At 42.4% G+C, this 57,671-nt stretch carries 64 protein-coding genes (2 of these 64 only partly in view); 52 read left to right on the top strand and 12 right to left on the bottom strand.

Translation table 11 applies throughout. The features are described 5' to 3' along the window. Positions 1–107: the start of an NlpC/P60 family protein gene (locus tag MTF70_RS17295; RefSeq protein WP_186584267.1), read on the bottom strand. The gene continues 388 nt to the left of window position 1, outside the view; the window shows 107 of its 495 coding nt (coding positions 1–107); its start codon is at positions 105–107; its stop codon lies beyond the left edge, outside the window. A 134-nt stretch (positions 108–241) separates the two neighbouring features. Between MTF70_RS17295 and MTF70_RS17290 the strand changes: the two genes are divergently transcribed. From MTF70_RS17290 to MTF70_RS17275, 4 genes are all read left to right on the top strand, one after another. Continuing rightward, positions 242–2,260, top strand: a complete 2,019-nt coding sequence (locus MTF70_RS17290) for a methyl-accepting chemotaxis protein (protein ID WP_186584266.1) — start codon at positions 242–244, stop codon at positions 2,258–2,260. A gap of 270 nt (positions 2,261–2,530) precedes the next feature. Then, positions 2,531–2,944, top strand: coding sequence for an NUDIX domain-containing protein (locus MTF70_RS17285; protein ID WP_025766662.1), 414 nt, complete (start codon positions 2,531–2,533; stop codon positions 2,942–2,944). 210 nt (positions 2,945–3,154) lie between these two features. Further along, positions 3,155–3,535 carry a hypothetical protein gene (locus MTF70_RS17280; RefSeq protein ID WP_025766661.1) on the top strand — a complete coding sequence of 127 codons (381 nt, stop codon included), beginning with the start codon at positions 3,155–3,157 and terminating at the stop codon, positions 3,533–3,535. Between the two features lie 48 nt (positions 3,536–3,583). Beyond that, a complete protein-coding gene (locus MTF70_RS17275; protein WP_005389537.1) occupies positions 3,584–3,802 on the top strand; it encodes a hypothetical protein in 219 nt (72 codons plus the stop codon). A 103-nt stretch (positions 3,803–3,905) separates the two neighbouring features. On the opposite strand, the gene MTF70_RS17270 is transcribed toward MTF70_RS17275, so the two are convergent. Then, a complete protein-coding gene (locus MTF70_RS17270; RefSeq protein WP_031777247.1) occupies positions 3,906–4,721 on the bottom strand; it encodes a sterol desaturase family protein in 816 nt (271 codons plus the stop codon). Positions 4,722–4,861: 140 nt separating this feature from the next. Between MTF70_RS17270 and MTF70_RS17265 the strand changes: the two genes are divergently transcribed. After that, positions 4,862–5,611, top strand: coding sequence for a tRNA-uridine aminocarboxypropyltransferase (locus tag MTF70_RS17265; RefSeq protein ID WP_021033873.1), 750 nt, complete (start codon positions 4,862–4,864; stop codon positions 5,609–5,611). Between the two features lie 175 nt (positions 5,612–5,786). Next, positions 5,787–6,695 carry an N-acetylglucosamine kinase gene (gene nagK, locus MTF70_RS17260; protein WP_005377586.1) on the top strand — a complete coding sequence of 303 codons (909 nt, stop codon included), beginning with the start codon at positions 5,787–5,789 and terminating at the stop codon, positions 6,693–6,695. Positions 6,696–6,910: 215 nt separating this feature from the next. Here the strand turns inward: nagK and MTF70_RS17255 are convergent, their stop codons facing one another. The 6 genes from MTF70_RS17255 to MTF70_RS17230 all read right to left on the bottom strand — a co-directional run bounded on the left by MTF70_RS17255 (position 6,911) and on the right by MTF70_RS17230 (position 11,885). Next, positions 6,911–7,177, bottom strand: coding sequence for a DUF2960 domain-containing protein (locus MTF70_RS17255; protein ID WP_005377584.1), 267 nt, complete (start codon positions 7,175–7,177; stop codon positions 6,911–6,913). A 74-nt stretch (positions 7,178–7,251) separates the two neighbouring features. Continuing rightward, the gene (locus MTF70_RS17250) at positions 7,252–9,030 is read right to left on the bottom strand and encodes a bifunctional molybdopterin-guanine dinucleotide biosynthesis adaptor protein MobB/molybdopterin molybdotransferase MoeA (RefSeq protein WP_053303075.1); all 1,779 of its coding nucleotides are present in this window, start codon (positions 9,028–9,030) and stop codon (positions 7,252–7,254) included. Beyond that, positions 9,027–9,614 carry a molybdenum cofactor guanylyltransferase MobA gene (gene mobA / locus MTF70_RS17245; RefSeq protein ID WP_005389527.1) on the bottom strand — a complete coding sequence of 196 codons (588 nt, stop codon included), beginning with the start codon at positions 9,612–9,614 and terminating at the stop codon, positions 9,027–9,029. The genes MTF70_RS17250 and mobA overlap by 4 nt, the downstream gene beginning before the upstream one ends. After that, positions 9,592–10,311 (bottom strand): energy-coupling factor ABC transporter ATP-binding protein, encoded by a 720-nt coding sequence (locus MTF70_RS17240; protein WP_025766658.1) that lies wholly within the window; start codon positions 10,309–10,311, stop codon positions 9,592–9,594. Before MTF70_RS17240 ends, mobA begins: the two co-directional genes overlap by 23 nt. Before the next feature lie 50 nt (positions 10,312–10,361). Beyond that, positions 10,362–11,060: an ABC transporter permease gene (locus MTF70_RS17235; RefSeq protein ID WP_005389524.1), complete on the bottom strand. Its 699-nt coding sequence runs from the start codon at positions 11,058–11,060 to the stop codon at positions 10,362–10,364. A gap of 6 nt (positions 11,061–11,066) precedes the next feature. Beyond that, positions 11,067–11,885: a substrate-binding domain-containing protein gene (locus MTF70_RS17230; protein ID WP_005389522.1), complete on the bottom strand. Its 819-nt coding sequence runs from the start codon at positions 11,883–11,885 to the stop codon at positions 11,067–11,069. A 334-nt stretch (positions 11,886–12,219) separates the two neighbouring features. On the opposite strand from MTF70_RS17230, the gene MTF70_RS17225 reads away from it, so the two are divergent. The 14 genes from MTF70_RS17225 (at position 12,220) to MTF70_RS17160 (ending at position 24,734) form a co-directional block, all read left to right on the top strand. After that, positions 12,220–13,671, top strand: a complete 1,452-nt coding sequence (locus tag MTF70_RS17225; protein WP_017820677.1) for a sigma-54 dependent transcriptional regulator — start codon at positions 12,220–12,222, stop codon at positions 13,669–13,671. Next, the gene (locus MTF70_RS17220; protein ID WP_005377562.1) at positions 13,661–15,700 is read left to right on the top strand and encodes a cache domain-containing protein; all 2,040 of its coding nucleotides are present in this window, start codon (positions 13,661–13,663) and stop codon (positions 15,698–15,700) included. Before MTF70_RS17225 ends, MTF70_RS17220 begins: the two co-directional genes overlap by 11 nt. A 434-nt stretch (positions 15,701–16,134) precedes the next feature. After that, positions 16,135–16,881 (top strand): hypothetical protein, encoded by a 747-nt coding sequence (locus tag MTF70_RS17215; RefSeq protein ID WP_248394160.1) that lies wholly within the window; start codon positions 16,135–16,137, stop codon positions 16,879–16,881. 65 nt (positions 16,882–16,946) lie between these two features. Next, positions 16,947–17,468, top strand: coding sequence for a hypothetical protein (locus tag MTF70_RS17210; RefSeq protein ID WP_248394158.1), 522 nt, complete (start codon positions 16,947–16,949; stop codon positions 17,466–17,468). A 2-nt stretch (positions 17,469–17,470) separates the two neighbouring features. Beyond that, entirely contained in the window at positions 17,471–17,833 is a 363-nt protein-coding gene (locus MTF70_RS17205; protein ID WP_248394156.1) for a hypothetical protein, read from the top strand. After that, a complete protein-coding gene (locus tag MTF70_RS17200; protein WP_248394155.1) occupies positions 17,827–18,759 on the top strand; it encodes a hypothetical protein in 933 nt (310 codons plus the stop codon). Before MTF70_RS17205 ends, MTF70_RS17200 begins: the two co-directional genes overlap by 7 nt. Positions 18,760–18,832: 73 nt before the next feature. Further along, positions 18,833–19,072 (top strand): hypothetical protein, encoded by a 240-nt coding sequence (locus tag MTF70_RS17195; protein WP_248394153.1) that lies wholly within the window; start codon positions 18,833–18,835, stop codon positions 19,070–19,072. A 278-nt stretch (positions 19,073–19,350) separates the two neighbouring features. Further along, positions 19,351–19,509 carry a hypothetical protein gene (locus MTF70_RS17190; RefSeq protein ID WP_238843058.1) on the top strand — a complete coding sequence of 53 codons (159 nt, stop codon included), beginning with the start codon at positions 19,351–19,353 and terminating at the stop codon, positions 19,507–19,509. Beyond that, positions 19,509–19,709, top strand: coding sequence for a hypothetical protein (locus MTF70_RS17185; protein ID WP_238843057.1), 201 nt, complete (start codon positions 19,509–19,511; stop codon positions 19,707–19,709). Before MTF70_RS17190 ends, MTF70_RS17185 begins: the two co-directional genes overlap by 1 nt. A 2-nt stretch (positions 19,710–19,711) precedes the next feature. Then, positions 19,712–20,653 (top strand): BT4734/BF3469 family protein, encoded by a 942-nt coding sequence (locus MTF70_RS17180; RefSeq protein WP_238843056.1) that lies wholly within the window; start codon positions 19,712–19,714, stop codon positions 20,651–20,653. A 129-nt stretch (positions 20,654–20,782) separates the two neighbouring features. Beyond that, positions 20,783–22,675 (top strand): helicase C-terminal domain-containing protein, encoded by a 1,893-nt coding sequence (locus tag MTF70_RS17175; RefSeq protein ID WP_158156391.1) that lies wholly within the window; start codon positions 20,783–20,785, stop codon positions 22,673–22,675. 120 nt (positions 22,676–22,795) lie between these two features. Beyond that, a complete protein-coding gene (locus tag MTF70_RS17170; protein ID WP_238843055.1) occupies positions 22,796–23,005 on the top strand; it encodes a hypothetical protein in 210 nt (69 codons plus the stop codon). A gap of 103 nt (positions 23,006–23,108) precedes the next feature. After that, entirely contained in the window at positions 23,109–24,368 is a 1,260-nt protein-coding gene (locus MTF70_RS17165) for a hypothetical protein (RefSeq protein WP_248394151.1), read from the top strand. A gap of 198 nt (positions 24,369–24,566) precedes the next feature. Then, positions 24,567–24,734 (top strand): hypothetical protein, encoded by a 168-nt coding sequence (locus tag MTF70_RS17160; RefSeq protein ID WP_238843053.1) that lies wholly within the window; start codon positions 24,567–24,569, stop codon positions 24,732–24,734. Positions 24,735–24,918: 184 nt separating this feature from the next. Here the strand turns inward: MTF70_RS17160 and MTF70_RS17155 are convergent, their stop codons facing one another. Continuing rightward, positions 24,919–26,415 (bottom strand): P-loop NTPase fold protein, encoded by a 1,497-nt coding sequence (locus tag MTF70_RS17155; protein ID WP_248394149.1) that lies wholly within the window; start codon positions 26,413–26,415, stop codon positions 24,919–24,921. A 182-nt stretch (positions 26,416–26,597) separates the two neighbouring features. Here MTF70_RS17155 and MTF70_RS17150 point away from each other — a divergent pair, with 182 nt between their 5' ends. From MTF70_RS17150 to MTF70_RS17140, 3 genes are all read left to right on the top strand, one after another. Continuing rightward, positions 26,598–27,005, top strand: coding sequence for a hypothetical protein (locus MTF70_RS17150; protein WP_248394147.1), 408 nt, complete (start codon positions 26,598–26,600; stop codon positions 27,003–27,005). A gap of 71 nt (positions 27,006–27,076) precedes the next feature. Continuing rightward, positions 27,077–27,349, top strand: coding sequence for a hypothetical protein (locus MTF70_RS17145; protein ID WP_248394145.1), 273 nt, complete (start codon positions 27,077–27,079; stop codon positions 27,347–27,349). Between the two features lie 35 nt (positions 27,350–27,384). Then, complete coding sequence (locus MTF70_RS17140; RefSeq protein ID WP_248394143.1) at positions 27,385–27,819, top strand: hypothetical protein; 435 nt, start codon at positions 27,385–27,387, stop codon at positions 27,817–27,819. Between the two features lie 16 nt (positions 27,820–27,835). On the opposite strand, the gene MTF70_RS17135 is transcribed toward MTF70_RS17140, so the two are convergent. Continuing rightward, on the bottom strand, positions 27,836–28,303 hold the full coding sequence (locus MTF70_RS17135; RefSeq protein ID WP_248394141.1) for a hypothetical protein: 468 nt from the start codon (positions 28,301–28,303) through the stop codon (positions 27,836–27,838). A 33-nt stretch (positions 28,304–28,336) separates the two neighbouring features. Here MTF70_RS17135 and MTF70_RS17130 point away from each other — a divergent pair, with 33 nt between their 5' ends. The 26 genes from MTF70_RS17130 (at position 28,337) to MTF70_RS17005 (ending at position 52,311) form a co-directional block, all read left to right on the top strand. After that, the gene (locus MTF70_RS17130) at positions 28,337–28,792 is read left to right on the top strand and encodes an endonuclease domain-containing protein (protein WP_248394139.1); all 456 of its coding nucleotides are present in this window, start codon (positions 28,337–28,339) and stop codon (positions 28,790–28,792) included. Then, the gene (locus tag MTF70_RS17125; protein ID WP_248394137.1) at positions 28,789–28,995 is read left to right on the top strand and encodes a hypothetical protein; all 207 of its coding nucleotides are present in this window, start codon (positions 28,789–28,791) and stop codon (positions 28,993–28,995) included. Before MTF70_RS17130 ends, MTF70_RS17125 begins: the two co-directional genes overlap by 4 nt. Positions 28,996–29,028: 33 nt before the next feature. Further along, a complete protein-coding gene (locus MTF70_RS17120; protein WP_248394135.1) occupies positions 29,029–29,427 on the top strand; it encodes an HNH endonuclease signature motif containing protein in 399 nt (132 codons plus the stop codon). A gap of 458 nt (positions 29,428–29,885) precedes the next feature. After that, positions 29,886–30,209, top strand: a complete 324-nt coding sequence (locus MTF70_RS17115; protein ID WP_161441654.1) for a hypothetical protein — start codon at positions 29,886–29,888, stop codon at positions 30,207–30,209. A gap of 8 nt (positions 30,210–30,217) precedes the next feature. Beyond that, entirely contained in the window at positions 30,218–31,924 is a 1,707-nt protein-coding gene (locus MTF70_RS17110; protein WP_238843049.1) for a terminase TerL endonuclease subunit, read from the top strand. 14 nt (positions 31,925–31,938) lie between these two features. Further along, on the top strand, positions 31,939–33,174 hold the full coding sequence (locus MTF70_RS17105; protein WP_158156417.1) for a phage portal protein: 1,236 nt from the start codon (positions 31,939–31,941) through the stop codon (positions 33,172–33,174). Further along, the gene (locus MTF70_RS17100) at positions 33,164–33,892 is read left to right on the top strand and encodes an HK97 family phage prohead protease (protein ID WP_248394133.1); all 729 of its coding nucleotides are present in this window, start codon (positions 33,164–33,166) and stop codon (positions 33,890–33,892) included. The genes MTF70_RS17105 and MTF70_RS17100 overlap by 11 nt, the downstream gene beginning before the upstream one ends. A 157-nt stretch (positions 33,893–34,049) precedes the next feature. Next, positions 34,050–35,153 carry a phage major capsid protein gene (locus tag MTF70_RS17095; RefSeq protein WP_238843048.1) on the top strand — a complete coding sequence of 368 codons (1,104 nt, stop codon included), beginning with the start codon at positions 34,050–34,052 and terminating at the stop codon, positions 35,151–35,153. A 73-nt stretch (positions 35,154–35,226) separates the two neighbouring features. Then, a complete protein-coding gene (locus MTF70_RS17090; protein ID WP_238843047.1) occupies positions 35,227–35,418 on the top strand; it encodes a hypothetical protein in 192 nt (63 codons plus the stop codon). Beyond that, on the top strand, positions 35,418–35,747 hold the full coding sequence (locus MTF70_RS17085; RefSeq protein ID WP_158156425.1) for a head-tail connector protein: 330 nt from the start codon (positions 35,418–35,420) through the stop codon (positions 35,745–35,747). Before MTF70_RS17090 ends, MTF70_RS17085 begins: the two co-directional genes overlap by 1 nt. Positions 35,748–35,756: 9 nt before the next feature. Further along, positions 35,757–36,092, top strand: a complete 336-nt coding sequence (locus tag MTF70_RS17080; RefSeq protein WP_248394131.1) for a phage head closure protein — start codon at positions 35,757–35,759, stop codon at positions 36,090–36,092. A 2-nt stretch (positions 36,093–36,094) separates the two neighbouring features. Beyond that, complete coding sequence (locus MTF70_RS17075) at positions 36,095–36,667, top strand: hypothetical protein (RefSeq protein ID WP_248394129.1); 573 nt, start codon at positions 36,095–36,097, stop codon at positions 36,665–36,667. Between the two features lie 13 nt (positions 36,668–36,680). Continuing rightward, complete coding sequence (locus MTF70_RS17070) at positions 36,681–37,061, top strand: hypothetical protein (protein WP_248394128.1); 381 nt, start codon at positions 36,681–36,683, stop codon at positions 37,059–37,061. A 3-nt stretch (positions 37,062–37,064) separates the two neighbouring features. Beyond that, positions 37,065–37,514: a phage tail tube protein gene (locus MTF70_RS17065; protein WP_158156433.1), complete on the top strand. Its 450-nt coding sequence runs from the start codon at positions 37,065–37,067 to the stop codon at positions 37,512–37,514. 67 nt (positions 37,515–37,581) lie between these two features. Further along, entirely contained in the window at positions 37,582–37,884 is a 303-nt protein-coding gene (locus tag MTF70_RS17060) for a hypothetical protein (protein WP_158156435.1), read from the top strand. Between the two features lie 32 nt (positions 37,885–37,916). After that, on the top strand, positions 37,917–38,339 hold the full coding sequence (locus tag MTF70_RS17055) for a hypothetical protein (protein WP_158156437.1): 423 nt from the start codon (positions 37,917–37,919) through the stop codon (positions 38,337–38,339). Positions 38,340–38,348: 9 nt separating this feature from the next. Then, the gene (locus MTF70_RS17050; RefSeq protein ID WP_248394126.1) at positions 38,349–40,604 is read left to right on the top strand and encodes a hypothetical protein; all 2,256 of its coding nucleotides are present in this window, start codon (positions 38,349–38,351) and stop codon (positions 40,602–40,604) included. A 212-nt stretch (positions 40,605–40,816) separates the two neighbouring features. Then, the gene (locus MTF70_RS17045; RefSeq protein ID WP_158156441.1) at positions 40,817–41,383 is read left to right on the top strand and encodes a hypothetical protein; all 567 of its coding nucleotides are present in this window, start codon (positions 40,817–40,819) and stop codon (positions 41,381–41,383) included. Continuing rightward, entirely contained in the window at positions 41,383–41,919 is a 537-nt protein-coding gene (locus MTF70_RS17040; protein WP_158156443.1) for a hypothetical protein, read from the top strand. Before MTF70_RS17045 ends, MTF70_RS17040 begins: the two co-directional genes overlap by 1 nt. Continuing rightward, a complete protein-coding gene (locus MTF70_RS17035) occupies positions 41,919–42,308 on the top strand; it encodes a hypothetical protein (protein WP_158156445.1) in 390 nt (129 codons plus the stop codon). The genes MTF70_RS17040 and MTF70_RS17035 overlap by 1 nt, the downstream gene beginning before the upstream one ends. Further along, positions 42,308–46,642: a hypothetical protein gene (locus tag MTF70_RS17030; RefSeq protein ID WP_248394124.1), complete on the top strand. Its 4,335-nt coding sequence runs from the start codon at positions 42,308–42,310 to the stop codon at positions 46,640–46,642. Before MTF70_RS17035 ends, MTF70_RS17030 begins: the two co-directional genes overlap by 1 nt. Before the next feature lie 67 nt (positions 46,643–46,709). Further along, on the top strand, positions 46,710–47,111 hold the full coding sequence (locus MTF70_RS17025; protein ID WP_158156449.1) for a hypothetical protein: 402 nt from the start codon (positions 46,710–46,712) through the stop codon (positions 47,109–47,111). Positions 47,112–47,120: 9 nt separating this feature from the next. Then, positions 47,121–51,164, top strand: a complete 4,044-nt coding sequence (locus MTF70_RS17020; protein ID WP_248394122.1) for a tail fiber domain-containing protein — start codon at positions 47,121–47,123, stop codon at positions 51,162–51,164. Positions 51,165–51,252: 88 nt separating this feature from the next. After that, a complete protein-coding gene (locus MTF70_RS17015; protein WP_140289627.1) occupies positions 51,253–51,648 on the top strand; it encodes a hypothetical protein in 396 nt (131 codons plus the stop codon). Positions 51,649–51,739: 91 nt separating this feature from the next. Next, entirely contained in the window at positions 51,740–52,078 is a 339-nt protein-coding gene (locus MTF70_RS17010) for a hypothetical protein (protein ID WP_158156453.1), read from the top strand. Continuing rightward, a complete protein-coding gene (locus MTF70_RS17005) occupies positions 52,078–52,311 on the top strand; it encodes a hypothetical protein (protein WP_158156455.1) in 234 nt (77 codons plus the stop codon). Before MTF70_RS17010 ends, MTF70_RS17005 begins: the two co-directional genes overlap by 1 nt. Here the strand turns inward: MTF70_RS17005 and MTF70_RS17000 are convergent. Beyond that, a complete protein-coding gene (locus MTF70_RS17000; protein ID WP_248394120.1) occupies positions 52,292–53,884 on the bottom strand; it encodes a recombinase family protein in 1,593 nt (530 codons plus the stop codon). The two genes, MTF70_RS17005 and MTF70_RS17000, sit on opposite strands and share 20 nt — an antisense overlap. Before the next feature lie 35 nt (positions 53,885–53,919). On the opposite strand from MTF70_RS17000, the gene MTF70_RS16995 reads away from it, so the two are divergent. Next, entirely contained in the window at positions 53,920–55,512 is a 1,593-nt protein-coding gene (locus MTF70_RS16995) for an ABC-F family ATPase (protein WP_248394119.1), read from the top strand. A 240-nt stretch (positions 55,513–55,752) separates the two neighbouring features. Here the strand turns inward: MTF70_RS16995 and MTF70_RS16990 are convergent, their stop codons facing one another. Continuing rightward, positions 55,753–56,577 carry a formate dehydrogenase accessory sulfurtransferase FdhD gene (locus MTF70_RS16990; protein WP_005377552.1) on the bottom strand — a complete coding sequence of 275 codons (825 nt, stop codon included), beginning with the start codon at positions 56,575–56,577 and terminating at the stop codon, positions 55,753–55,755. A 323-nt stretch (positions 56,578–56,900) separates the two neighbouring features. Here MTF70_RS16990 and MTF70_RS16985 point away from each other — a divergent pair, with 323 nt between their 5' ends. Both MTF70_RS16985 and MTF70_RS16980 read left to right on the top strand, forming a co-directional pair. Next, positions 56,901–57,365, top strand: coding sequence for a DUF3305 domain-containing protein (locus MTF70_RS16985; RefSeq protein WP_005389514.1), 465 nt, complete (start codon positions 56,901–56,903; stop codon positions 57,363–57,365). Beyond that, a protein-coding gene (locus tag MTF70_RS16980; RefSeq protein ID WP_025766652.1) for a DUF3306 domain-containing protein crosses the window boundary here: on the top strand, positions 57,355–57,671 show its 5' portion. It continues 310 nt past the right edge of the window; only the first 317 of its 627 coding nucleotides appear in the window; the start codon lies at positions 57,355–57,357; the stop codon falls past the right edge of the window. The genes MTF70_RS16985 and MTF70_RS16980 overlap by 11 nt, the downstream gene beginning before the upstream one ends.

Here is a 57,671-nt window from a genome sequence, read left to right as displayed (position 1 = left end):
GTTGTCACCTGTGCTTGCTCACTAGGCTCAGGCCCAGAAGAGCAGGCGCTTAGTAGCACACTGATTATCAAAGGAAAATATACTCGACGCAAATCACCACCTGTCATCTCTATGACTCACAACTGAAATATTAGTGTCATAACCAATCCATAGTATGGGCTGCAAATCACGGTTTTGTCTCACAAATGTGACGGAATCACTGCAGAACCGATTCAACCTTAAGAAAGAATAAAAATTGATTATGGCAAAGCGAAAACGCTCACGCACATCACTTTCACTGATTCAGGCTGTCAGTGCAACATTTTTAACTATCATTGTTCTTGTTATAGCCCTTTCTGTCTCAAGTTTCAAAGGAATGGAACAGGTAGGGGAACAATTTGAAGACTTGTCGCAAAAAGCATTACCAATCGCGATGGCAAACGCAAAGTTAACCAGGAATGTATTGGAGATGGTTAAGCTACTCAACCATGGTATGCAGATTACTGAGCCGAAAGAGTTGCCTCTCATAAAAGAGCAAATCGACTCTCTTGCAACTCAAAGCACAACTTTGGTTGTGGAAGCGTCTGGTGTAGCTCAGCAACTCTCGGAGGAGTTAGACACCAAACTAGCGCGTTTACATAACATCACGCAGTCCATTTTGTTGAAGCAATCTTCGGTGATACAAATTCAAATGGATATTGATGCCGCTGTAGGTGGGTTTCGCTATGGGCTTAGCTCTATCGGCCCGGAAATGAATCGAATCAGTTCGTTCCTTAGTGCTGATAATCCTGAGTCGAGCGATGCCGCTAACCGTTTCATTGCTTCTGCAAGCTCAATGGAAAGTACGTTCTTAGTCATGATGATGCACTCAGAATTAAACAAAGCCGAAAAAGAATACCGAGAAATGCGAAATCGCATAGCAGGTATTAAACTCGCCTATGAAGACTTCCAATCTTTCCATCCTGAAGTAAGTGAATATGCAAGCTTAACCGCACCATATGAGATGGTGAAACAAGGCTTTAGTGAAAAGGGCGTGCTGCGTTTGATCCTCGCCAAACTAGAACAAGGGGAATTGCAACGTTCAGAGTTTAAACAGGCTTCGATGCTTGCGGATGAAACCATGCGGTTACTTGATCAAATCTCCCAAACCGCTGGTCAGTTGATCGATGAAAAAGAGCGGGTGGTCAACGAGACCATTGAATCGGTGAGCGTTGTGCTCGTGTTTGCGGCGTGTGTGATTTCTTTTATTATTCTGGTTACTTGGTTTAGTCTCAAGTCATGGACAAACCGAGGGTTAAGGAATGTACTAACGCGTCTTTCAGCACTTACCGAACATGATTTTCGTGACAAGGCAGAAGAAGTCGGCCCCTATGAGCTGAAAGAAGTAGCACGAAAGTTGAATCAAGTAATCGATTCCACACATGACTCCATTCAAACGGTGACGCGCAATTGTGAAACGCTTTATCAGACGGCAGAAGTAAGTCACAGTGCAGCCGAACAAACAAGTGATGGGTTGGCAACACAAAATGAAGCGTTGTCTAGTATGATCACGACCATAACGCAGCTTGAAGCCTCTATTCGTGAAATAGCAATGGTGACAAATGCATCTTCACAGGACTCGCTCCTTGCAACCCAACACACTGAAAAAGGGGTTCAAGTCGTGGAACAAAACCGCGAACGTTTGGAGTCATTAGAAAGCTCTTTGGATGTAAATGAACAGTCAATGTTAGAGCTAGACCAGCGTGTTAAACAGATTCGTGAAATGGTGGATATGATCAGTGGGATCGCGGACAACACCAACTTGCTTGCTCTCAACGCGGCAATAGAGGCTGCCCGTGCTGGTGAGCAAGGGCGTGGATTTGCGGTTGTCGCTGATGAAGTTCGCAAACTTGCAAGTGATACCTCTCAACAAACGACGAACATCCGAGAAATGATGAGCGAGCTTATTACTGCCGCAGAGCGTTCGCGCCAAGCAGTTAATGATTCAAGAGAAGAAATGACCCACGCGCTAAAGTCCAGTAATGAAGTGAAATCGACATTCTCTGATATCAACCTCGCGGTTAAGCACATTCAAGAACGTGTTGAGCAAATCTCAGTTGCTACAGAAGAACAAGAACGAGCGACGGCAGATGTATCTCAATCCATCACGCATATTTCTGATCTTGGCGAACGCACAAAGCTGCAGCTTGAGTCTATGGTTGAGAGTTCTGAGCAAGTGGCGGAAATTGCCGGGCACCAGCAAGCAATGCTGCACAAGTATGAGCTTCATCAGACCAAGTAAATGAGATGTTTCCACCGACTAAAAGCAGAACCTCGGTTCTGCTTTTTTGTTACGGCTACCCATTCAATGGCTCCTATTTGCATTGCAAGAGTGAGTTACATCTCATCTCGTTCATTTCTAAAGGGTTTAGCTATCACAACGTGATGTTAATGCTTTGTTCGAGGGACTCGTTGACTAGAATGTCGCCAGAATTCAAAGGAACGAATCATGCAGCTTCATGCGATTTTTTTATATCCAGAGAAAGCTAAAGCCATAAGAAGGAGTGGTTTTGTGATCGATAAAGTTTGCCCCGTCGTTCTACGTAATCAAAATCAAGAGATCCTACTTTTTAAACATCCGTTGGCGGGTGTTCAGCTCGTCAAGGGCACTGTTGAAGTGTTTGATGAAAGTTACATCATAGCGGCCAAGCGGGAGCTCGCTGAGGAGTCTGGTATCACACATGTTCGTTCCGCACGATATTTATGCTCATGGGACAGTGGCTTTCAAAATCAAGCATGGCATTTTGTTTTGTGTGAGTGTGCTGATCTCGCTAATTCATGGCTGTTTCATACGCAAGACGATGGTGGACATGATTTCGCGTTCTTCTGGCACGATGTCGAGAGCGGCCTTCCCGCGAATGCACATACTGTGTTTCAGCGCGGGCTGGAAAAGGTACGAGAGTTGCTAAACCAAGGCGTGATTTAAAGGAGGATTCTGTCGTTGCATTGGCGGATTTGGGACAATGACAAAGCAAACACTATGCTTCTACTAGAAGCAAATAAAGAAGGTAGAGTAGCCGTTATTGTTCTCATCGTGTTGATAATGGCACTGTCGATCTCAAAAATGGCGATGAGATTACAAATGTTTAAGTGACTTCTATATGCTTTGCTCATTCATTCAGATAAGGAAACGGTAATGGATAAATTCGTCTTGTTTCTCTTATGCCTTTTTATGACAGTTGGCGGAGTGGTTCATCTTTATGACAACATTGTTGGTGGCTTTTTACCTTACGATTTTGCGCCACGCTGGTTGAATATGTATTGGAGCGCTTTGGGACTATTGGACTTATTAGCAGCGTATCTATTGGTCAAGCATCGCCGCTCTGGCATAGTCGTTATGTTATTGATTCTTATAACCAATGTTATCTTTAGTTCCCACGCTCACTATACATTAGAAATATTAGATAACAACGTCGCCCTACAAATGAAGACACTGTTTTTAGGGTTCTCATTTGGGGTATCTATCTGGTTATGGAATGCGCGAAAACATAGTCAATCGCGCCAAATATTTCGTTAATTATTATTTTCACAACACTCGATTAAGGATTGTAAACAGGGACTCGTTATGAACGATTTTAAAGACTTGGCCAGTTTTGCTGGTTTCAGCGTACTGACAGGTTTGAGCTTTGCCACCACTTTCTTCAGCCTTGCTTTTCTATACAGCTCAATAGAGGCACAGCAAGTAATGAACACCAATGCTTTGGCATGTGCAGTGCTTGGTGTTGTTGGTTTATTTGTTGGTATTACTCAGTTAAACAAAAAGCGTCAGTTAGCAGAAAACTAATCTGTTCTTACACATCATGAGGATGAAGTAGTGTTTAACAGGGGTTTAGGCTTGGTCTATTCGTTTTGTTGACATACTTCATCCAACAATATTTTTTCAACCATTACTTCTTCTCTTTATTGTAGCGAAAGGGCTGCGTTAACAGCTTATCTAATCTTTGCTCTTCTTCGTCTCTAATTTCCGGCACACCAATAACAACATCTTCATGACCCAACTTAGGCTGAGCTCGGTATGTCCCAAAAAAGCGGTCCCAAACTGAAAGGAAAAAACCAAAGTTTGAGTGGGTCTCTTTTACTATCACTGAATGGTGCACGCGATGCATGTCTGGTGTAACGATGACGTTTCGCAGTTTTTGGTCCATAGATAAAGCCAGTTTTGCATTACTGTGATTAAACATCGCGCTCGCATTAAGCACAATTTCAAATACCACAATTCCGATAGGTGAAACACCTAAGATAAACACGGCTGCAATTTTTACTCCCATTGAAATGATTATTTCGAAGGGATGAAAGCGTGCGCCTGTGGTGACGTCTATGTCGAGATCGGCGTGATGCATTCGGTGAATCTTCCACAGCGGTTTTACATGATGAAAGACAACATGCTGAGCGTAAATGACGAAATCAAGCAAAATGACGGTTAGAAAAATATTTAACCAAGCGGGGAGGGACAGAATATTCAGCAGCCCCCATTGTTGCTCCTGAGCTATGACCGCAGCTTGAAAGGCGGCGATAGGCATGATTAAAGCAATAACTAGGCTGTTAAAAGCAACCAATGACAAGTTATTGACCCAACGAAACCTGCGCGAAGCGGTCAGTGTTTTTCTAGGCAATTTGTTCTCCCAAATGGCACAAAGCAATAATACGCCAAGGAAAAAGCCTAATCTGAGCCATGAGGGTTCTTGAAATGTCGTTTCTGTCACTGTCATTCCCTTATTTATTTCTTTATCTATGACCGAGATAAGAGTGAAATTATTTCAACACACTGCTGATGGGCTTATCTTGAGGCGAAACCATAATATCAGTAGAATCGCGCTCTACTTTTTACTTGGCATTACTTACCATGAGAATTCACGCTTTCCACCGTTTATATCAGTACCGACAATCTATCTCAACCAAGCCTTTCAACGCGCGTGGATGTAAAGTGGTTCGTTGCCAATATTGCCAGGTTTCTGAGCAACACTGTTTGTGCGACCTTCAGCCAAACATCAAGGCCAATATTGCATGTATGTTGATTGTTTCTGAAAACGAAGTGTTTAAGCCAAGTAATACCGGTCGTCTAATCGCTGATACGATTCAAGAGACTTACGTGTATCAATGGAACCGAACAGAACCGTCTGAAGAGATGCTAGCGCTACTACAGGATGACAGTTACCAACCGGTGATTGTATTTCCTGCAGACTATGTGGATGATCCCTCTCGTTTAATTGAAGATCTAGAGCCAGGGCGATTGGTAAAAGAAGATGTCGAGAACAAAAAATGGTTGCTGATCTTTATTGATGGTAGCTGGCGTGAGGCGCGAAAGATATTCCGTCGTTCTGATTTTCTTAAATCTTTGCCTGTGCTTTCCATTGAGCCGGAATCTCTGTCTGAATACATCATGCGCCGCTCCGAGAATGAGCAGCATCTTTCAACCGCCGAAGTCGCGACATTAGTTTTAAAACAAGCTGGTGAGCCGAAAGCTGCGGAATGCCTTCAATTGTGGTTTGAAGCCTTCAGAGAAACTTACATGCTGAGCAAGACTCGAGTCAAAAACGACCCTAACCAGCCACACTTGAAACGTTTCAAAGAGTGGATGAAAACCGAGAGCTGACTCTAAGGAATGAGCTTTTGTTGATGGTATGTTGTTCAACTGGCTTCGGTGAGGGGATAAATCTGCATTCGGTCACGGTTTGCAGGCGTACAGATATGGATAATGCCATCAGTTTATACTTTTGACTCTAGCCATTTTTGAGAGTCGTTTGAAGCATTTTTTAGGAGAGAAATACATGTATTACGGCTTTGATGTCGGCGGCACTAAAATTGAATTTGGTGCATTTAACGAGAAGCTTGAGCGTGTAGCGACGGAACGTGTACCTACACCAACAGACAACTACGAGCTGCTGGTTGATACCATTGCGGAATTGGTGAACAAATACGATACAGAGTTTGGCTGCGAAGGTACGATTGGTCTTGGCCTACCAGGTATGGAAGACGCCGATGATGCAACGGTACTAACAGTTAACGTTCCTGCGGCAAAAGGCAAACCACTTCGTGCTGATCTGGAAGCTAAAATCGGTCGCAGCGTAAAAATTGAAAACGATGCAAACTGTTTCGCGCTTTCTGAAGCCTGGGACGAAGATCTTCAAGATGAACCATCTGTACTAGGTTTGATCCTTGGTACTGGTTTTGGTGGCGGCTTTATCTACGAAGGCAAAGTATTCTCTGGCCGCAACCACGTAGCGGGTGAGGTGGGTCACACACGTCTTCCTATCGACGCATGGTTCCACCTGGGCGAAAACGCACCATTACTTGGCTGTGGCTGTGGCAACAAAGGCTGTTTAGATAGTTACCTATCGGGTCGTGGTTTCGAGCTTCTTTACGCGCATTACTACGGCGAAGAGAAGAAAGCGATCGACATTATTAAAGCGCACGCAGAGGGTGAAGAGAAAGCAGTAGAGCACGTCGAGCGCTTTATGGAGCTGCTAGCAATCTGCTTTGCAAACCTGTTTACTGCAACAGACCCACACACCGTTGTACTTGGTGGAGGCTTATCTAACTTCGAATTGATTTACGAAGAGATGCCAAAACGCATCCCTAAACACTTATTGTCTGTGGCTAAGTGTCCTAAGATCATCAAAGCAAAACACGGTGATTCAGGTGGTGTACGCGGCGCTGCGTTCTTAAACATCAAGTAGCGACTGAAACCTTACTCGATACAAAGTAAGAAATTTAAAGCCCCGTTTAGACCATCAAGGTAAAACGGGGCTTTTTACTTATAATCGAAGTAACTCATATACCCAAGTAACTCATATACCTAAGTAATTTCGGTATGCTCGGGTATGGATCATGAACAAAAGTAGCATGCATAAAAACTCACGGCGAATCGTGAGTTTTCTGTTTGCAGCTAAGCTTATTTATTCTTTTTGCCTACGCCGAGGTTTTCTTTTTGAGCTAGGGTGATTTTACTAAAGCCTAATTTTCTGAAGTAGTTGTCGCGGTAGTTGCGCACTGCTTTAGTGTCAGACACTGCTTCGATTTGTTGCTCCATCTTTAGGAACTCAGTGATATCGATACCTTCGGCTTCTGCAACTGCTTCTTGAATGTTGCGGTGTTGCTGGTATGAGAACGTCAGTTCTTTGTCTTGGTCTTTGTAAGTGTAAAGAATGGTGCGAGCCATAGCTGTCTCTCTGAAAAGGTTTCGGTATTAAACAAAAAGGCCAGACTCGCTGACCTTTGAATTTCTAGTTTGAGCTAGATTCTGCCTTGAAGTGGGATAATTGTCACGCTTTCTCCCGCTTTAACTGTATCAATAGCTGGGGAGATTTCGATCAAACAGTTCGCCTCACTCATTGAACGCAAAATACCAGATCCTTGCTTGCCTGTTGTACGAACGGTTAAACGGCCAGTTGCATCCAGTTCATAGACGCCACGGCTAAACTCGGTACGACCTTGTCGAGAGCGAAGGTTTTCAGTCGCGATGGCATTCACTTTCAGAGGCTTCCAGCCTTGTTCGCCTTGCATCTTACGCAGTGCAGGCTCGACAAAGTTGATGAATGAAACCATCACGGCAACAGGGTTGCCCGGCAGACCAAAGAACGGCTTGTTGTTGATTTGACCAAACGCTAATGGACGTCCCGGACGCATGTTGATTCGCCAAAAATCTATTTGACCAAGTTTATCCAAGGCAAGTTTGATGTAATCCGCATCACCAACAGATACGCCACCAGAAGTCATAACCACGTCCGCTTGCGCCGATGCGTTTTCCAACGCTTCAATCATTAACTTTTCGTTGTCTTCCAGAATACCGAAGTCCAAGATCTCGCAGCCGAGCTTTTCAAGCATGCCCATGATGGTAAAACGGTTGGAATCGTAGATAGAATTCGCTTTTTGCTCTGTTCCCGGCGCTTGTACTTCGTCACCGGTGGAGAACACGGCAACTTTCACTTTGCGGAACACATTCGCTTCACCAAAACCAAGCGAAGCGATCATGCCCATTTCTGGAGAGGCTAGGCGAGTGCCTGCGGTAAAGACGTCACTGCCGATAGCGAGATCTTCACCTGCTTGACGAACGTTTTGGCCTGCTTTGATATTCGCACCGTTAAAGGTGACCTTGTCACCTTCTTGAGAGGCTTGCTCACGCATGACCACTGTGTCGCCGTTACGTGGTGTTGGTGCGCCAGTCATGATCTTCACCGCTTGACCAACGTCCAGAGGTTGATCGTAAGCATGGCCCGCCATCACTTCAACAACCACTTGGTAGCTATCACGGTCAACATCATCACTGCGGATGGCATAACCGTCCATCGCGGAGTTGGTGTATTGCGGCACATTTACTGGTGAAACGATATGTTCCGCAAGAACGCGGCCATAGGCGTTTTCAATCTTGCATGCTTCTATTTCCGAAACCGTGTTCACCAAAGAAAGGATTTTCTCTTGGCCTTGAACCACAGAAAGGAAAGCAGGAGAAAGTGTGTCGCAACATGCGGCTTCTTTCTCTTTGTTTTTTGGTGCTTTCGCTTCTTGAACATACTGAATAACGAACTGAGCAATCGCTTCAAGATCATTGATGTTCATTTGTGGCAGTTCAGAGTCCAACTCGCCGCCGTCTGAAGCGATAGCGATGATGTTTTCATCGTTTGGATAAAGCCAAGGCTTGCCGACTTCTTCACGGTGCAATTCGATTTTAGGAAACGCGATGTTTTTGCAGCCTTCGACCAAAACCACATCAAGCATGTCTTCATCAAAACGTGTTAATAGGAATTCAAACTCCGCTTCGGCTTCTGGCGTTTCTGTCATTAACGCAAAACGGTTGCGAGAAGCAATCAGCATTTGAGATGCGCCAGCTTTGCGTAAACGGTAGCTGTCTTTACCCGGCTTATCGACATCGAAGTTGTGGTGCGCATGTTTTAGCATGCCAATGCGTAAACCTGCTTCGGTCAGCTTTGGCAATAGGGCTTCAAGTAGCGTGGTTTTGCCTGTGCCTGAATAAGCTGCAAAACCAAGAATAGGAATGTTTAGCGTGTGTTTCATGATTCTAATTGTCCAAATTGCGCCAGTTCTTCCGGAGTGTTCAAGTTGACGAAACAGTTTGGTGAGTCGCTAAAGTCAACGTAACTGGTGTTGCACTCTTTGTAGAGCAGAATGATTTTGCGGTCGCCACGTTCTAAAAACGCGGTGAGTTTTGGCAGTACGCGCTTGTGGTAGAGCGTAAAAACAGGTTGCTGATGGTCACCATCATGCGCGACCAAAATATCGCTGTCTTCTTTGACGGCCTGGCAGAAACGCTCGACAAGGTCGGTGTTAATTTGTGGACTATCGCAAGGTACAAATCCGACCCAGTCGGTTTCAGAATGCATCAAACCCGCGTGAATACCGCCCATAGGCCCAGGGAAATCTTTGAATTGATCACTAAATACGAAACCAAATTTGCTGTACGCATCTTGGTTTCGGTTGGCATTAATTAAAATGCGTGGAGTTTGTGGAGATAAACGTTCAATAACGTGCTCGATGAGTGGCTTCTGATTTAACTCAATCAGACCTTTATCTTTTCCACCCATACGGCTGGCTTGGCCACCTGCCAAAATGACCCAACTAGTTTGTGTTGGTTGAAGCATATGCATTCTCTTGGGATGTTTCTTTTGGTATGACATACAACAGAGGAGACTCTATCAAAGTCTTGTCTTTAATCCACCACTGTTTTTTACATAAGTCGGTCAGTGCGTTGGCCTGATGGCTTGTCACCACGATACTGGAACCACGATCCAAAAGATCTTTCGCCATCACCACCAATCGTTCAATGGATTCTTGGTCTAAAGACGCACTTGGCTCATCCATCAACAAAATCGACGGTTTTAAGATCCAAGCCCTTGCCATGGCAACGCGCTGTTTTTCACCGCCGGACAACACGGAAATATGTTCGTCCGCTAAGGTTTCTAAACCTACCATGCGCAGCGCGTGAATAACTTGAGCTCGCTTATCTTTTTGCGTGTCTTGTTGATATTTCACTCCATAGACTACGTTTTCATATACAGTGCCGTCAAAAAGGTAAGGGGATTGGTGGAGATAAATCACATCGACACGACCATTGCGACGCGTCAGTCTTTTTAGCCACGTATCTTTTGGCGCAACAACATCACCAGTAGAGGGTTTGAGCAAGCCAGCAAGGATTTTGAGTAGGGTAGTTTTGCCCACACCATTGTCACCCTTGAGATAAATGGCATCATTTGGGCCGATGGCTAACTCAGGGATGTGGAAAAGCACACGCTCTTTAAAGCGCATGGATAACTGTTCGGCGGTGATTTTTATAGTCATAATTCGCCTCGACATGGGGTTAATGGTGAGTCGTTTGTTTGCTTCATGTTCTATGTTCTGAGGTAGCCTTTGCCTCTCATGCTTGATAAGAAGAAGTTTAGAGCCAACGCTAAAGATAGTAATACAATTCCTAATGCAACTCCTTGCGCAAAAGCACCTTTACTGCTTTCCATTGCGATAGCCGTGGGAATATTTCGCGTCACGCCCATAATGTTCCCACCAACCATCATTGAGCAGCCCACCTCGGTCACGATACGTGAAAACCCTGCAATGATAGCCGCAAGTAGAGGAAAGCGGGTTTCCCAAATCATCGTAGCTGCCAAGCGCGGAATGGAGACGCCCAGCGTGATGGCAGTTTCCACTGCACGACGGTCGCTAGATTGTAATGCACCATGCATCATCGATACCAAAACAGGGAAGCAGATCACCATTTGGCCGAAGATCATTGCCTTCTGAGTGAACAGCATTTGCCAGTCTCCCCAAGGGCCAGCACGCGACAGCAACATGTACAGCAACAGGCCAATCACCACGGTAGGGACCGCTTGCAGCGTATTTACGATCGACAACAAAAACCATTTACCGCGAAAGTCGGTATACGCCAGTACAAAGGACATCAAAATAGCCGGCAATACCACTAGGGATATTGCCGTGATAGAAACACTAAAGGAGACCGCAACGATCTCCCATAGGTCTGCATCAAAATTCACCAGTAAGCGAAGCGCTTCCAGTGTTGTATCAGCAAGATTCATATTGCGTTATTTGCTCTCAGCATTCGCAACAAACAGTTGTTTACCGTTTAGGCGGAAACCATTGATAAGTTCCTGTCCGCGAGGGTTTACCAACCAATCACTGAATGCCTTCGCACCTTGGTAGTTAATCGTTGGGTAACGCTCAGGGTTAACAAGAATAACTTGGTACGGGTTAAACAGTTTTTCATCGCCTTGGAACAGAATTTCTAGATCCAATTTGTTTTGGTAAGCCAGCCATGTGCCGCGATCCGTCATGGTGTAGCCTTGCATTTCAGACGCCATGTTTAGAGTTGGGCCCATACCTTGACCTACGCTACGGTAGCCACCAAAGTTCGGTTCGATTTTAGTTTGAGCCCAGAAGCCCATTTCTTTTTTGTGTGTACCAGAATCATCGCCGCGAGAGATGAACGTTGCGTTTTTGTTTGCGATCTCTTTGAATACATCTAACACGCCTTCGTCATTTTTGATTGTTGCTGGGTCAGCTTTCGGGCCTACAATCACAAAGTCGTTGTACATTAGCTTGCGAGGTAAAACGCCGTAGCCTTTCTCAACAAATGCGCCTTCAGCTTTTGGTGCATGTGTCATCACCAAATCTACGTCACCGTTTTCGCCCATTTTTAAGGCTTTACCAGTACCTGCAGCAATAACATCGACTTTGTAGCCCGTGTCTTTTTCAAATTGTGGAAGCAGGTAATCAAGTAAACCTGAATGGTAAGTACTGGTTGTGGTTGCAAGGCGAACATGTTCTCCGTCTTGAGCAGAAAACGCAGAGTAACTTACAAGCGTGATAGACGTTGCAGCCAGAGTTAGCGCAATTTTTTTCATTTTTATGTGTTCCTTTCCAATGATTCTTTGGAATCTCTCCAGGTTTTAGGGAGAAGCCTTTTTGGACGAGAGCGATTAGCGTAATACGCAAGTTGTCTTAGGGTGTTGGAATAAGCAAACATCAACATCCTGAGATCACTTAAATGCGCTCCGTATCCACCTTATAGCAAACAAGATGCCAACCTTTTACAAGCTTAAAGTGCTTGGTTTATGCACTAAATCATGGGGTTATTTGCATAAAAGTTTGCGTTGGTACAAAATGTCGCACTTTTTGTAGGGTATCTCTGTTTAAACTTGGTACACTCTGTCCCATCGAAATCCATCTGGGGTAAATATGTCTACTCAATCCCATCTTAGTACAAACCAACAATATAGCGCCTTTTCCGTACTGGTCGTCGATGATGAATTAGGCATGCAAGCCATCTTGAAAAAGGCATTGGGTAAGCTTTTTTCACATGTCGATACAGCTGGTAGCATCGAAGAAGCAGAACAACTGCGTAATTCTCGACATTATGATCTGATCTTACTGGATATTAATCTGCCAGGGCGTTCTGGAATTGAGTGGGAAGAAGCGTTTGAAGATGATGACAAACGTGCCGATGTGATTTTTATGACGGGTTATGCGGATTTAGAAATTGCCATTCGAGCGCTACAGCTCGGTGCTTCCGACTTTATCCTCAAACCATTCAACCTTGAGCAGATGTTAAAAGCGGTCAGTCGCTGTATGGATCGCCGTTTGAACGAACGCATGCAGTACGCCATGACACGCGATTACCAACGTCACAATACCTCAGAGATCATCGGCGGCTCAGAAAAAACGCGTCTGCTTAAGCAACTTATTAACCAATTTGCACCATCACGCGCTTCTGTTTTGGTGGAAGGTGAGTCGGGTACGGGTAAAGAACTAGTTGCACGAGGTATCCACCAGGCGAGTGGGAGAACGGGCCCGTTTGTGCCAATCAACTGCGGCGCGATTGCACCAGAGCTTTTAGAAAGTGAGTTGTTTGGTCATACATCGGGCGCGTTTACCGGTGCAAAAAAATCGCGTGAAGGTTTGTTCCGTGTTGCGAACGGTGGCACCTTATTTCTTGACGAAATCGGGGAGATGCCACTTGCAATGCAGGCATCATTATTACGTGTGTTAGAGCAGCGTACGATTCGCCCTGTCGGTTCAGAAAGAGAGATCAGTATTGATGTCCGTATCGTAGCGGCAACCAACCGAAACCTGCAAGAAGAGGTCAATCAAGGTAATTTCCGCAGTGACCTCTATTACCGTTTAAACGTTCTGAAAATTGAAGTGTGTCCGCTGCGAGAGCGCAAAACCGACTTATTTGAGTTGGTGCCATTTTTCAGCAATATGCTGACGCGCGAGCTCGGTATGCCTGCGCCCAAATGGGCTCACGAGGATATGGAAGCCATGAGTGAGTACGATTGGCCGGGAAACATTCGTGAGCTGAAAAACTTGATTGAGCGTTGTATCTTGCTTGGCAAACCACCTGCACACTATTGGCGAGAGCTGAATGGCGGGCATTCACTGCCTAATGTATCGATTACTGTTTCTCACTCTGCTGAGTTACCAACCTTTAGAGAAGGCAAAGAATTTACTGGCGAAGGCTATCCAAACAGCTGGACGTTAAAAGAAGTCGAGAAAGCACATATTAAACAAGTCGTTAACTTGCATGAAGGCAATAAGTCTGCTGCTGCTCGTGACTTGGGCGTAGCTCGCAAGACCTTAGAACGTAAGTACAAAGAATGGGATTCTGAGGATGAGGAATATGCCGACTAACGGCCCACAGCACAAAGGATTGTCAAAATGGACGCACCGTTTTAAAACCATGGTGCGTTATCGTTTGTTATTCTTAACCTCTGCGCCGATTTTCCTCACGTTGTTAGCTCTGATCGGCATTACCATTTATTGGTCTATTCATTACACGTGGCAAAATGCGCTGCTTGATGTCTCGGAGCGTCTTGGTGTTGCAAATAACAGCGTAACGTTGTTACAGCAAAAGCAAGCCAATTACGTGCGGGCGTTTGCCGATTCGTACGATTTCCGTATTCGCATTAATCAAGGAACGCCACAAGGTGACCTGCAAAAGTGGGTCACAGAGCAGAAGAAAAGATATGCTTTAGATTTTCTCTCTTTCCAACGCGTTAATTCCATGGAAAACAAATTCCGCTTTATGGATCTCACCAAGCGCGAATCGTTTTTTGATGTACTTAATAAAGAAGAACTCGAACGCCTCGATCCTGAACTCGCCAAACGAGCAGAAGTGCCTATTCTTGCTGATGGTGACAGGGAGGCGCGTGGGTTAGTCAGTCGAACCGTGATTCCGGTATACAGCCAAGCGAACGATTTGATCGGCTTTCTGGATGGTGGTTTGCTCCTTAACAACAGCACAGTGCTGGTGGATCAAATCCGCGATCTCATTTACTTAAGTGATAATGACCGCCTTCGCCCTGTGGGTACGTTGACGGTATTTCTCGATGATTTGCGTGTGAGCACCAACGTTCCTTTAGACAGCGATCATAGGCTAGGGCGCGCCATAGGCACTCGCGTGAGCGCGGAAGTGTATAACCAAGTACTTTCGAAGGGTGAACAGTGGGTTGATCGCGCTTATGTGTATGACGCTTGGTATATTACGGCGTATCAACCGATCAAAGACCAATACGACAACGTCATTGGTATGCTTTATACCGGTTACCTAATGTGGCCATTCGTTAAAGCCTACATGACCAACATTGCCGAAATCAGCTTGATTACGGTTATGTTATTGCTGGTTTCTGGCGTGATGGTATATCGCGGTTCTTATGATCTGTTTCGACCGATCGAACGCATTCATAAAGTGGTGAAGCAGGTCCAACAAGGTAAAGAAAAACGGATTGGCCCGTTAGGATTAGATGCCGATCATGAACTTGCGCAGTTAGCCAGACAGTTTGATGATATGTTAGACGCGCTAGAAGAGCGCAAAATTGAACTGAAAAACTCCGCAGCTCAACTTGAATGCAAAGTTCAAGAGCGTACGGCAAGCCTGAGAGAAAAAACCCAAGATCTTGAACTGCATATTCAATTGCTCAACCAAACCCGCGACAAACTCGTTGTTCATGAAAAACTGGCAGCACTGGGAGAACTCACCGCGGGGATTGCTCACGAAATTAATAACCCAACCGCCGTGATTCTTGGCAACGTAGAATTGATCCATTTTGAATTGGGTGACGATGCAAGTCGAGTACAAGAAGAAATTGATGCGATTCACGCGCAAATTGATCGTATCCGCAATATCACACGCAGTTTATTGCAATACAGTCGCCAAGGCGGTGTTCAAGATGAAATCACTTGGCAACATGTCAATCCTATCATTGATGAAAGCATCACCTTGGTTAAAACTGGCACCAAGAAACGCGACGTTGAGTTTGTGACTGACCTACAAGCGCATACGTCCGTTGAGATAAACCGTCACCACTTGCTACAAATCTTAGTTAATTTGCAAATGAACGCCATTCACGCAATGAGCGGTAAAGGAACTTTAACAGTAGTCAGTGAAGACTGGATTGAAGAGGGCGAAGTGAAAGGAGCCGCGATTCATGTTATCGATGAGGGCTGCGGTATTAAACCAGAAAACTTGAGTCGAATCTTCTCGCCATTTTACACAACGAAACGAGAAGGCACAGGGTTAGGGCTATCGGTCTCCCAAAGTATTCTCAGCCAAACGGGTGGTGAGTTAAAAGCAGAGTCTGAATGGGGAAAAGGCAGTAAATTCAGTATTTATTTACCTAAAAAAGCCGAACTGATCCTAGAGGTGACGAACATCGCTTAGTCACTTTTTTGAAGTATTAATGGAAAAAGAGCCACTGACGATAGTGGCTCTTTTTTGTATTTAATGACGCATTTATGTTTACGCTTTTGCTTCTTAGAAACCTTACAATGATTTCACTTGGAGTGAATTAATAAAAATAACACTTGCAGTATGTAGCATGAACAAGTACCGTTGCCCGGTTTTTCTAAATACACCCCAATTGCTAAGGTAAAGGTTTTGATCTCCACAGCGAATATTACTGTATAGTTTTAAGATAGCATATCACAAATAATAAAATAAAAAACAATGTCAAAACAAAGCATTAGATTTATCTTAATTTTGTGATGTTCCTGAACCATTATCACAAAACCATTGTTATTCCTCTGTAAATTTTCTTATTATCACGACAATCGATTGTTATCGATAGTTGGCTTAATAACACACAAGGGAAGCAAATGAATTACCAACCACACGAGGCATACGAAGAAGCTCTATCTGAACTAGAAAAAACAGATATCGATTACTCGGACGATATCTTCAACAATAATAACGAAGAAATCACAGCAGCGTTTCAGAAGGCGCTCAAAGACACTTACGGTATTGATGCTGTAATACACAATGGGTTTGTGTTTCTGACTGCAATAGATGCTGTTAAAGATTCTGAGTTCGGTAACGTATACGGGTGTTTGTTCGATGAGCTAATTGATATTAGCAACGTGATAACAAGTCGTCTTGACGAACAAGAAGAAGACAATACAGACTTCATTCAACGTGAATTCGATATATCAAGACTAACAAGTCGCATTTTGAACGCTATCGATGAACAGTACGACCTTGACTATAACCCTGAATTCGACCTTTTCTCTTACACTCATAAAGAGGGAGTGAGCGATCACGATGTATCGGATATTGTAAAATGCCTCGAACACGAGATGCCTGAAGCGTTCGAGCGACTTGACCGCGACTACATTGTTTCAAAAATTGAATCGTTCGTTAATGAGAAGATTGAACTAGCAGAAACTGTTCTTGAAGGTAAGCGCGAGGCTGTGATTGAACAATGTCGCGAACTTGGTATTACTAAAGAAATCTTTGAGCAGATGATCGCTGACAAAGCGACTGATAATGGTGACGGAATGCAAATGTTCCGCGACGCTGGCGCATCTGAAGAAGAAATCGCGCAAATGGTAGCGAACAACAAGTAATCCACGCAATATCACGCAAGCAGCCTTCGGGCTGCTTTTTCAGGTTTGAACAGAAGAGATGCCAAATGGAAGCAAAAGAAGAGAGCAAACAGTCTGATTTGAGCGTATTAGAACAACTTGAACACCTAGAAGACGTTCTTCAAGACACACAGGAAAAGATCGATTCGTTACTGAAGCAAGCGCAAGACGATGTATTAAAACAGTTCAAAATCGATGCTGAGAAATGTCGAATTACAAACGATCAGATAGCTGAAGCGTTCGGCATTCGAATCGCTAAAGAGAATCAAGTTACAGAACTGAACCCAGAAACACCAAAACAGCCACAAGACCCGAAGTTATATTACGAAGGTCATATCTTGAGAACAATTAACGCAAATACGCTCAAGAAAGAGCCGTGGCGTGATCTGTACTTGTCGGGTGAGATCAACAAGTACCGCGTCGCTTACGCTAAGTTTCTTGGTGGCCGAAAAGGTATCGATGAAAAATGGGATATTGTTTACAAAGACTCAAAAGAGCCGAAACCTGATTGGGCGATAGGCGAAGAGAACAACGTAAACGAGTTAGTTTTGAACAAGTACAAGGTATAGACATGCTGATCACTAGTAAATTAGCCGATTTTATTATCGCACATGACGTACAAAACTTTGATGTACGTGGCAATACGCTCATTATTGATAACACGTATTTGAGTGACGATTACGCAACAATAAACATCGAAGTAGAATTTCACGGCGAGATAGGTATGCCAGATGGACACTACGTACTGCCTGACTTTCCAGATTTAGTGAAGCTTCTAATGGGTAAAAACTTTCGCTTATCGAGTCACAAGCAAGTCTTCACCCCATGCTTAGGCAAAGTCGATGCTGAGAATAATGTGATCAAATACGAAACAGAACACGGCATATTTACGCAAGAATACTTGTTCAGGGAATTTGAGGAAGAACAGTGCTGATAACAGAAGAACTAGCGAAAGTTGTTTGTAAGCATAAATTTGAATACTTCATAGCCAACGACGGATATCTACAATTCTACAAGAGACCTTCACGTCAACGAGTAAACGACAGTAGCATTCTGTTCACTCTAAAAGTTTATTACGAACACGGCTTAGAGCACGGCGAGTATGTAATCAATGAGTTTGATAGTGTTTGTAAGCAAATTCTTGGTCTTGGCTTCGGTAAACGTTCACGTCATAGACGAACTCAAGCACAGGGTAGGTTTGTCGAACAAGATCAAGCGATCTATTTCGATATCGATGAAAATACTTACAAAGTCAATTGCAAGCTCTGGGAGCGCGGTGATGTCCTTAATTACGGCTATAATATTCCGAAAGATGCTGACGATGATTACATTTGTGAGATAACAAAAGATGATCTCAAAATGGCACGAAAGATGCGCGGTAGTCTATGTGCTAATGATCAACGAGTTTATCTGAAATCGGTCAAATTAACGAAACCTAAACGAGAACACAGCAAACAAGTTGTAATCAAAGGTGGGACATTAGATCTATTAGTCGATGGGGTAGAAGAAACGCATACGTTCAAAACAGACATCAAAGCGACTGACGAACTAATCAAGACGATTTACAGTTCCATGCTTGAAGTTGAGCAAGAACTATGTGAAATCGATAGCTACGTTGAATTCGAAGTTGATCCTACTGACTTAGTACCAAGCGATTACACCGTACACGTTGGACGTACAAAAGATGCAGGCGATAATGTAGCTTGTGTGTATTTTTCAAATGGTATCTATGAATACCAGAAATCTTTATCACAAGACCATTATGAGCGCGTATCACGAAAACTGAACCCAGTTGAAGATAAAAGCGGGCTACTTGCTTTTGCTAGTAACGACTCAGACGAAGAAACGACAGCCCCTTAAACGGGGCTTTATTATCGAACTGTACAAATATACAGCATTTGTTATCATGGCAATATCACAAGAGGTATTGACTATGAAATCACGTGAGCACACCAGATCTAAGCAAATCAAAGCCGAAGTAGTTGAAATGACATGCGAGCAATGCGAACGCGGTGTCTTTCGTTATGACGATTCTAGGGAAGTGCTATCACCGTATCAAACCAAGCAATACCCGCACAAATGCTCTAGATGTGGCTATGAAGTCTATATCTCGATTCAGTACCCGATCATTAAGTTTGGCAACGAAACATGGGTACTCGCGAAGAACGCCTAACGAACATCCAACACGTCTACATTGTGTTTAATATTCTCACAATACCTCTTATTCTAATCCTGTCCCGTCATCACCGTTAATAATCAAAATATTTTAAATTTTTATTTCTTTCTATTTCAGTAAGTTACGACTATTTGCGTCTGTTTGATTGTTTTTTGAGCAGAAAACTAGTCAATCGTCGAAACAGCTTCTCTAAATACAAGTGTAAGAACAAAAACGAAGCGCATTCAGCGCATTTTTTAAATCACTTGATTAGTCATACGACAAGAGAGAAACCAATGAAATTATCAGACGAAATGAAGCAAGCAATCATCCAAAAGAAGAAAGAAAACAAATACATCCCAGCGACTGCAATCATCAAAGAACTTGAGCTAACAGTATGCAGACAACGCATTCAGCAAATTCTTAAACAAGCGGAAAACGAAGGGAAACTGTAATGACTAAGAAGCAAATCGAACGCTTAGAAATTGTGGCTTGTTTTCGTCTTGGAATGCCAATCGAGGAAATCATGTTCCGGTACATGCTGAAGTCAGAAAAGCAGATTTTTAAGTATCACAACAACATGTCAACTGACGCAGTAACGCTAACCATGATGCATAGCATCGAACAATCAATCGTAGAGAAAGGCTGGGTATAAAAATGAAAGTGACTCTTTTCAATTCAAACGTGGATACGAATCCCAAACACGTAGAGCTATCGAAAGTGGTAGCTCTTTTAAAAACTGAGTTCATGCGTACACGAGTGAACACACTTCGCGAACTCCCTAACGGGTTCGTGAGAAACAACTATAAGAAAACAAACTTACCGACATTCTGCTTTTACGGCGTATACGAGAACGGCAGAAAAATCGATGATTTGCGCGAATCAACAGGAATCATGTTGTTCGACTTCGACGACATCAAATCTGAAGAATACAGCGCAGAGCTGGTGGAGAGAATCAAATCAAAACTAGGTAACAAACTACTGCTTAGTTTCGTATCACCGAACTACGGTGTGAAGTTCGCGATAAAGACTGACTTGAAAACGAAAGACAACACAGAATACCGATTTAAATACGAGAAGTTCAGAAAGCTGTTTGAAAAGCTTCTAGATATCACACTAGACGACAACACTTCGAACTCAAATCGATTATGTAATCTGTCATACGATTCGAATGCTTATTACAACGAAGACGCAGACACGATTGCTATCAGTTCACGAATTCACGACGAATGGCTTGAACTTAAAAAGAAAGAAGACGAAGAGCGTGCTGAAGCTCAGAAGATGTACGACAAGTACAGCGATTCGATAAACGAACATAAGAAAGACATAGCAATCAATAAAGCAATTTTAGACTTCAGACGTAATCACGACAGAAAAGGCGAGCGTCATCGTGGATTGTTCATCTTGGGTATGGAGTTGTTCAAATCTGGGTGCAACGCATTCGAAGTCGAACGATGGTTCAAGAGTCTTGGCAGTTCATTCACTGAATCATGTGCTCGACGTTCAGCTATAGATATCGAGCAAACTTGGATCAAGAACGGCAGACCGTTGAGCAAGTTTGTTCTGAATCGTCACAACCCACTTGGAGAATTCTTATGAGAGAGAAGACAGCAAGAATCAAAGTACCAGAGTCTGTAATCGCGAATCTATACGAGAGCAAGCCAGACAATGAATCAATCACTACCTACGTTATCAAAATTTTAATTAAAGAAGCTGAGAAGGGCTCGAATGGAAAAAGTAACAATAAAACTAGATTCGAATAACGAACAACGTCGCTTTCTGTCGCACGTAGCAAATGAACTACCAACATCAAACGGCATTCACCTAATTCGAGCGCATATGGGAGTCGGGAAAACATTCTTCCAATCACATGCAAGTGATACTCATGGCGACTTAGTGATATTCAGCATGAAGTCCATCAAACGACAACAAGAATTCGACGCTTCTAACGCTGGTCACAACTTGATTACTGAGCAACTTGAACACTTTGTCGAGAAAGACTTAGAAGAGCTTAAACGCACGTACAGCCGCATTCACGTTGACGAAGTTCATCTGATTTACGATGCAGGGTATCGCGCTGAAACTATCGACGGTCTATACAAGAAAATCGTTGAATTATCGAAATTTATGCCAGTGTACTGCTATAGCGGTACATTCAAAATGAATCTATCTCCGTTTGATTTCGATACCGTTGTTGAAATCGAGAAACAAGTACCAAAAAAAGAACTACGTGTATTCATGCCTGAAGCGTCACGTGAAGAAGGTTCATACAACGGTATTAGTGCTCGTATGTTAGCTGACATTATTCAAGAAGATTTGGACAAGCCTGTGCTGTTCTTCAATAACAATCACAAGACGAATACCAATATCGCTGAATATCTGCGTAAAAACGGTGTGACGTGCGAAGTCGTGAACTCGGCTTCAGTTAAAGACAAAAACAGTAAATTTTCTGAACTGGCTAATACATCAATGATTGCATCAATGGACGTACAAGTTGTACTTACAACGTGTGCGCTAGAAGAAGGTATCAACATCAATGATGCAGTTCGTATCGTTTGTGTCCAAGATGCACCAGAAAAGATTTCGCAACAGTTCGGTAGATGTCGTAACCCTGAACTTGGTTCGTTCGATTTGGTCGTGGGGCAGGGTGAGAACGCACTAACTGACGAATACGTTAATTCGATAGTTGCTGATTGTCACGGTGAAGAGTTCAACTCAGCCGTGATTCGTGAAAGATGGGGTATCCCGCAGGTCACTAATCTGATCACTAACGAACGTCATCGCGAAGCAGTGTACAAGCGCTGTATTGAAATCACTCTGTGTAAAAAGACTGGTTACGGTATGCACGTACTTGATGAAGTAAAGCGAGTGGGTAACTTTGAAATCTCAGATATATTTGAAGCACCGAAAGGTGAGTCTTTGCGTCAAGTCGGTATCACGAAAGCCATTTTGCTAGACGTATTCCGTGAGTACCACGAGAACATCGGTAAGTTCATCGAGAAGTACGAGAACATTGTGAAAGAAATCAAACGTCGAGCTAAGTGCTTGCGAGTACATGCTGAAGTAGCTGTCTCAAAAATGGATGCATTCATCGAGCGGTGGGATTTACTTAATCTGAACATCGGTTGGGATACAGCGTACCAACACTTGACCAAATCAACATTACTTTGGATCGAGTGTATGACTAAGCAAGAGTTAATCGATTTGGCATCACACGTTAAGAAATACGCTAACGCACTAAAAAAGGCGTTCGATAACGGCGTAGTATTGACTAAGGAACAGTTCATTGATTCGTCTCGCAGCTTCTTAGATGAATTCATCACTGTACGTGAACATATGAGCGAAATTGCTAACGAAACTGATGCTTCGATTTTGCGTATGTTCAAGATGTTAACCAATGCGAAAGAGATAAACGAAACGATGTCGTTCAGCGACAAGCAATGGTGGGATGATGTACTCGGTGATGCAAAATCTAGAAAGACATACAGTAGACACAAATCGTTTATCGAAGAAACTATATCAATCGATGAATTCCACGAAAAAACACAACTGACTCGTTCTGAAACGGCTCAGATGAAGAAGAAAGACATCAAAGCAAAACTCGCTGAAGTCACTTGGTAATCAACCAATCATCAAAAAATGTCACGGTCTAATAATATTTCTCCGGTTTTAACTATAAGTAATAACGGGGGAAAAATTATTGAACCGTGACATTTTTCAAAACTACGATAGGTAATCAAAATGGAAGTAACAACAAAACAAGATGAACTATGCATCGTGAGTGATGCTGAAACGATGCTAACAAGCGTTTTTTACGACGACCAATACATGTTCAGCTTTGAAGCAGAATACACGTCAGAACTTCATAGAGAGCTAGTATCATGCCTCGATGAACGCGACGTTGAAGAATCATTGTGGCAAGTTTATTACGCATGCATTGAAAAAAACTAGCATTATGGTTGCATAAAATGACATTTTTAATATGAAGTTGAGTGAACAATTTGTTGATGAGGTATAGTATATTAAATGATATAAATTAGTTATGGGGTGGGGTTTGGATATTAACGATTTTAAGCATGCTTTTTTTAATCAAGAATCATTAGACTTTTTTTCTAACGATTACCCAGAACAGATTAAATGTGTTTTTTCAGTAGATTCCAATCATATTAAGGTAATGTCAGAGTTAGATAGGGCATCAAACATATGTAGTAATAGAGGTACTGTTGAGCTCTTTCATGATTCAGAGTTATTTGAAGCGAAAATTACGATATCAATAATTAAGCACAATTTTTTAAGTTTCGAAGGTAGTGTGAGAGAGGTAGTGTTCGACTCTAAAAAACATAAGCCAGTAAACAAAATAATATACCTAATCGCAGGAACAGAATCTTATTTTATACACAATAATTTTTCATGGAAACGAACTTATAAACTAAAATCAAAATCATATACTATCAATTACTCATTCATACTCAATAGAATATGTGCGCAAATTGATGAAGGTATAATGTCTGATGAAGATGAGTTCAATGAGATCTCCAATAACATAGATAATGAAGTATTTGTGATTTGTCAGTCATATAGCTTTTGTCGTAGTTCTAAAGTTGAATGGGTAGAAAAAGCCTTTTATTCAGATAAAGACAACAAGCTTTATCATTACATTAGTTCAAATGCTCCATCAAAGTTTTATAATATGATTAACCCTATGCGGAGTGACAATAAACTATGGAATAATTTCATTCAACACGTTACAACTAAAAATATAACTAAAGAGCAGCTATTAGATAAACAAGTTTTTCAAGCTATTAATAATATAATATGGAATGGAACTATAAATGAATGGACTTTAATTGCTCACGCTGCGGCACTAGAAAGTTTATGTAAAAATACTGAATTTTCAGTAATAGAGACTAAGGAATATAAGAGAGTAAGGAGGTTTCTGCTGAACAACCTTAGTGAAAATCTCAATAAATTTAATATATCTGAAGACTGCTTTAATACGATAAAACAGAATATATGTAATAATGATCGGACTCTAAATGGCTACCCCACGAAATGGTATATCAAGCAGGAATTAGAGAGAAATGGATTAGAGAAATATAGCTGTGAAAACTTGTCAAAAATTTCGAAAGCTATAGGTATGAGAAATGTAATAGTACATGAAGGTTGGTCGGATGATTGGGACTCAGATATATATGAGTATATAAAAATATTACGTGATACGATTTGCTTAATAATATTCTCTTTTTACGATTACAGTGGAGAGTTTTACTTATTAAATGATAATGATCCGGTTAGCCTTTCGGACTATCATTAATTAGTTTAAAGTCTAAAAATCATGATTTCAACTACTATAAATACAAGTACGAATCGAAAAGAGTCATTTTATTCGTTCCTTAATGTTTTTATGCGCCTCAGCGTCGAAAGTAGCTATTCGACGTGACGAGTTTTCCTTTCCTTTTTTTCTCGACGAGGCGCGTTCTTTTCTAAAAGGGATTAAAGAAGGATAATCAATATGAAGAGTTTTAAAAACGTAGCAGCGTTAGTGCTGTTAGGTATCGCTATATCATTCACATCTGTATGCGTAACTAAAGCATTCGTTTCAATAGACCAGCACGAACAGACAATCGAATTAATTAAAGAAAATACCGCTGAATTGAAAAAGATGTCAGAGCGTAAATAAACGCAAGATTTTTAACGTCATAATTAAAGAGTCGACAATATAACAGAACTTAACGAAACCGAGTGAAGTCTGAATATGTATATCCATTCATTAAGTTAAGCTCATGCCCCGTTTTGTCAGCGGGGCTTTTTTTGGTCTATAGATTCCGACGAATCACTTCTCATTACTGACACAGCTACGCTTGTTATGAAAAAGAGTCGAAAAGGTGTAGATAGTCGTTTAGCTTTTTACCTGAGAGTAGAGTTACAGATTTATTTTTAACATTACTAGCCAACTCTCTAGCACATTGCTTTAAGGGTTGATCATTACTGAAATGACGATGAATCAATGAGTTAATTGAAGATTTCTCAAGTATTTTATGAGCTTCTGAAGCCATTTTATTCAAACGAAGCTGAAAGCTCTCACTTGTGTTTCTCAACTGTGAAGGATTATCTAAATTATGTGAAACTAGCACTAAATCATTCCAAGTTGTTTGATAGATATTAAACAACTCATGGGTTTTACCTACGGTAATTCTCCTATACGGTTTCCCATCATATGAAAAGTTTGTATTTGGAGAATATGCTACACTGTACACAAAAGATTCTTTTGGAAAAATCTCATATACAATAATGCTACTAACCAGTTCAATAAACGAAACAGTAGTATCTTTCGGCAAGTTAATTAAAGAAGATTCAATTCTCGCGCTAATCTGCTCAGTTCGCCTGTAAGAAATATCATTGTACCTGCATATTATCGCGAATATCTCCTGTGCTGTATCGATACATACACTCGGATAAATCAATTCAGGGTTGAACTCTACTTGCGAGAATAGGTTTTGAGACCTAATAAACGTCAAGTAGTCAGGCTTTGACAATGATAATCGTCGTTGAAAAAACCTACTTAGATACTCTTCAGAGTCAAATTGCTCACCATATACTGCTTTGATAGAACACTCCAACTGGGTGGTATCAGTAGACAACACGAATACCATATTAGGTATATCAAACAGATGTTTCACTACTTCGAGCATTTCAATCGCATATGTCGGTCTGCAACGGTCAAGCTCATCGATGAATACATAAACTTTAGCCTTACCTGATATCTTGCAAGCATCTTTCACTAAGTCACCCAGATTAGACTTGAACGTTTGAACAAACTCTTTGTGTTTTTCATGCGTTGCGAACATCTCTTTTCCGAATTCTCCAAAATCTGGGGCAGGGGCAGAGTTGTCATCAATAGTATCTTTCACCGATACGCCTATCTCTTTCAGTAGAGACTCGTAATCTTTACCGAGATAGTGTTTACCTAGTGCCATAGTTAATACTGGCAAAAAGTTTTTCGCTAGCTTCCACCCAGCACTGAAAATTTGCTTTTCTTTCTCAGCAAAATCTACCATTCCACTACACTTTTTAAGCTGCGTGAGTATCTCTGCTGTAACAATTGCTAATGGGTCATTTAGGTAGTCAGACTCCCAAGCGTCTATTTTGACCGAAACGTATCCTTGTTCACTGAGCTTTGTACACCAGTTATCGACAAAAAACGTCTTACCAGTACCCCATGCGCCATTTAGATTGGCTACATAACCACAAGTACCAGGTCTTGAATTTAGATAATTAGTAAAGGCTTCTGCTTGTTTTTCTCGGACTTCTTTGTACGCGCAATTTGCAAATGCTTGATTTGGAGTAGTGAGAGCGTTCATAAAATGTACTATTTGTCTGTATGCATATGATGCCTATATTAACGCGGTGAATCTTTAGAGCAAGTATGGTGTGACTATTACTTGCGTAGCATAACAAACACAGTGAATTTTCAGTTTTGTCGGCAAAACACGATGACTTTTTCTTTCTAAATAAACGTGAATACAAACAAAGAGAGAAAGCAATGAACAAAAATATTAGTATGCTAATTGATAGCACAAAGCAGTGCGTTGAAAGTGAGCTAGGATCTGGAGTTAACTCAGTTGACAGTTATGAATATCAACGAGTGGGTTTTGTTCTTGATGAAATTGATTTTTCTGTATGTAAAGCATTATGGGAAAAAGAACAACGCGAAACCAATATCGACTTGATGCGTTCGTTAGTATCTCGTGGTATCGAAGATGGCATTCGATATTTCGTTATTAGTAACGCTGACAATCTGTTAAACAAATTAGAATGCAAGCAGTGGGTGAAGAAAATTGAAATCACGCTTCGCCAATACGCAATTAACAATGCATCAACGCACAAAGGTTTTAAACTAACGTACGAGCATTGTTTGGATGTATGGGACAAATACACTCGCACTCATTAATAGAAAAGCACGCTACAAAGCGTGCTTTTTTTCGGTCTAAATACTAGTGAACCAAACAAAGAGAGAAAGCAATGAGAACACCACTAGATTATTTTTGTTCAATCATGTCAGGTATGTTGATTGGGCTTCTGATTGGTACGCTTCTTTACGGAACTATCATGAAACCAGAAACTGATATGACCATAAAATACGATGTAGCTTATACAATTGAGCGTGACGGTATTAATGACGTACGTGTGTATGAATTTACGCCCCAATACGACGAAAATAAAACATGTATGTTTTTATCAAGCACTAAACTGTTCAATACAGGTCAGCTTAATGTTCAATGTTACGAAAAGTAATAAGACTAAAATTAAGAAAATAAAGAGAGAAGACAATGAACAACGAACGAATAAAAGTAATTAGCTGGGTTGAACTAACGCAAGGTAATTGGGGTAAGCATCTTGATAAAATAACACTTGCGCACACAGAACATTTGTCAGACGAGTTCTGGGCGACAACAACTGCAAATAGAGTAGAAAACCACTTTTATCTCATTGAGGGTGCATTCTTAAATTTCATAAAGCCTGAATGTATCAATGAAGTATTGTGTTTAAAGTTTGAACGAAAGCGAAAACTCGGTTTCATCGAACGTTTGTTTAGTAGTCGATTTGGTGATGGGCTATACGTATACGAGAAATCAATGTTTCGTTCTCTACGCTCGACAGAGGATGAACTAGAAACTCGGATTAAAATGATTGGAGATCTAGAGGAAGTACAGAATTGGAAATTCAATGTACTGAAATATCGGAAGTCTATAAAGCACGCATAAGCGTGCTTTTTTTCGTCTATAGATTCCGACGAATCACTTCTTCATTACTCACGTAGCCATCATCTGGCGACCAACAAACAATAGAATCACCGTTACGGACATCGAAGTGAAACCAACCAATCCCGACTTCTAAGAAAGTAATATACGGGAATTCGTCTGGGTTTTCTAAAACGTATTTCCGAACTTCGCTTGCTGAATAGTCTCTGAACTTACAGTCAGCAGCTCGACCAAATTTGTGCTGAGATCTGCTTGCTTCGAACTTCGGCACTGAACCATAGAAAGAAACGTCGCGTAAACCGCTTTGATTGAACGAACCGCCCCATGACCAATTGTTGATAGTACATGGACCGAACCGCTTTCTGAGTGCGTCTAGCGTGCGTAGAAGACGGTCATCAAGCATATAGATAGCTTGTTCGCCGTGTCGTTGATAAGTCTCGCGAGATACTAATTCTTTCACAGAAAAGTGTTCTGATTTGAATGCCATTAAATACACCTTTAATAGATAAAAGATGTATTTATGAAGGTACTCCAATCCAAACATACGAACGTGTTTCGTGCCAAGCTGTCAGCACAACAGCAATACAAATGCCCGTTATGCAATCAACCCATCACAGCAGACGACTCACATCTAGATCATGACCACACGACAGGGCATTGTCGCGCAGCTCTATGTCCTCGGTGCAACCGTGTTTTGGGTGTGATCGAGACGTGGCAAAAGATAATCAGAATGTCGTTGCCAGAATGGCTCACGCGCATCGTAAAGTATCTAACGACTGATTACTCAGATATGCCGATATACGCTAGCCACCCACAAGACCAAACTAAGAAGTTCAGTCGTCTCAACAAACCGCAGATGCTCGAACTGTTATCCGAAATCTACCCTGACATGTCGCTCGATAAATACAAGAAATCAGAGTTAATCAAGTTGTATCGCCAATCATGGAAACAACATTACGTTAAGGATATCAAATGAAATTCAAAACAGTAGATCAAATTGATGCTTACATCGAGCAGGTTAGAGTGAAGTACGAAGCAAAACACAATCGAGTATTCGAGTTATCGAATCCACATGTACACGATTTGATTGAGAAGTTAATCAACATACGAATGGAAGTTGTGATGCACACGTTCGAGCAATCAATTGACCCTACGAACATTGATTCCTACGTGAGGTAACACTAGTCAGTTAAAACTAGAGTAAGGAATAAAATGCCAACGCTTAAATCAGTAAACCCATGCCGAAAGCATCTATGCACTAAGATGCAATACGCCAACGGCTATTGTGAAGACCACCAGCAAGAATATCTAAACGAATCAGCAGAACGTTACGCTAAGAACGCTCGTAATACTAAACGTCGTTATGGCTTCAACCCATACAACACTAAGCAATGGAAGCGCACACGTGAAGTCGTTATCGCGATGCAACAAGGCTTATGTCAGCATTGTCTTGCTAAAGGCATCTATACACCATTCGATGAAGTAGACCACATCAGACCCGTTGCTAAAGCTGAACAATGTACATTGGATGAATTCTGCAACATCGATAATCTTCAGTGCTTATGTATCGAGTGTCATCGTATTAAAACAGCTAAAGAACGACGTGAATGATTACGCATAAAAATCATTATATTATGCAAAGTGCATGAGCGTGTGATGATTGGCAGGTCATTGGACGAATCATCAATACATCAATTCAGACTCAAAAATGTCACGCTTCAATAATATTTCTCCGGTTATTACTATAAGTTAAACAGCTAGAAATATTATTAGACCGTGACATTTTTTAATTCAACTCGTGATCAAGTCGAATACACACTATGACTTGTGAACCACATCTTTATGCAAGCTCTATTCACTTCTTACTCATTCACGACTGTCTATTTCGAAGGGGGGGTGATTTTGTCTCAGAGACACCTGACTGAGAACACAACCCTAGTCCCGCTGACAGCGCACAGGAATTTTCAGAATTATTTTTTTCCGCACATGAATACGACGCGATAGCCATTCGATATCACTGACTGAACCTGAATCTGGCTCTTCTAAATACATGATATTAGGAGAGCAAAATGAAGAAACATCCAAGAACACCCGCTGGTCGTTTGAAAGAGTTATATGAACGACTTGAACGTGTGTCTGAACAACTCACCGAAGAGGGTGAATCATACGAAACGCTATCAACACAAGGCGACATGGTTAAAAAACTTAACCCGTTATTCACCGTTTACAAAGAGATCAAAGCAGAAATACGACTAATCGAAGACGCACAAGGCAAATCTGCAATCGGTAAAGAACGTCTGAAGAAAATCGCTGCTGAAGCGAAAAAACTATCAGCCGAAGCAGACAACATCGGCGCTGCTGACAACACCGATATTCTCGATTTCTTGAGTTAGGAGTTTGAATGCAAGAACGACTAAGAGAAATCGCTGAAGAAGCGTATGAACGTGCATTCGAGTACGTCGAAGAAATTTATTCAGGTAGTCGTCCTAGCTCGAAACTCGTATTCAACGCAATTCAACGCTTTAAAAACGACTTAAAGCGTTGTGAAGATGAAAACGAACGTTTGTTCTGGGACAAAGAACAAGCAATCAAAGCACTTATGTTCTTGTCAATGTTGCCGCTGGTCGATGGTCAGTGGCAAGGCAAGCGACTAGAACTAATGCCATTCCATGCGTTCGTTGTAATCAACATCTATGGGTTCTGGGAATATCGAAACGATGATCCGAAACCATTCAGAAGATTTAGAAAAGCACACGTATCTGTACCTCGAAAGTCAGCAAAATCAACACTTAGTGGTGGTATAGCGTTATACGAGACAATCATAGAGCAGGGTGCTCAAGTATTCTCAGCAGCAACCACTCGCGATCAAGCAAAGATGTGTTGGAACTCTGCGAAAACGATGGTAGCGATGTCACCGTTACTGAAGAAGATATTCGGTTCTAACAATCAGATGATCTATCAGCACGACGACAACTCATTCTACAAAGCAGTCGCGTCTGATTCATCGACTTTGGATGGTTTGAACGTCCAAATGGCCGTAATCGATGAATATCACGCTCATAAAAATGGTTCGCTATACGACATCATGCTTACTGGTATGTCGGCGCGTAGAAATCCATTGATCTTATCGATCACCACTGCTGGAGAAGATTTATCGTCGCACTGCCTGAAACATGAAGACTCATACATGAAGCCGCTGTTGAACGGGCTAATAGAAGACGATTCATTCTTTGTTCTTATCTACGGTATCGATGAAAACGACGACGTATTTGATGAGGCTACGTGGTGGAAAGCAAACCCAGCCTTGGGTATCTCAAAAGACATAGAAGATTTACGTTCAATCGCTAAAGAAGCGAAGCAAATGCCGTACAAACTGAGCGAATTCAAGACGAAACACTTGAACGTTTGGGTAAACAGCAGTGTTGAATGGCTAAACATGGAATCGTGGGCGCGTTGTCCAGAATCAGTTTCTGACGATGAACTAATCGATAAGCCTTGTTACATCGGTGTCGATAAAGCGCGAGTCGGGGATTTCACATCGATTACAGCGATATTCAAACTTGATGATGGTACATACGACATACGAGCGTACAGCTTACTGCCGGAAGATAGCGTTGAAAAACAAACTGAAGAATACAAAGCATTACTGAAACGCTTTATTGCTGATGGATGGTTAACGTTGACTGATGGGAACATCATTTCTGATGAGGCAATTCTCGACCACATTCGACTGTTAATTAAAAAGTTTAATGTAAGAGAAGTTGCATTCGATAACTACGGTTCGACAAATCTGCAATATACGCTGCAAGATGAAGGTATTTCAGTTGTTGCATTATCACAGTCATCTAAAAACATGTCAGAGCCAATGAGCGAAACTGAATCGATGATATTAAGCGGTCGTTTGAGAAATCCAAGAAATAGCGTTCTTACTTGGGCACTAGGCAACGTCGTTTTAAAAAACGCAGAAGATAAGAACTTATATCCCAAGAAAGCACATGCAGATAAGAAAATAGACCCTGCAATGGCGTTATTCATGGCATTAAATCGAGCACTTCTAAATAAAGATATATCACTAGATGGGTTCTTAGATAGCCCGTTAATATTTTAATTAGAGGGGTTCGAATGAACGTTTTTAGATGGGCTACCAATCTATTCGGAGGTAAGTCAACTGAAGTTAGTACTGGTGGTCAAATAAACTTTCCTGATCACTATTTGTCAACGCCAGCACCAGTAAATGAGGATACCGCATTACAGTTACCAACAGTAATGCGTTGTATTACGTTAACTGCAAATATGATCGGAAGTGCTCCGCTTAGTTTTACTGAAGAAATCAATGGAGCACGTAAAAAGTCTGATCATATTGTGTGGGATTTAATTCAGAATAAGCCTAACCCGTATATGTCTGGAACGACATTCAGACAAACGCTTGCACTAAACCTAATGTTACATGGTAACTTTTATGCGCGAATTGCTCGTAACTCAATAGGTGAGCCAGTAGCGCTATTTGTCATGCCGTCGCAAGACACTACTCCAGAGCTTCAAGCAAACGGTGAGTTGATTTATCGACAACAGTTAGATCCGTTAATTGAAGGAACTCACGAGAAGTTGCACAAAGCGGAAGATGTTTTTCATATCAAGGGAATGGGTAACGGATTAACTGGATTATCACCGCTTGCTTATCATCGTTCAACACTTGGTATCGCGATTACTCAAGACAAATTTCAGTCTGATTACTTTAGTTCGGGTGGAAGACCTGGTGGGATACTTTCAACAGAGCAAATTCTGACTGATGAACAGCGAAAGAAAATTGATCAACGGTTAATTGCTCAAATGGAAACTGCAACTAGTAGTCATAAAACAATGATTCTTGAGGGTGGTTTCAAATACCAATCTATCGCACTGAGCCCACAGGATATGGCAACTCTAGAGTCGAGAAAATATACGACTGAAGATATTGCTCGTATATACGGCGTTCCGTTGTCTTTATTGGGAATAGGCGAGTTAACAAACAAATCACTATCAACTGAAGATGTAATTCGCTCATGGATTTCGACTGATTTGGGAATTTTATTTACAAAGATTGAAGATGAAATTCGCCTCAAATTAATGACGCGAAAAGAACGCACTAAATATAACGTTGAGTTTGAATCTTTCAAATTACTAAGACACGACTTCAAAACGCTTTCTGGTATCGGCACTGCTGCTGTTACAGCGGGTATTTTAACTCAAAACGAAGCACGTGAATTAATGAATAAGCCACCAAAGGAAGGCGAAGAATACGACACGTTACGTCAACAAGCGCAATTAGTTAGCGCGCAATCATCTAATACAAATGAGGGTACTCCGAATGGAGATTAAACAAATTAAAATTCAGTCGGTCAAGATGTCTGTTGACGGTGACGGTTATTCGTTTGAGGGCTACGCATCGACTTTTGATAATAACGACTCGTACAACGATACGATTAAAAAAGGCGCGTATGCGTCTGTTATCGAATCGGTTAAAGCTGGTACAGCAGAAATGCCGCTTTTGATGTTCGGTCATGAGCACAATTCTATTCCAGTTGGCAAGATTCTCGATATGCGAGAAGACGAACACGGTCTTTTGATTAAGTGTGAATTAACGAAAGGGCTGTCTATCGCTGAAGATCTTAAAGCAGCACTGAAACACGGCACTATCAAAGGGCTATCAATTGGCTATTCGCTATCGAAAGACGACTACGAAGTTAAGGCTGATGGTGGTCGAGTCATCACAAACGTGACGTACTTGGGTGAAGTCTCAATCGTTTCGTTCCCAGCAGACCGCAAAGCAAAAATCGACTTGCTAAGCGTGAAAGACACACTTCAAGAAGTGGATTCGCTGAAATCACTCGAAACATTTTGTCGGACTGAGTTCAATTGTTCGCGTGAAGTCGCTAAATCGTTCGTAGCACAAGCTAAGAGCGTGATTCTTGCTGCAAACGATGAACAAGCAGGGATCGAGCGTAAAAACGCTGAAATCGCGGCTGAAGAGCAAAAATCAGCAGAAGAAACCGAAATTCTCACAGCACTTCTACTAAAACAGCGTCTTGCCTCATAAGGCGCTGATTTTTCCGATCTAAATACAAGCAAGAAACAAATCTGATGCAGGCGAGTCAGTCCTGCGTTTTTCCCTGCGTGATGCTGTGGATACAAGTCTGACAACACTCAAATCAAATCAAATCAAATCATTTTTAAATTTAAGACAGGGAAAAACTATGTCTCAAGAAATCATGGCCGCTATTCAAGAAATGGCGACAAAATCTGAAATCGAACAAAGCGTAGCACCAGTAAGTGCTGAAATCGTTGAACTGAAAGCAGCTAACGACGAACTGAAATCACGTCTACGCGAAGTTGAAGCAAAATCTGCGTCTGGCTTCGTACCTGCTAAAGCGCAAGTGAAGTCTCTAGGTGAGCAATTCGCTGACTCTGAAAACTTCAAAGCAATGGCTGAAGGTAAGTCACGTAATGCTCAAGTTGAAATTAAAGCATCAACTAACGCGACTGGTGAGACTTATTCACAACGTCTAGCGGGTGTTGTTGGTAAACCAGTTGAAAGTCTAACTCTTCTAGACGTTATCTCAACAGCAACAGCAACTTCAAACGCAGTTGATTACGTTCAAGAATTGCTAATCACTGACGGTGCAGCTCCACGTGCTGACGAACTAAGTGCTTACGGTGAATCTGATTACACATTCGAAACTAAATCAATGCCAGTTTCGGATGTTGGTCACTTCACTAAGATGTCTAAGAATCTTATGGCTGATAACGCTGCTGTAGCTTCATTCATCAACAGCAAAATGCCATATCAAGTAGCTCGTAAAGTACAAGGTCAAATTGTTTCTGGTACTGGCGCGGGTGGTCAGCTTAAAGGTCTGACTCACGTTGATAACCACACTGTGTTCACTCCAGAAGCTGGTAAGACTGTATTCGAAAACATTCGTCTAGCAAAAGCACAAATGGAATCGGCAGACTTGGCACCTTCATTCGTTATTTTGCACCCAGAAGATGCTGCTGAACTAGACCTTGCAAAAGGATCAGACGGTCACTTCATCGCCGCAGATGCTCGTGCAGTCAACCCAGACGTTGCATGGGGCGTACGTGTTGTTAAGTCAAAAGCAGTCGGCAAAGGCAAGTTCATTCTTGTTGACGCAACTCAAATCACGCTTTGGATTCGCGAAGGTATGGGCGTTGAAACTTCTAACTCTGACGCTGATGACTTCCAGAAAGGTCTTGTAACTGTTCTAGCAACTCAACGTTGTGCGCTAACAGTAGAAAACAAATCTGGCGTGTTCTACGGCGACCTAGTAGCTGCTGTTTAATCCAGCATTAACTAGCTAATCACAATCGAAGCCCTACCCAAACGGGTGGGGCTTTTTCGTTTAAGGAGAGCACATGAAAGTAAGACTACCGTTCAACTGCAAATACGGGCAGTTCAAACAAGATCAGGAAGTAACAGATCAACGAGTTATCGACGAATACCCGATGTACTTCTACCCAGAACTCGAAACTAAACCGTCGCCAGTAGCACTTGAAACTAAGCCAGCACCGAAGAAGAGAACACGTAAACCGAAGAAGGCTGAATAATGTTAGAACTCAGAGACATAAAGCATCAATGTCGAATTGATATTGATGACACTTACGACGACGAACATCTGCTTTTACTTCAAAGGGCTGCACAAGACATCGTTGAAGGCCAAATCAACCGACGTGTTCGTTGGGATGGTATAGCAACAGAAGATGAAAACGAAATCCCATGTTACGCAGATATCGATGTTGCAGTTTTGATGCTAATCGCGGGCATGTACGAGAATCGCGAATCAATGTCAGATAGCCAGCTCCGTCGAGTACCGTTAGGTGTCGATTACATTCTCCGTAAATATCGATTGAGTTCGTCTGGCTACTTAGCAAGTTAAGGGGGTCATATGAGACCAATCAACGCGGGGAAGATGCGTCACCGAATCCAAATCTACGATGTCGTAAACACTCGTGGTGAGTCAGGGGAACTGATAAATGAAAAAGCATTATTTCACACTGTCTCAGCACGCATCGAGCACGACAGAAATGAAGAAACAGGCGAAGTAGTTCGTCAAGCACAAGATACCGTGACTTTTGGCATTCGTTACCGCAAAGACCTCGAATATCTCGACTCATCAATGTACATCGTGTTTCGCAACAGGGAATACGACGTTGAATCGGTTATCAACACGGACTACCTGAATCGAGAGTTGCTAATCACCTGCAAGATGCGTGGTAAGTAATCATGAAATTCACATCAAAAACATTCGGGTTTAAAGAGCTAGACAAAGCACTTGAAGCACTAGCTGATGAGAAAGGCAAGGAATGGAAGCGTGCAGTTCTGGTTACTGGTGCTAAGCGCGGTATGACTGAAGTATTGCGCACTGCGAAAGCTCGTATTCCAACGAAAACGGGTCATGCAAAGAACACGATGCAAGTTCCCACACCTAAATACAACTATGCGGCGAATGCAGGTTCAGCGTTCAAGAAATCAGGTGGGATGAAGAAGGGACGTAGGCACGAAGTTACAGCAAACATCAACTTCAGCGATAAATCTATTCGATACCCGTACGTACTCAACCACGGTGTTCAAAGAACAAAAGTTCATATTCGAAATCAAGCATTCGGTAGAAAAACAAAGCCGTATGCAGTCGAAACCAAGAAACGCAAGCCAATCGCGTTCTTGCATGGAGCGTTGGCAAGGAAGCGACTAAAAGCGATTGCTGAACTTAAAAAATCAATCAAGCGCGGAATCAAAATGATTGCATCGAAGCAATACAAAAACGTTCGTTCGTTTACTCGCGCACTCAACAAATAAGAGTTCTAAATATATGAGAATGATTCAAGACGATTTGCGTCGTTATATCGAGGCGCAAACTCAGATCGAAGCATATCCGTTATTTGTACCTGAATCAGTTCAATTACCTGCTATCGCATACACGCTTGAAGACGCAGGTCGAAACGTGGGTTCAGATCAATACAAAACGAGTGTTTCTGACCACACATACACAGTGCAAGTTTGTGATAATCGATTCGATTCGGTCAAGAACATTGCACAGCAAGTCATCGATTTATTCGACGGCAAAGGATTCACACACGAACAAACTGAAGTCTTAACGTCACAAGTGACAAGTGTCTCTGATGCAACCAATCACGACCTAGACCTGTACTTCAGAATCATCACATTTACTTTAATTGTCAGAGAGGCATAACACATGGCACACCTTAACGATGTTTCGGCGGGTAACTACACAAAAATGTTCTACAACTCAGGTTCTGAATTCACGGAAATCACTGAAGTACAGAGCATTGGTTCACCTACAGACGAAGCAACAGTAATCCAAGTACCGCAATACGGTGTTCAATATCAACGTTCGATTGTTGGTTCTAAAACAGCAGGCTCTATTGAGCTAGTTCTGAACTGGAACCCCTCAAACCCATCACATCAAGCGATGGTTGATAAATACGCAACTTCAGAGCGTGTTGATTTTTACATCGAGTACACAACCCCAGCAGGCACAGAATCAACATTCCGTTCATTCAGCGGCTTTGTTTCTAGTAACTCACTAGGTTCTGAATTCGACACAGTTCGTTCGATGACAGTTTCTATCACTATCGACGGCGCACTTGGTGACTTCGAAGATACTGCACCAGTTGCAGCTTAATCATATTCATTAAATCAGGGTGGCGGTTCTCTCTTGCCGTCGCCCTTCTTTTCAGGAGAGAAAGAGAATGGCTATTTCAGCAAAAGATATTCTAAATCGTTCAGTTAAAGTTCATTCAGTTGAACTAGAAGAACTCGGCGAAGTATTCGTACGTCCGATGTCGAGCACAGACACAAAGAAATTCCAGAAAGTACGTGACCCAATCGAAATGGTTGCGATTGCTGCTCTATTAACGCTTTGTGACGCGAAAGGTAAGTTGTTATTCGACGAATCGCAACTAGAAGATTTGATGAGCAACATGCAGTTCAAAGAGCTTGAAAAAATCGCTAAGAAATCAATGGAAGTTAGCGGTCTAGTAGACCCAAAGTAGTCGCCCGAAAGCTAATAGAAGATTCTGATCGCATGTTCATGCTTAAACTGGCATTAACATGGGGTCAGCCGCTCGAATACGTAGAGCAATTAGATAACGCGACCTTACTCGAATTCAAAGCTTTAAACATCATTTCGCCGTTCACGCACGATGTCGCAAGTAACGAACGAGCAATGATTGCCTCGATTTTGTACAACCAGAACGCAACGAAGAAATCCCAAATGCGTTCACCTTCCGAATTGATACCTTACATTGTGCCAGACACTGACTTCTTAGAGCCTGAATTGTTCAAGAAAGCTCGTGAGACGCAGCGTTCGTTAGATCCTTCCAACCCTTTGTACGAATCGCAGTTAGAAAGCTTTTATCAAGACATCAACGACACGATTGAATTCGAAGTTCAGCAAGCCGACTACGACGAATATCTGATCACGAAACTACGAAGTCTATTACCATAAGGGCAAGCAATGAGCGAGACTCTATCACATGTGTCGGTGCAACTGAGTGCCGACACTCAACAATACCTAGACGCGATAAAAAAATCCCAAACGGAGACTAAGAAGCGTCTAAGCAAAATGCAGAAAGATATGTCTGCAACTGCTAAAGCAACTAAGGTCGCTAGTAATCTAATGATCGGTGCGCTAAGTGCAGTTGCAGGTGCTTTCGTGATTTCATCAATCACGTCTTTCATTACAGACACAGTACACGCAAACCAAGAAATGCGTTATCTCGCTGCACAAGTCGGTCTAACGACTGAAGAGCTATACGCATACGATTACGCAGCTAAGCACGTTGGAATGTCGGCAGAAGGGCTTACAGACGCTTTTAAAGAAGTGGCTGAACGTATGTCTGACGCTGAACGTGGAACGGGTGAAGCAGTCGCTTTGCTCGACGAGCTAAACCTATCAGTTAAAGACTTTAAGAATCTTGCACCTGCTGAACAATACGGTGAGCTTGTTAATCAATTAGATAAATTGTCCGACAGCGATGCATTGTATTGGGCTGATAAGTTCGGTGATCAGTTCTTCATGCTTTATCAGCGTTCACGTGAATTAGGCGTATCAGTTAACGACCTAACGCGAGAATACGAAGAAATGTTCGGTATGGACATGAGCACGATTAACAGTGCTATGACCGACATGAACAAGGCCATGATTGAAATCGACTCTATGTGGTCAGTGTTCAAGCAATCATTCACTTCTGCTGTAGCTCCGCCAATTCTCGATGCGCTAAAACGCATGAAAGACTACATTAAATCGTTGGGCGGCGAGGGCAATCAGAACCTGATGAAAGGCATGTCTGTTTTGTACAACGACATGATCAGCAGTCTTGAGTTGTTCTTGAACGGGATGTCGCAAACATTCACTTCGATATACAACGGGGTAATGTCAGCCATTACCGAACTCAACCGCATAATGAACAAGCTTGGGTTAGGTACTTCATACGAAGAAACGTCTGGTTACGTTGTAACACAGTCTGATATCTCGGCTAAGCGACAAGAACAGGCGAAGATTCGCAAAGATCTATCTGCGTATTCATACACAACACAAGATCCAAACGATCCATCGAGAGTTAACAACAAAGCACGTCTTGCTGAGCTAGATGCAGAGATTGCATTGTTGCAACAGCGCGACAAGCTTGAACGCGAAGCGTTTGAAAATCGCAAATCTGAAGGGATGACGTTTAACCCGATGGTTGCGAAAGAATTCGATTTGTCGTCAATGAAAGTTGACCAACAGATTTTCGAAGGTTCAACAGTTAGTGCAGACAGCTCAAGCGATACGTCTACACCGTCGAGTTCGGCTAATGCTCAGCAGAAAACGCTTAGTGATTCGTGGATAAAGTCTGTACGTGCAAGCGTGATGACTTCTGAACAGATATACGCTGAGCAACGCGACAATCAGTTGAAGAGCGTTGAGCAAGCGTACAAAGACGAACTGATCTCTAAAGAAGCGTACGACAGAGCGAAACTTGAAGCTGAACGTCTATACCAACGTCAGGTCGATGAAATTAGAATTTCAGCAGCAGATGTGAAGCTCGGCAAAGATGCTACCGAAATGGAGCAGCTAACGCAGAAGCAAGCGGTTGAACTAGAAGCACTCAAAGAGCACCTGAACGAGAAGAAAGCACTCGAAGCGGAATACAACGCTGCTGTGTACGACATGGAGCTTAGTCACGCAGAACAGAAAGCTGCATTGCTTGAAGAACAGCGCAAGGCTGAACGTTCATCATTGATGCAAAGCGTCAGCGATATCGGAGCACAGCTTGGTACAGTGTTCGGGATGCAGAAGGAATTTGCGCTAGTTACGAGTCTAGTGAATCAAGGCCAAGCTATTGCTCAAGCATGGGCTGATCCAACATTAGATTTCTATTCTAAGATCGCAGCTTCGATCACTGCGGGTGCAGCAGTAGCAAGTCAAATCGCAAGTATTCAATCGATAGAAGGGCAGTTTCACGCTGGTGGTGTTGTCCCTCAAGATATGGATAACAGCTCTTTCAGATTGAAAGCCGGCGAGCGTGTTCTTACGCCAGAACAAAATCAGAAGTTTGAATTACTCGATTCAAACGTTGGCATGATGACAGGCACGACTACTATTGAGGCACCGATGATCGTTCAAGGTAACGTGTTCGATGATGGTTGGTTTGAACAACAAGCGATTAAACACAGACACACCATTTCTGGTGTCGTGAACAAATCAAATAGTGAACGTCCGAGACGATAACCGAAAAATGTCACGCTTCAATAATATTTCCCCCGTTATTACTTATAGTTAAAACCGGAGAAATATTATTAGACCGTGACATTTTTAAATTTGCACATGAACATTTCAATAACACAGAAGCCCCGATATCGGGGCTTCTTCATATCTGCACTTTCTATCAGCCGTGAAAACACTCGATCTAAATAAAACTATACGAAAAGGAGTGTCTATCGATGGCAAAAATCGAATTTCCAACTGGAGTGATCATTAGTAACGTTTCTATCACTCATGAAATCCCAACGTTACAAACAGAGTCGTTATCGCTGACTAGTCGAGGTCGAACCCGTGGTATTCACCGAATAAAAGGGTCATTCGACGTTCACATCACTGACTTTGAAGCACAGCAAGCATGGACGGCTTTCTTATTAAAAATGCAGGGTCGCTTTAATTCATTTGAGCTTGACCTACCGCGACATTTCAAATCTGACGCACGCAACCCACAGCTAACATTAGCTGCGGGGATCGGGGCAAGTACATTGTCAGTTAATGGCGGCAATTATGTAAAAGTTGGTACATGTTTTAACGTTCCAAACGACAACAAAACATACTACATCACTGATATTAACGGCGACCAATTCACCATTTTCCCTAAGCTACGCACAGCACAGTTAGTGAACACAGAAATTAACGTCCAAACGCCCGTAATCAACTGTAGATTTGCAGAAGACAATCAAACGGTTACGTATTCAGAAAACGGTATGTTGATTAAACAAACTATTAATTTCGTCGAGGTGTTTTGATGGATGTAGTACTAGTTAGCATAGATCTTACAGAAACAATCGAAGGTGGTGTTGTTCAACGCCTATGCAGTGCGCCATTCGATGTCGTCTACAACGGTTATCTATACACCGCTGTCGGTGACTTGTTAGCAATCGAAGAATTAACAGAATCTGCTGAATTAGCAAGTATTGGTGTCGGGATTAAATTAAGTGGTATTGATCCAGCTTACAGGCATGAAATCGACAACGCGGCATTCAAAAAAGCACCTGTTGAAATACTTCGCTGTGAACTACCCGATGACGCTGAAGACAATATTATCCCATCACAAAACGCTGTTGTATTTCATCGCGGAACATGTGACACGCCAGTAACCAAAGTTGATTACACCAACGGCACGATGACCATCGAGCTTCAGACTGAATCAGTGTTCGGCTCATTAGTAAAAACACCTGACTTGTGTCGTACCTCTCAAGCATCACACGAATCCCGACACCCAGGTGATGAATTTTTTAAATACGTAGCTTCGTCTGCACAAGAAGAAATTTGGAGAACTTAATGGATAAGTTGAGATTCAAAACAATCTTGGCCACATATCGCAACAAAGAGCGCGTGTGCGGCCAGATAGATTGCAACTTACTAGTGCTCGAACTGTTTGAGCCAGAAATGTTTGAACAGCTTGTCGGGCGATATACAACTACTCGTGGTGGGGCACGCGTCGCGAACAAACTATTTGGCTTCAAATCTATTCGAGACTTTTTAACCACAAACAAGAACTACGAACAGAGAACGTTCAATGAGATTAGTTTCGGAGACATCATCGTAACAGGAATAGATGTGATGGTCTGTGTCGGGACTTATGCGTTTGGGGTGTCTACGAATCATCGCTTCGAAATGATGAAGCTAAGTAATAAAAAGAATCAATTAATTTTTAGGAGAACTTCTTAATGGGTATAGCAGCCGGAACATGGGCTCTAATTGCATCGATTGCATCAGCGGGGGTTTCTCTTTATGTAGCGATGAATACACCTTCGTTCGATAAAGGAAGTGATGTTGGTACATCAATCAATAAGTCAGGTACAAGTGCTACACGAAACCCTGTTTACGGTACTACTTTGACGGGGGCTGTACCTGTTTACAACAACGTTAGAGACCATCATCAAGAGTACCTACTCAACGTTTTTGCATGTGGTATCGGTGTTACTGCGATTAAGCAAGTTTACATTGATGATGTGGAAGTCTTGGGTAGTGGTATCGGCGTAAATGGTTTACGTGAGACTGCAACAGACGGTCATGAACAATTACTTTTCTCAGGCGATCAGCTAAAGAATGGATTTCAGAAACAATGTCATGTGCAATTACGCGCAGGCCTAGATACTGGCGTACCGATGCAACTTGCTATCGATAATAGTGACGGTGAGTGGACTGAAGCGATGCGCGGCGACCGTGTGTGTGCAATGTCTATCAGAAGTAAACGCATTGTTGATGACGAAGGCGTTCGTATTCTAAGTGACCGTTTTAAAGTGAACTTACTTGTTGACGGTTTACCGCTGTACGACCCACGATACATGAATATCGGCGATAAGATGTTTTACAACGACTTACCTAACGTGCCTGATGAGCATCGTCAAACTGGTCGAAACCCTGCGTTAGCAGTGCTTGATTATTTGACTGATGATTATTACGGGATGGGTATCCCGATGCATTACATTGATATTGATAGTTTTTGCCAATCAGCAACATTCTGTGATTACAATAGGTTACATGTCGACGGACAAATCGATAGTTCTTCACCTTATGCTGATAATCTACGTGCAATAGCTGATTCAGCCAATCTGAGTTTGTTTATCGAAGGGGGTTACATTACGTGTCGATTCGAAGACTTGTCGTTACCAGTTCAAGACTTCGACGAAACTAATATTATTAACGGTACGTTCAAAATTACTGAGCAAACGTCGTCGAGTTACGCAAACGTCATCGAAGTCGAGTACAAAAATACTGAATTGAACGATGAGCAAGATATCTTCACTATTCCCGAAGACACTCAAACTGATCCACAAATTCAATCAGACGGTTATATCGAGACTTCGACGATCAGTATGCCGATGACTCGCTACGCTGGTACTCAACGAAACGATTCATTCTCTCCAATGCGCTTCTTAGCCAACCGTGAATTAGCGCGTAATCAATATCAAAAGCAAGTTGAGTTCGACATTGATTTGTACGAAACACCAGTGCGTATTTTCGATGTGATTACTGTAACTGATGACAACCTAGGGTGGGTTGAAAAAGAGTTTCGTGTCACTGCTATAGAAAAGAGTGTCGTAGATGACCGTATCAATATAGGACATATTTCGTGTGTTGAATATGCAGATGAAATCTACTTGGGTACTAAAAACGGTGGCGGTGGTTCGAGTAAACCAAGCAATGTAGCTCTAACACCGCCAACAGGTTTGACATTTGATCTTTCTGACTATACAACGCATGGCTACGGAACTCTGAGCTGGTCACGTACATGGTTTGAAACTGAAGCTGAGTTTATTGTTGATTACAAACGTTCAAGTGATTCAACGTGGACTCGTTTGGGTCGTACAAAAGATAGTTTCTGGGAGATCGCTCGTCTCTACCCAGATTCGTATGATTTCAGAGTAGCGACACAATCGAGTATGTACGGAACGTCTAACTTCATTGTGTTATCTAATCAGGTTATTTCGTCATTAGGAACACTACCGAGTGTAACAGGTGTAACTGCTAAGTTTGACGGTGTTGATTGCGAGTTCTCTTGGGATGACATGATGAGTGCTCAGGTGACGGGGTTGTATGCAAACCAGAAACTTGTACGTGAAATCTTCAGTCATTATCGAGTGTCATTGTACAACGTGAGTAACGGCGAGAGCTTGATAGGTACGTTTACTACGTCGAGCAATACATTCGCATGGACTTATGAGCAGAACGTCTCTGCGGGCGCTACACGTAATATCAAAGCACTTGTTGAAATTGTTGCAATTGATGGTTCTTACTCATCAGTTTCGGATGACTCACAAGTTATTGCTAACAACGAACAAATCGCGGTTATTGCATCAACAAACAATTACGGGCGATTAGGTGCGTTGTGGTTCAACTACAGCACAAGTGATGAGTCTGACTGGCAAGGTACAGAAATTCACATATCTAAAACATCGGGATTTAACCCTAGTGTATCAACTCTTGCTGCTGTTCTTGGCAAACAAGCATCTTGGGTTTGGAACTTCCCTGAGAACACAGCAGACCAAGAAGTTCGTTATGTTCGTTTGGGTCATTTCGATAGTTTTGGTCGTGACGGTATTAACTACACTGCTGAAGAAGCATTGCACAATTCACACATCGATAATGATGCAACGCCTTTTGATGATACCGATTTACAGAATCAAATTGCAGCAAATGATGCAGTACTTGCGGCACATGAAGCTGAGTTAGGACAGCATGATGCACGTATGAATGGTCATGACAGTACATTAGCAAGTCACAACTTGCGTATGAATGACCATGATACGACTCTTGCTGCACATGAGACGACCATGAACAACTTGCAGTCTGATCTAGATGCAGCAGAACAAGCATTCAGCGAGCAGATACCTAATGTTTCAAATGAACTAAGTCAGCTACGCAATGCAGCTAACGCACCAACTTTACCGAGTGGAACACCGATTGATACACGTATCAACATCGTAGCTTCGCCTGATAAGACTGAAACAGCCGCTTGGGGCTTGTTTGCTAGTAATAATGGCAAATCGCAGTTTATTGTTGCAGCAGATGAGTTCATTGTTGCTGGTGGTAATAATGGCAATGCAGCAAACGATGATGTTGCTTTCTATTTCTCGAATGGTCAGTTGTTAATTAACAATGCGACAATCAAGAACTTAACGGCTTCGAACATCGCAGCAAACGCGATTAACTCAAGTCATATCGCAGCAGGTTCTATCGTTGCTAGTGACATAGCTACAGGTACGATTACATCAACGCAACTTGCCGCAAATAGTGTAACTGCGAGTGAAATCGCAGCAGATGCCGTGACCGCTTCGAAGATTGCTGCGAATGCTATTACATCAAGTCATATTGCAGCAGGCTCGATTGTTGCCAGTGATATAGCTACAGGTACTATTACTGCAACACAACTTGCAGCGAATAGTGTCACTGCTTCAGAAATCGCTACAAATGCGGTAACGGCTAATAAAATCGCAGCGGGTTCTATTACAGCAGCTAAAATCAGCTCGAATGCCATTGAAACCAATCACTTATCAACGGGAGCTATTACAGCAGCTAAGATTTCATCTGGTGCTATTACTGCAAGTAAAATATCGGCTGATGCAATCAATGGATCACATGTCAGTGCATCAAGCGATATCGTTGTTGGTTCTGGTCATAACATTGTACGTTTGAATGGCTCTGACTCGACTTGGCGTATAGCTGCGGGTAATGCATCTATGTCGTCTTCTCCGTTTAGAGTCGATAAAGACGGTAAGATGTACGCGACTAATGCTGTTGTTTCAGGCTCGGTAACGGCAACGAGCGGTCGTATCAGCGGTTCTTTGTATGTCGGCACTGGAAACAACTCTAGTGATTACACTGTGTGGTACGGAAACAAGCATCCGAATACCAACGGCGAGTCATTCAGAATGGTCAGTGATGGTAAGTATCGTCTTCGTCAATGGTATAACGGACGAACTATTTGGTATCAGAACGATGGTTCAAGTCACTTCTTAGATGTAAACCCAGCCGCAAACACTGCGAAGTTCTACGGAACAGTACAAGCAGAAAAAATCGTCGGCGATATCGTCTCTGCAACAGCTAAAGACATGAATTACCGCAGCAGTAATGCGTCTGTGTCGAGATATTCATGGTTGAATGTTACGCAAGTAACAATAAGTAACTCAAGACCTTATGATCGAACATTGATTATTGAACCGATGAACATCGATTCTATCTTTGTCACGATCTACTCGAATTCAGGTGGACAGTACGATGCTATCTATCGTCTGGTTGATGAAAACGGAACCGTTTTCTTCGAAAGTCGAATAGATAATAAGTTTTTCACTGGTAGCACACCACCTTATAAAGCAAGTCCGTCAGTTAGAAGAGTGTTTGCTAGTATCCCTGCATATACTCCAGCGGGTGTACTGTACCTTCAGTTTAGATGTACGTCGCGAGATACATTATCAACGTATATTGATTACGACGGTGACAGAAGACTTAATCATAAACTGACTGCTCAGTTGTTCCAAAACAGTAATGAAATCCACTAATTGAAAGACTCCTTCGGGAGTCTTTTTTGTTTCTTCTAAATAAACGTATCAGAGGAGAAACAAGCAAATGGCAAAGATTACTGAACATATCACCGAAACTCGTGGTGATACTATTTTTAGTCCAACGTGGTTCATTCTTGTCGAAGATTTACCGCCAAATGTAACTTATCAAGAAATCGTAACTGGTATTGCTAATGGCACATATACGCCAGTTGACCTAACAGCATACGAAATTAAAGGACAGGTTCGAGCAACACCACAAGGTACGGTCGTTCTTGACTTACCGCTAGTCGTTACAGACGGCTACAAGCTTTCATTCACGATCCCCGCTGAAATCACCGCAGCATTTACAAACGAAAATCAAAGCTACGGCTACGACATTCAGTTCAAAACAATTGCGGACGGCACAGTAAAAACTTGGATCGCTGGAAAACTAACAATAACAACTGATTACACATACACAGAATAAGGGGGCGACATGCCATCATTTGTCAGTGTGAAGTCTCCGAACTTCGGTTCAGTGGCTCAGATCAACAAAGAAGAAATTACAAACGTTTACAAGCTCGATAATGCTGATATTCAAAGTTACTACAACGAGCAATCGCGAGAATATCGCGACAAAGCACATCAATGGGCTGAAGAGTCAGAAAACGTTGAAGTTCAACCAAACGAATATTCAGCGAAGCATTACAGCTTGAAATCACGTCAAGCAGCGAATGATGCGTCATTTGCACAAACTAAAGCAGAACAAGCACAAGCATTGTCAGAAAGCGCAGAAGAAGCGGCAGCACTGAGTGAAGTTAATGCATCAACGAGTGAAGCCAATGCCAAATCTAGCGAAACAAGTGCAGCAGAATCTGCTTCAGCAGCGTCACTAAGTGAATCTAATTCAAAAGTTAGCGAACTTGCTGCTAAGGATAGTGAAAATGCTTCAGCCACTAGTGAAGCCAATGCTAAAGCTAGTGAGTCAGCAGCCGCTACAAGCGAAACAAATGCCAAAGCTAGTGAACTTGCTTCTAAGAACTCAGAAAGCGCAAGCCGTACGTCTGAACTAAATGCATCACAAAGTGCGACAGCAGCAGCTACAAGCGAAACAAATGCTAAAACAAGTGAACTTGCTGCAAAGTCATCTGCGACTAATGCCGATACGTCTGCATCTGAAGCGAGAGCTGATGCTATTAGAGCAGAAATCGCTGCGGACGCAGCCGCTAGTGCTTTATCACCTAAAGGGGATTGGGATGCCTCGACAGGTCTATTTCCATCGCCAACAATGTCACCAGAGCGTGCAGATTTTTATCAAATTTCTGTAGCGGGAACGATGAGTAACTCGAACGCAGCGCAGCCTGATATCTCAGTCGAAGTTGGTGATCAATTGTATTGGAATCTTGAGAAAGACATCTGGTACAAAATTGATAACACCGATTTGGTTCGCACAGTAGACGGAATGCAGGGTGATGTCGTAATCGACAAATATACAAAAGCAGAAGTCAATGCAATTGAATCGGGATTACAGAATCAAATTGACACAATCACCCCAACATCTATCGGTGCTTTACCTGTAAACGGTACTGCGAACAAAGCTGATAAATGGACTAATGCTCGCAAAATCACTCTAAACGGCGACGCGAGTGGTATGGTGTCGATTGATGGTAGTTCAGACGTTACTTTGAATGTCACTGTAGCGAATAATTCACACACTCATGATGACCGCTATTACACAGAAAATGAAGTAGATGCTATCGAGAGCGTATTGCAAAGCCAGATCGATAATCGTATTGATAAAGATGTTGGTTCACTATCTGAAGCTGAAGTAGATGCCTTATTTTCAGCAGGTAAGATCGAGATTGACCGTACTGACTCAAATATTTCAGGTATTGCAGGCACACGTTCACTGATCCACTTACCGAATGGTCAAGGTGGGTTTCAGTTAGCAGCTCGTAGTATTGGTTCAGAGATTCATGTGCGTTCTGCGAATGCAGGGGATGGGACTATTGGCCCATGGGAACGAATCTATACAACAGGGTATAAACCTACACCGTCTGATATTGGTGCTTTGCCTGACAGTGGTACGGCAGTAGCTGCTGATAAATGGTCAACACCTCGAACCATTACAGTAGATGGTGATGTAGATGGTTCAGTTACTATTGATGGTTCATCTAATGAAACAATTACTACAGAAGTAAACCCATACATCGTATGGAAGACTGCTCAGATGGACATCAATGATGATGTGCAACGTAGCGTGTACTTCATTCTTGCTGATTATGACTCCGGTGGTTTTATCGGTAAGATTATTAGCCATCGTCGTTCAGGCAATACGGCAGCATTTCAATTTGATGTCCATGCAGTTAAGCAAACGACAGCAGGTGATAATGGTTCATATTATGCTCGTGGTGAGATGACTCAGGGTAACTTTGATGTATCTATTGTTCGTGTAACACATGAAGGTGTTGAGAAGTTAGCATTGAAATTTGCTGATATTCCACCATTCCAAAAACCACAACGTGCTTCATTTTTTAATGCTGCACCTGATATGGGAACACATGAAGTAATCTGTGTCACAGATGATAAAATCACGAATGAACAGCCTGTAACTGTACTACATAACTCACAAGAGAAAGTGTGGGGTATTAAGAATACCTACTTTGATGGGGGCATTGTTGTAGATGACGGTGTTATTTCTAAAGAAATTAAACACCCTGACAATGCAGGCGAACATGGTGCTTACTTGTATTCATCAGGGTACACCTATCTAACGGCAAGTGATGCGGTGATCGAGTTACGTCCTAAAGGACTGACTAACTCATCAAGACGTTGGACTCTTGATAACAACGGTACAGTGATTCAGTACCACAATGGTGGTTCAGCATTTAAGTTCCGTGATGGCGTTAACTCTGGTGTTGGTACTTCTTCATTCATGGAATGGCAACATGCTGACGCTACTCGTCGTGGCTACTTAGGTTACGGTACAGCCGGTAACAACCATATGACTTGGGAAAATACAGAAGGTGGTAACTCTGTAATCCTTAAAGATAATGGGCGTATTACTTTAAATCCTGGTACTGATAACTCAGTAGATATGGAAAATGCTGCTCTGTACTATGGACGCAGTTACTGTAATTCTGCTGTTGGTGGTTCATGGGGACATGGGTCATATGCTGCTACCGCCCTGTTAAATACAAACTCAGGTTTGGCCTACAGTGTATTCAAGATGGGTGCTGATGGCCCTAAGATGCAAGCATTGGGTGAAGGTGGTAGTACTGTTCGTTTGTACCCAGAAGGCGGTAGTTCAAACTTTATAGCGTGGCAACCGCATAACATGACCCATTACTATACTGGTAATACTAGTATGAGTTGGGATATGCAGGCGCAAGCTAACAATGTAAACACATCTCTTAGGTTACGAGAATCTAATGGCGTACATGGTACTGAGTTTGGTTACGCAGGCGCATCTAGTACTAATGAGTTTTTTCTTAACATGCGTGAAAATAGCGTAGATAAACGTGCATTTAGTATCTATCGTGACCGTAGTCGTGCAATCTTCAATACTAACCGTTTGGATGTTGAATCTAGTGGTGCTGAGAAGATGCTGTTATACCGTTCAGATGGTGATGCTAACGTAAACATCCGTTACTCAAGCAACTTAGGTATTGATGTATGGGCTGGTAAAACTCTAAGTAGTTGGGCTGTTGGTGATGCTTCAGACCTATCTTCAGCAGGTAATCAATGGATGATTATTAGTGGTAGTGCCGCTACATTCCGTGTGCCTGTTGTTCTAGATGGTGGTTCGCCTACAGGTAGCCATGCTATTCGTCGTGACTGGGCTGAAGATAACCTATTACGACGTAGTGTACAGAGTGTTACTACACAAAACTGGAATACACTATATGGTTCAGGCCACTCATCAGTTAATAATGGTACTGGCTCTAATCGACCTTCTGCCCCGACAGTAGGAGACGCGTATCCTTATGGTTCGCTATTGGCTATGTCGCACACTAATACAAACAGTGGTGTTAAATCTCAGTTGTATTTCCCACATAACCAAGGCAACCCAGATACATCTTCAAGATTACCTGTTTATCGTTCAGGTTACACAGGCGATTACGGTAACTGGCGTACACTGTTGACATTACAGTATGCGGATACCCGATACACTCAGGTTTCTTCTGATGAACGTTTGAAGACTGACATCGAAGAAGTAAAAGGTGCATTGGACGTAGTGAACCAAATTGGTTCTTACTCATACATCAAAGAGAATGCTGAGATTACTCAGATTATCAAAGAAGATGGCGAGTATAATGGTTCAGAGGAACATCACCGTTTCGAGATGGGTTTCCTTGCTCAAGAAGTTGAGAAAGTATTACCTCACATTGTTAAAGATGATGTTCATGGTTATAAGGCTATTAAGTCTGATGACAATACGTTAATGGCTCTAGCTTACCAAGCTATCCGTGAAGTGAACCAAGAGAACCAAGAACTGAAAGAACGTCTAGCAGCTATCGAAGCTAAGTTAGAACTTTAATGACAAAGCTCCTTCGGGAGCTTTTTTGTTATTAATGATCGCGACCTTTTTTGTTTCTAAATAATAGATACAACTAAGAGGTTAAGATATGCATCACTATTCAATCAAGATGTGCCGCGGCGATACCTTTCAGAGTGATTATTTCAAAATCTACGACGATTCAATCCCTGATACGCTTTCCGTTCAAGAGTTAGACGAAGCGGTCGCTAATGGCACTTACAAAATCATCAATGTCTCAGACTTAACGATAACCGGCATGGCTCGTAGTGGCTATGACGGACTAAAGATATTCGACTTAGATATCATCAAAGAGTCAGACCGATTTTACTTCGAAATTACCCCGACAAAAACAACTCCACTCAACGGCGGCTCACAAACACTTGTATATGACATTCAAGTAAAAGACGCAGATGGAATTGTCACTACGCTGATCAACGGAACGATTACAGTAATGCCAGACGCAACTACTGAACACGTTTTATAAGGGGGCGATATGTATGTAGTACGAATTCCTAGAAAACGTTTGTCAGTTATCAGAACAAAACGGCCACGTCTAAGTGTGGTAAGGGGGAAAAATGTCATTTAAGACAGAATGGTTAGCTTGGCTAATCCCTCTCGCAGTTGGTTACGGGGTTTTGCAACAACAAGTTACTGAAGGGGCCGAAGTTCAGAAGAGGCTCGATGTCAAAGTCGAAGCAATAACGACAATACAACAAAACCAGCAAGTTGATTTAACTCGCATTAAATCAAACGTTGATCAACACGATAAAGAAATCGAGTCGATGCGTCCGATCTATATCGATTTGCAGAAAACGCTAGCGAGCTTAGATAAAACACTAGCTCGACAGCAAGTAAAGATGTCAACCATCGAAGATGACATCAAAGAAATCAAACAGGCAATAGTGAGAGACTAATGGCAATCAATCTTAAAGCGATAGCATCGGCAATGAACATCATCACACCGATTGCTAGTAAATTAAAAACTTGGATTTTTTCTGACGGGAAATTCAATCTGAAAAGGGCAGCAATCTTGCTATTGTCTGCATGTTTAATTGGCGGTTCGGTTCACTACATGGGATATGAGCAAACCGAACAAATCATCGAATTAGTTGATCAAGCGTCTGACATCATCGGTTACGCTGAGTGACAGGCTTTGACCATGACGAAGAATCGTAATCAGGATTGGGAATTGAATCATCATGCCCTTCAATTTCAGTCGATTCTGGTTCTTCGTAATCTTCATTATCAATAATCGGTGACAAATCAGTTGTACTATAAAAAGCATCGCCTGATGGAAGTACAGTCAACGTAATGACATAACCGTTATGTTGATAAAACTTAGCAAACAGCGTTTTCGTATGACGATTTTTCGCTTTCACTTCAACTTCAACTTTTTGAATTAACGAACGAGCAAGCAAGTTAAACGATTGAGGGTTGTCTCTATGTGAGTACAATTCATCGACAGTGACGGTCGCTGCTGGCTTAATCGTCGCTTTCAATTCGTTAATCTGACGTTCGACGATTTGTGATGTACTAATCAACGCAGTGATATCAGTTTGAGTCAATATAGCTTGCTGTAAGCTATCAAGCTTCGCTTCTAATGCTCGTAGTTGTGACTCTTTTTCGCGATTGTCACTGCTCAACGTCTTTTTAATCTTTAATCGTTTACATGCTGCGACTAGATACTTGTCCATGTCACGATAACCAACAGCGTCGCAGTAAATACCTTTACCTGCATTTGTACAACGATAAGCAACGTATTTTTCACCATTACGCATTTTAGATGTCTGGCGAGACATTGTTGCACCACATTTCGCACAACGAAGCAATCCCTTAAACGGGTTCAAGCCGCTATCTTTCGCAGTCGTCGCTTTCGACTTCGGGTTCATCAACATGAACTCTTCATACGTCAATAGAGCAGGGTAGTAGTTCTCTATCAAATCACTATTGATATACTTTCCGTCTTCGGTCTTCTCGGTAGTCTGCCATGCACCGTAAATCGCGGGATGCGTATATAGCTTTCTAAGAGAAGTCGGTGACCACTTAGCAGCACGTGGTGGCGGGACATTCTCATCGTTCAAATGTTGTGCCATTTTGTTTTCACCGAAACCTTGCTGACGTAGTTCAATGATTCGTTGAATTGTCGGTAGTTTGTCACTGAACACGTATTCTTGCTTTTTTTCATCGAACTTTAGCCAGAATGGGCATACTTTCTTAGTAACACGACCATCTAACCCGTCTTTCTTCTTCGCGATTTTTGAAGCTTTGATACGTTGAGATTTTTGCAATGACTCTTTGTATGCAAGATCAGCAGCAACTGCGACTCTAATGACAATGGACAAGTCATTTAATGAATCACGTTCAAGAAGCATGTTGTCACCTGCAACGTACAACAGCACGCCATGTTGAACTATTTGCGTTATGAGTTGCTGAGTAACAGAGATCCCTTGGCGCGATAAGCGGTCTAGTCGCTCGATAACGATATGTGAACCTTTCTCAATAGAACCGTCTTCAACCATGTCGAGCATCATCTGCAAACCATCACGTTCTTTTTGCTTGAATGCTGAAATACCCATATCGGAGAAAGAGCGATCTTGATATACTCCGCCAACTTTTTCTGAGTAATTGCGTGCGATTTCCAATTGTCTTCTTACGCTATCTCCAGATTCTTGGCGTGACGTGGAGAAGCGAATGTAACTGTAGACCTTCGTTTTATTCATGCTAAATCCCTCAAATTTAAGACATTATACTTGATATGCTATTTACCAACAATATTACTCAACAATTCGGCGCTAAGCCGCTATTCGAAAACATTTCAGTTAAGTTCGGCGAAGGCAATCGCTACGGCTTAATTGGAGCTAACGGTTGTGGTAAATCAACCTTTATGAAGATCCTCAGCGGCGAGCTTGAGCAAACCAGCGGTAACGTAAGCTACGATCCAAACGAGCGCGTTGCAAAACTGAACCAGGACCAGTTCGCTTACGAAGAATTTACTGTAATCGATACCGTTATCATGGGTCATAAAGAGCTATGGGAAGTGAAGAAAGAGCGTGACCGCATCTACTCACTTGCTGAAATGAGCGAAGAAGACGGCATGAAAGTGGCTGACCTAGAAGTTCAGTTCGCGGAAATGGACGGTTACATGGCAGAAGCGAAAGCGGGTGAGCTTCTTCTTGCTGTAGGTATTCCAATGGAACAACACTTCGGTCTAATGAGTGAAGTTGCACCGGGTTGGAAACTTCGTGTGCTTCTAGCTCAGGTTCTATTCGCAGACCCAGATGTGATGCTTCTTGACGAACCAACCAACAACTTGGATATGGACACTATCCGTTGGTTGGAAGACACGCTAAACGCACGTAACTGCACAATGATCATCATCTCGCACGACCGTCACTTCCTAAACTCAGTATGTACGCACATGGCTGATTTGGATTACGGTGAGCTACGTGTTTACCCAGGTAACTACGATGAGTACATGACTGCGGCTTCTCAAGCTCGCGAACGTCTACTAAACGACAACGCGAAGAAGAAAGCACAAATCGCTGAGCTACAAACGTTCGTTGCTCGTTTCTCTGCAAACGCATCGAAAGCAAAACAAGCGACATCTCGTGCGAAGCAAATCGACAAGATCAAACTGGATGAAGTTAAAGCGTCTAGCCGTCAAAACCCATTCATTCGTTTCGAACAGTCGAAAGAGCTGTTCCGTAACGCTCTGATTGTTGAAAACCTAAGCCAAGGATTCGAAGAGGACTTGTTCTCAGACTTCAATGCAATTTTTGAAGTGGGTGAGCGCGTTGCGATCATCGGTGAGAACGGTGTGGGTAAAACAACACTTCTAAACACGCTTGCTGGTGTGCTTGAACCGCGTGCGGGTGAGTACAAATGGTCTGAAAACTCAAACATCGGTTACTACGCGCAAGACCACGCGCATGACTTTGCAGAAGACATGAACCTAACGGATTGGATGGGTCAATGGCGTCAAGAAGGTGATGACGAGCAAGTCGTTCGTGGTTTCCTTGGTCGTATGCTGTTTGGTCAAGACGACATTAAGAAGTCAGTAAAAGTACTGTCTGGTGGTGAACAAGGTCGTATGCTGCTTGGTAAGTTAATGATGCACAAGCCAAACATGCTGCTAATGGACGAACCAACCAACCACATGGACATGGAATCAATTGAATCTTTGAACACGGCGCTTGAGCAATACAAAGGCACGTTGTTCTTCGTCTCTCACGACCGTGTATTCGTAGACTCACTAGCAACGCGTATTATCGAAATCCGCGATGGTAAAATCACAGACTTTAAAGGCACTTACTCTGAGTTCCTAAAATCTCGTGGTGTTGACGCGTAATTACTCGCAAAGCGTTTAAAAAGCAAAAGCCTCGCTATTTAGCGAGGCTTTTTTGATATTTGGCCTTAATCCTTAAACTGACCGGTTATATACGCATAGAGCCCGACCACGCCAAAGGTAATAATCATAGAAAGCATGATACCGCTGGGCGTAAGCAGAAAATTCCACAATTGGTCATTATTCATAGTCCACATCCTCTGTGAATCCGCATTATTGGTTTTAGTTTACACTGAAAAGGTGTTATTGGTTGCCTTTTACATCAAATTCAACCTTGTCGGCTCCTGTAAACACTTGGAAGCGCAAACCTTTCGCACGCGCAATGGTTGTAATACCAAATTGCTTCGCTAGATCTAACCCCATTTGAGTAACGCCAGAGCGAGAAAGCAGAACAGGAATGCCCATTTGAGCCACTTTAATCACCATCTCTGATGTAAGGCGACCAGTTGTGTAGAAAATTTTATCTTCACCTGTTTCTTCTTTGAGCCACATCTCACCTGCAAGTGTATCCACTGCGTTGTGACGGCCGACATCTTCCACAAATGACAACACCTCATTTCCTTTGCAAACCGCACAGCCGTGTACTGCGCCCGCTTTTTTGTAGGTGTCGTTGTAATGGGTTAACGCTTCCAGCGCAGAATAAATTTCTGACTGCTTAAGAGAAACTTGAGGCACTTGATAATTTTCAAGCTGCTTCATCACGTTGCCATACATAGTGCCTTGGCCACAACCTGAGGTGACGGTTTTCTTTTTCAGGGCGCCTTCTAAGTGTTCAGTGTTTTCTTTAGTAATCACCGCTGCGGAATGCGTTTCCCAGTCAATAATAACGGATTCGATCGCGGCTGGATCGGACAGGAAGCTTTGGTTTTTTAAATAACCGAGTACTAGTGCTTCTGGGCGCGAACCTAGCGTCATGAGCGTGACCACTTCTTTCCAGTTCAGCATGACCGTAAGAGGACGCTCGCAAGCGATTTGCTTCGTGAGCTTTTCGCCGTACTCGTCGTACACATCGACTTCAATGGTTTGCAGGGGATTTTCACTGGTTTTAATAATATTTGGTTTCAGCACAGTCGTGTCCTAGTGATTAAGAGCGTTAGGTTGCTACGCATTTTAGCTTGTTAAGTGGCTAGCAAATCTCATTCCAAAATAGCGGTTCCCACAGAAATTGCGAGGTTTTATGTCAACAATGCATTAAAACTGCGAGTTCGCAGTAATGACACATCAATACATTTGAGTTTCGTCTAGTTTGGTACTTATAGCCTGAGGGAGTACATAGACTAAGTTATATCAGCTTGGCGCGTTTATTGCTTCGAAGACAATAAAAATGGTCGAAAACGGGGGCAAAATGTCCTGTGTGTTTTCAGACCAAAAATAGAAAGACTGGGTGAGTTATGTCGGATAAGAAAGATTTCGAAAAAAATTACGAAAAGACTGAGGATACATGGCCAATCGGCGTAGAGCTTGTTGAGCATGAGATCAGTACAGGGATTTGGGTGACAACCCAATGGCAGTTGACAGGATTTGCGCTGAATCCGACGGAAGAGACTCCAGATGTTTGTCTGTTGCAATTACATAAAGACGAGCGTACAGACTACCGCTTTAACTTAAGCTCTCAGCAACCTAAACTCTTTTTAGTGATGGATAACGTCGAGTCTGGTGAAAAACCAGCGATACAGTTACTGACGGCTTCACAATCTGTTGCGGCGCAATATATGGATGGTGATAACCTTGTACTATCTAACGATATGCCGTTAGCCGTTCAGGCTTGGATGGAAGCCTTTATTGGTCGTCACGGTGAGTTGTTAGAAGTAAGACGCAAGAAACGCAAAGGAGCAGGCAGAGCAAATGGCAACTAGTTTTTTAAGCCGTTGGTCGAAACGTAAACTAGAAGAATCTTCCCAACATGCTGAAGAGATCACGCCGATAGCAGAGACGGAACAATCCGAAGATAGTGTCACAGCGCTTTCAAACGCTGACGAAAGCTTAGATACTTTGAACGTCAATGAGGATAGTCAGGCTCCAGACATTACCGCGAGTGTAGAGACTGAAAAAACTGAAGAAATGTCTGTGGCGCAACTGCTGGTTTCTGAAGCTTCAGAAAGCGTTAAGAAAGCTGCGCTGCGCAAAATGTTCTTGTCCGAAGAATTTAACGTGCGTGACGG

The sequence above is a fragment of the Vibrio sp. 2CM40D genome (assembly GCF_023161825.1).
In the GTDB taxonomy this organism is placed as follows: Bacteria; Pseudomonadota; Gammaproteobacteria; order Enterobacterales; family Vibrionaceae; genus Vibrio; species Vibrio alginolyticus.
Note: the sequence above shows the minus strand (reverse complement) of the source record. Positions and strands in the feature narration are given on the sequence as shown.

Bases quoted from the DNA above. Each gene is read 5' to 3' on its own strand.
- MTF70_RS17040 (WP_158156443.1), top strand. From the start codon at position 41,383: ATGGATGTAGTACTAGTTAGCATAGATCTTACAGAAACAATCGAAGGT.
- MTF70_RS17090 (WP_238843047.1), top strand. From the start codon at position 35,227: ATGAAAGTAAGACTACCGTTCAACTGCAAATACGGGCAGTTCAAACAA.
- MTF70_RS17145 (WP_248394145.1), top strand. From the start codon at position 27,077: ATGAGAACACCACTAGATTATTTTTGTTCAATCATGTCAGGTATGTTG.
- MTF70_RS17160 (WP_238843053.1), top strand. From the start codon at position 24,567: ATGAAGAGTTTTAAAAACGTAGCAGCGTTAGTGCTGTTAGGTATCGCT.
- MTF70_RS17220 (WP_005377562.1), top strand. From the start codon at position 13,661: ATGCCGACTAACGGCCCACAGCACAAAGGATTGTCAAAATGGACGCAC.
- MTF70_RS17065 (WP_158156433.1), top strand. From the start codon at position 37,065: ATGGCACACCTTAACGATGTTTCGGCGGGTAACTACACAAAAATGTTC.
- MTF70_RS16995 (WP_248394119.1), top strand. From the start codon at position 53,920: ATGCTATTTACCAACAATATTACTCAACAATTCGGCGCTAAGCCGCTA.
- MTF70_RS17290 (WP_186584266.1), top strand. From the start codon at position 242: ATGGCAAAGCGAAAACGCTCACGCACATCACTTTCACTGATTCAGGCT.
- MTF70_RS17080 (WP_248394131.1), top strand. From the start codon at position 35,757: ATGAGACCAATCAACGCGGGGAAGATGCGTCACCGAATCCAAATCTAC.
- MTF70_RS17275 (WP_005389537.1), top strand. From the start codon at position 3,584: ATGAACGATTTTAAAGACTTGGCCAGTTTTGCTGGTTTCAGCGTACTG.
- MTF70_RS17180 (WP_238843056.1), top strand. From the start codon at position 19,712: ATGAAAGTGACTCTTTTCAATTCAAACGTGGATACGAATCCCAAACAC.
- MTF70_RS17025 (WP_158156449.1), top strand. From the start codon at position 46,710: ATGGCAAAGATTACTGAACATATCACCGAAACTCGTGGTGATACTATT.
- MTF70_RS17010 (WP_158156453.1), top strand. From the start codon at position 51,740: ATGTCATTTAAGACAGAATGGTTAGCTTGGCTAATCCCTCTCGCAGTT.
- MTF70_RS17255 (WP_005377584.1), bottom strand. From the start codon at position 7,177: ATGGCTCGCACCATTCTTTACACTTACAAAGACCAAGACAAAGAACTG.
- MTF70_RS16985 (WP_005389514.1), top strand. From the start codon at position 56,901: ATGTCGGATAAGAAAGATTTCGAAAAAAATTACGAAAAGACTGAGGAT.
- MTF70_RS17045 (WP_158156441.1), top strand. From the start codon at position 40,817: ATGGCAAAAATCGAATTTCCAACTGGAGTGATCATTAGTAACGTTTCT.
- MTF70_RS17140 (WP_248394143.1), top strand. From the start codon at position 27,385: ATGAACAACGAACGAATAAAAGTAATTAGCTGGGTTGAACTAACGCAA.
- MTF70_RS17035 (WP_158156445.1), top strand. From the start codon at position 41,919: ATGGATAAGTTGAGATTCAAAACAATCTTGGCCACATATCGCAACAAA.
- MTF70_RS17215 (WP_248394160.1), top strand. From the start codon at position 16,135: ATGAATTACCAACCACACGAGGCATACGAAGAAGCTCTATCTGAACTA.
- mobA (WP_005389527.1), bottom strand. From the start codon at position 9,614: ATGCTTCAACCAACACAAACTAGTTGGGTCATTTTGGCAGGTGGCCAA.
- MTF70_RS17070 (WP_248394128.1), top strand. From the start codon at position 36,681: ATGAGAATGATTCAAGACGATTTGCGTCGTTATATCGAGGCGCAAACT.
- MTF70_RS17020 (WP_248394122.1), top strand. From the start codon at position 47,121: ATGCCATCATTTGTCAGTGTGAAGTCTCCGAACTTCGGTTCAGTGGCT.
- MTF70_RS17075 (WP_248394129.1), top strand. From the start codon at position 36,095: ATGAAATTCACATCAAAAACATTCGGGTTTAAAGAGCTAGACAAAGCA.
- MTF70_RS17085 (WP_158156425.1), top strand. From the start codon at position 35,418: ATGTTAGAACTCAGAGACATAAAGCATCAATGTCGAATTGATATTGAT.
- MTF70_RS17005 (WP_158156455.1), top strand. From the start codon at position 52,078: ATGGCAATCAATCTTAAAGCGATAGCATCGGCAATGAACATCATCACA.
- MTF70_RS17240 (WP_025766658.1), bottom strand. From the start codon at position 10,311: ATGACTATAAAAATCACCGCCGAACAGTTATCCATGCGCTTTAAAGAG.
- MTF70_RS17225 (WP_017820677.1), top strand. From the start codon at position 12,220: ATGTCTACTCAATCCCATCTTAGTACAAACCAACAATATAGCGCCTTT.
- MTF70_RS17030 (WP_248394124.1), top strand. From the start codon at position 42,308: ATGGGTATAGCAGCCGGAACATGGGCTCTAATTGCATCGATTGCATCA.
- MTF70_RS17235 (WP_005389524.1), bottom strand. From the start codon at position 11,060: ATGAATCTTGCTGATACAACACTGGAAGCGCTTCGCTTACTGGTGAAT.
- MTF70_RS17095 (WP_238843048.1), top strand. From the start codon at position 34,050: ATGTCTCAAGAAATCATGGCCGCTATTCAAGAAATGGCGACAAAATCT.
- MTF70_RS17100 (WP_248394133.1), top strand. From the start codon at position 33,164: ATGGAGATTAAACAAATTAAAATTCAGTCGGTCAAGATGTCTGTTGAC.
- MTF70_RS17125 (WP_248394137.1), top strand. From the start codon at position 28,789: ATGAAATTCAAAACAGTAGATCAAATTGATGCTTACATCGAGCAGGTT.
- MTF70_RS17135 (WP_248394141.1), bottom strand. From the start codon at position 28,303: ATGGCATTCAAATCAGAACACTTTTCTGTGAAAGAATTAGTATCTCGC.
- MTF70_RS17190 (WP_238843058.1), top strand. From the start codon at position 19,351: ATGAAATTATCAGACGAAATGAAGCAAGCAATCATCCAAAAGAAGAAA.
- MTF70_RS17060 (WP_158156435.1), top strand. From the start codon at position 37,582: ATGGCTATTTCAGCAAAAGATATTCTAAATCGTTCAGTTAAAGTTCAT.
- MTF70_RS17170 (WP_238843055.1), top strand. From the start codon at position 22,796: ATGGAAGTAACAACAAAACAAGATGAACTATGCATCGTGAGTGATGCT.
- MTF70_RS17110 (WP_238843049.1), top strand. From the start codon at position 30,218: ATGCAAGAACGACTAAGAGAAATCGCTGAAGAAGCGTATGAACGTGCA.
- MTF70_RS17000 (WP_248394120.1), bottom strand. From the start codon at position 53,884: ATGAATAAAACGAAGGTCTACAGTTACATTCGCTTCTCCACGTCACGC.
- MTF70_RS17280 (WP_025766661.1), top strand. From the start codon at position 3,155: ATGGATAAATTCGTCTTGTTTCTCTTATGCCTTTTTATGACAGTTGGC.
- MTF70_RS17250 (WP_053303075.1), bottom strand. From the start codon at position 9,030: ATGAAACACACGCTAAACATTCCTATTCTTGGTTTTGCAGCTTATTCA.
- MTF70_RS17015 (WP_140289627.1), top strand. From the start codon at position 51,253: ATGCATCACTATTCAATCAAGATGTGCCGCGGCGATACCTTTCAGAGT.
- MTF70_RS17150 (WP_248394147.1), top strand. From the start codon at position 26,598: ATGAACAAAAATATTAGTATGCTAATTGATAGCACAAAGCAGTGCGTT.
- MTF70_RS17155 (WP_248394149.1), bottom strand. From the start codon at position 26,415: ATGAACGCTCTCACTACTCCAAATCAAGCATTTGCAAATTGCGCGTAC.
- MTF70_RS17265 (WP_021033873.1), top strand. From the start codon at position 4,862: ATGAGAATTCACGCTTTCCACCGTTTATATCAGTACCGACAATCTATC.
- MTF70_RS17105 (WP_158156417.1), top strand. From the start codon at position 31,939: ATGAACGTTTTTAGATGGGCTACCAATCTATTCGGAGGTAAGTCAACT.
- MTF70_RS17050 (WP_248394126.1), top strand. From the start codon at position 38,349: ATGAGCGAGACTCTATCACATGTGTCGGTGCAACTGAGTGCCGACACT.
- MTF70_RS17230 (WP_005389522.1), bottom strand. From the start codon at position 11,885: ATGAAAAAAATTGCGCTAACTCTGGCTGCAACGTCTATCACGCTTGTA.
- MTF70_RS17115 (WP_161441654.1), top strand. From the start codon at position 29,886: ATGAAGAAACATCCAAGAACACCCGCTGGTCGTTTGAAAGAGTTATAT.
- MTF70_RS17175 (WP_158156391.1), top strand. From the start codon at position 20,783: ATGGAAAAAGTAACAATAAAACTAGATTCGAATAACGAACAACGTCGC.
- MTF70_RS17185 (WP_238843057.1), top strand. From the start codon at position 19,509: ATGACTAAGAAGCAAATCGAACGCTTAGAAATTGTGGCTTGTTTTCGT.
- MTF70_RS17120 (WP_248394135.1), top strand. From the start codon at position 29,029: ATGCCAACGCTTAAATCAGTAAACCCATGCCGAAAGCATCTATGCACT.
- MTF70_RS17055 (WP_158156437.1), top strand. From the start codon at position 37,917: ATGTTCATGCTTAAACTGGCATTAACATGGGGTCAGCCGCTCGAATAC.
- MTF70_RS17195 (WP_248394153.1), top strand. From the start codon at position 18,833: ATGAAATCACGTGAGCACACCAGATCTAAGCAAATCAAAGCCGAAGTA.
- MTF70_RS17205 (WP_248394156.1), top strand. From the start codon at position 17,471: ATGCTGATCACTAGTAAATTAGCCGATTTTATTATCGCACATGACGTA.
- MTF70_RS17210 (WP_248394158.1), top strand. From the start codon at position 16,947: ATGGAAGCAAAAGAAGAGAGCAAACAGTCTGATTTGAGCGTATTAGAA.
- MTF70_RS17130 (WP_248394139.1), top strand. From the start codon at position 28,337: ATGAAGGTACTCCAATCCAAACATACGAACGTGTTTCGTGCCAAGCTG.
- nagK (WP_005377586.1), top strand. From the start codon at position 5,787: ATGTATTACGGCTTTGATGTCGGCGGCACTAAAATTGAATTTGGTGCA.